At 67.6% G+C, this 56,213-nt stretch carries 52 protein-coding genes (2 of these 52 cut by a window edge); 18 read left to right on the top strand and 34 right to left on the bottom strand.

The features are described 5' to 3' along the window. Positions 1–932, top strand: the final stretch of a protein-coding gene (locus tag AE618_RS09335) for a DNA translocase FtsK (protein ID WP_156330184.1). The gene continues 1,492 nt to the left of window position 1, outside the view; the window shows 932 of its 2,424 coding nt (coding positions 1,493–2,424); its start codon lies beyond the left edge, outside the window; the stop codon is at positions 930–932. A gap of 6 nt (positions 933–938) precedes the next feature. Here AE618_RS09335 and AE618_RS09330 read toward each other — a convergent pair whose 3' ends face one another. From AE618_RS09330 to AE618_RS09315, 4 genes are all read right to left on the bottom strand, one after another. After that, entirely contained in the window at positions 939–1,631 is a 693-nt protein-coding gene (locus tag AE618_RS09330) for an aspartate/glutamate racemase family protein (RefSeq protein WP_054208785.1), read from the bottom strand. A gap of 12 nt (positions 1,632–1,643) precedes the next feature. Then, the gene (locus AE618_RS09325; protein ID WP_054208784.1) at positions 1,644–2,561 is read right to left on the bottom strand and encodes a 3-hydroxyacyl-CoA dehydrogenase NAD-binding domain-containing protein; all 918 of its coding nucleotides are present in this window, start codon (positions 2,559–2,561) and stop codon (positions 1,644–1,646) included. Between the two features lie 19 nt (positions 2,562–2,580). Further along, entirely contained in the window at positions 2,581–3,555 is a 975-nt protein-coding gene (locus AE618_RS09320; RefSeq protein ID WP_054208783.1) for a Bug family tripartite tricarboxylate transporter substrate binding protein, read from the bottom strand. A gap of 74 nt (positions 3,556–3,629) precedes the next feature. Then, complete coding sequence (locus AE618_RS09315) at positions 3,630–5,351, bottom strand: IlvD/Edd family dehydratase (protein ID WP_054208782.1); 1,722 nt, start codon at positions 5,349–5,351, stop codon at positions 3,630–3,632. Between the two features lie 64 nt (positions 5,352–5,415). Here AE618_RS09315 and AE618_RS09310 point away from each other — a divergent pair, with 64 nt between their 5' ends. Continuing rightward, positions 5,416–6,120 carry a GntR family transcriptional regulator gene (locus tag AE618_RS09310; RefSeq protein WP_248310806.1) on the top strand — a complete coding sequence of 235 codons (705 nt, stop codon included), beginning with the start codon at positions 5,416–5,418 and terminating at the stop codon, positions 6,118–6,120. A gap of 14 nt (positions 6,121–6,134) precedes the next feature. Here the strand turns inward: AE618_RS09310 and AE618_RS09305 are convergent, their stop codons facing one another. The 3 genes from AE618_RS09305 to AE618_RS09295 form a co-directional block, all read right to left on the bottom strand. Beyond that, entirely contained in the window at positions 6,135–6,857 is a 723-nt protein-coding gene (locus AE618_RS09305) for an endonuclease/exonuclease/phosphatase family protein (protein ID WP_054208781.1), read from the bottom strand. 19 nt (positions 6,858–6,876) lie between these two features. Then, positions 6,877–8,304 carry a phospholipase D-like domain-containing protein gene (locus AE618_RS09300; protein ID WP_054208780.1) on the bottom strand — a complete coding sequence of 476 codons (1,428 nt, stop codon included), beginning with the start codon at positions 8,302–8,304 and terminating at the stop codon, positions 6,877–6,879. A gap of 67 nt (positions 8,305–8,371) precedes the next feature. Beyond that, positions 8,372–8,983 (bottom strand): histidine phosphatase family protein, encoded by a 612-nt coding sequence (locus tag AE618_RS09295; protein ID WP_054208779.1) that lies wholly within the window; start codon positions 8,981–8,983, stop codon positions 8,372–8,374. Between the two features lie 167 nt (positions 8,984–9,150). Here AE618_RS09295 and AE618_RS09290 point away from each other — a divergent pair, with 167 nt between their 5' ends. After that, positions 9,151–9,363 carry a hypothetical protein gene (locus tag AE618_RS09290; protein WP_054208778.1) on the top strand — a complete coding sequence of 71 codons (213 nt, stop codon included), beginning with the start codon at positions 9,151–9,153 and terminating at the stop codon, positions 9,361–9,363. Positions 9,364–9,386: 23 nt separating this feature from the next. Here the strand turns inward: AE618_RS09290 and AE618_RS09285 are convergent, their stop codons facing one another. Beyond that, complete coding sequence (locus AE618_RS09285) at positions 9,387–10,052, bottom strand: GntR family transcriptional regulator (RefSeq protein ID WP_054208777.1); 666 nt, start codon at positions 10,050–10,052, stop codon at positions 9,387–9,389. Positions 10,053–10,329: 277 nt separating this feature from the next. Here AE618_RS09285 and AE618_RS09280 point away from each other — a divergent pair, with 277 nt between their 5' ends. The 5 genes from AE618_RS09280 (at position 10,330) to AE618_RS09260 (ending at position 15,594) form a co-directional block, all read left to right on the top strand. Then, positions 10,330–11,364: a 4-hydroxythreonine-4-phosphate dehydrogenase PdxA gene (locus tag AE618_RS09280; RefSeq protein WP_054208776.1), complete on the top strand. Its 1,035-nt coding sequence runs from the start codon at positions 10,330–10,332 to the stop codon at positions 11,362–11,364. Between the two features lie 84 nt (positions 11,365–11,448). Beyond that, positions 11,449–12,444 carry a Bug family tripartite tricarboxylate transporter substrate binding protein gene (locus AE618_RS09275; RefSeq protein ID WP_054208775.1) on the top strand — a complete coding sequence of 332 codons (996 nt, stop codon included), beginning with the start codon at positions 11,449–11,451 and terminating at the stop codon, positions 12,442–12,444. A 166-nt stretch (positions 12,445–12,610) separates the two neighbouring features. Next, positions 12,611–13,099 (top strand): tripartite tricarboxylate transporter TctB family protein, encoded by a 489-nt coding sequence (locus AE618_RS09270; RefSeq protein WP_054208774.1) that lies wholly within the window; start codon positions 12,611–12,613, stop codon positions 13,097–13,099. Between the two features lie 32 nt (positions 13,100–13,131). Then, on the top strand, positions 13,132–14,643 hold the full coding sequence (locus AE618_RS09265) for a tripartite tricarboxylate transporter permease (RefSeq protein WP_054208773.1): 1,512 nt from the start codon (positions 13,132–13,134) through the stop codon (positions 14,641–14,643). A gap of 33 nt (positions 14,644–14,676) precedes the next feature. Then, positions 14,677–15,594 carry a dihydrodipicolinate synthase family protein gene (locus AE618_RS09260; protein WP_054208772.1) on the top strand — a complete coding sequence of 306 codons (918 nt, stop codon included), beginning with the start codon at positions 14,677–14,679 and terminating at the stop codon, positions 15,592–15,594. A 14-nt stretch (positions 15,595–15,608) separates the two neighbouring features. Here AE618_RS09260 and AE618_RS09255 read toward each other — a convergent pair whose 3' ends face one another. The 4 genes from AE618_RS09255 to AE618_RS09240 are packed head-to-tail and all read right to left on the bottom strand — an operon-like array spanning position 15,609 to position 18,876. Beyond that, positions 15,609–16,343 carry a FadR/GntR family transcriptional regulator gene (locus AE618_RS09255; RefSeq protein WP_054208771.1) on the bottom strand — a complete coding sequence of 245 codons (735 nt, stop codon included), beginning with the start codon at positions 16,341–16,343 and terminating at the stop codon, positions 15,609–15,611. 18 nt (positions 16,344–16,361) lie between these two features. Beyond that, on the bottom strand, positions 16,362–17,099 hold the full coding sequence (locus tag AE618_RS09250; protein ID WP_054208770.1) for an SDR family NAD(P)-dependent oxidoreductase: 738 nt from the start codon (positions 17,097–17,099) through the stop codon (positions 16,362–16,364). An 8-nt stretch (positions 17,100–17,107) separates the two neighbouring features. Further along, the gene (locus AE618_RS09245) at positions 17,108–17,878 is read right to left on the bottom strand and encodes an SDR family oxidoreductase (protein ID WP_054208769.1); all 771 of its coding nucleotides are present in this window, start codon (positions 17,876–17,878) and stop codon (positions 17,108–17,110) included. Further along, complete coding sequence (locus AE618_RS09240; RefSeq protein WP_054208768.1) at positions 17,875–18,876, bottom strand: NAD(P)H-quinone oxidoreductase; 1,002 nt, start codon at positions 18,874–18,876, stop codon at positions 17,875–17,877. Before AE618_RS09240 ends, AE618_RS09245 begins: the two co-directional genes overlap by 4 nt. A 238-nt stretch (positions 18,877–19,114) precedes the next feature. Between AE618_RS09240 and AE618_RS09235 the strand changes: the two genes are divergently transcribed. From AE618_RS09235 to AE618_RS09200, 8 genes are all read left to right on the top strand, one after another. Further along, a complete protein-coding gene (locus tag AE618_RS09235; RefSeq protein ID WP_054208767.1) occupies positions 19,115–20,323 on the top strand; it encodes an ABC transporter substrate-binding protein in 1,209 nt (402 codons plus the stop codon). Positions 20,324–20,447: 124 nt separating this feature from the next. Beyond that, positions 20,448–21,320: a branched-chain amino acid ABC transporter permease gene (locus AE618_RS09230; protein ID WP_054208766.1), complete on the top strand. Its 873-nt coding sequence runs from the start codon at positions 20,448–20,450 to the stop codon at positions 21,318–21,320. A 4-nt stretch (positions 21,321–21,324) separates the two neighbouring features. Next, positions 21,325–23,154: a branched-chain amino acid ABC transporter ATP-binding protein/permease gene (locus AE618_RS09225; protein ID WP_082365122.1), complete on the top strand. Its 1,830-nt coding sequence runs from the start codon at positions 21,325–21,327 to the stop codon at positions 23,152–23,154. Next, positions 23,138–23,842: an ABC transporter ATP-binding protein gene (locus tag AE618_RS09220; protein ID WP_054208765.1), complete on the top strand. Its 705-nt coding sequence runs from the start codon at positions 23,138–23,140 to the stop codon at positions 23,840–23,842. Before AE618_RS09225 ends, AE618_RS09220 begins: the two co-directional genes overlap by 17 nt. A 9-nt stretch (positions 23,843–23,851) precedes the next feature. Continuing rightward, positions 23,852–24,676 (top strand): shikimate dehydrogenase family protein, encoded by an 825-nt coding sequence (locus AE618_RS09215; RefSeq protein WP_054208764.1) that lies wholly within the window; start codon positions 23,852–23,854, stop codon positions 24,674–24,676. Beyond that, positions 24,676–25,452 (top strand): SDR family NAD(P)-dependent oxidoreductase, encoded by a 777-nt coding sequence (locus tag AE618_RS09210; protein ID WP_054208763.1) that lies wholly within the window; start codon positions 24,676–24,678, stop codon positions 25,450–25,452. Before AE618_RS09215 ends, AE618_RS09210 begins: the two co-directional genes overlap by 1 nt. Before the next feature lie 24 nt (positions 25,453–25,476). After that, on the top strand, positions 25,477–27,654 hold the full coding sequence (locus AE618_RS09205) for an alpha-ketoacid dehydrogenase subunit alpha/beta (RefSeq protein ID WP_054208762.1): 2,178 nt from the start codon (positions 25,477–25,479) through the stop codon (positions 27,652–27,654). Next, the gene (locus AE618_RS09200) at positions 27,651–29,261 is read left to right on the top strand and encodes a GMC family oxidoreductase (protein WP_054208761.1); all 1,611 of its coding nucleotides are present in this window, start codon (positions 27,651–27,653) and stop codon (positions 29,259–29,261) included. Before AE618_RS09205 ends, AE618_RS09200 begins: the two co-directional genes overlap by 4 nt. A gap of 120 nt (positions 29,262–29,381) precedes the next feature. On the opposite strand, the gene AE618_RS09195 is transcribed toward AE618_RS09200, so the two are convergent. The 5 genes from AE618_RS09195 to AE618_RS09175 form a co-directional block, all read right to left on the bottom strand. Continuing rightward, complete coding sequence (locus AE618_RS09195; RefSeq protein ID WP_054208760.1) at positions 29,382–30,314, bottom strand: 3-keto-5-aminohexanoate cleavage protein; 933 nt, start codon at positions 30,312–30,314, stop codon at positions 29,382–29,384. Between the two features lie 139 nt (positions 30,315–30,453). Continuing rightward, positions 30,454–31,395, bottom strand: coding sequence for a 3-hydroxyacyl-CoA dehydrogenase (locus AE618_RS09190; RefSeq protein ID WP_054208759.1), 942 nt, complete (start codon positions 31,393–31,395; stop codon positions 30,454–30,456). 175 nt (positions 31,396–31,570) lie between these two features. Further along, entirely contained in the window at positions 31,571–34,096 is a 2,526-nt protein-coding gene (locus AE618_RS09185; protein ID WP_054208758.1) for a branched-chain amino acid ABC transporter ATP-binding protein/permease, read from the bottom strand. A gap of 7 nt (positions 34,097–34,103) precedes the next feature. Next, entirely contained in the window at positions 34,104–34,979 is an 876-nt protein-coding gene (locus AE618_RS09180; protein WP_054208757.1) for a branched-chain amino acid ABC transporter permease, read from the bottom strand. A 156-nt stretch (positions 34,980–35,135) separates the two neighbouring features. Then, entirely contained in the window at positions 35,136–36,398 is a 1,263-nt protein-coding gene (locus AE618_RS09175) for an ABC transporter substrate-binding protein (RefSeq protein WP_054208756.1), read from the bottom strand. Between the two features lie 107 nt (positions 36,399–36,505). Here AE618_RS09175 and AE618_RS09170 point away from each other — a divergent pair, with 107 nt between their 5' ends. Further along, positions 36,506–37,261, top strand: coding sequence for a GntR family transcriptional regulator (locus AE618_RS09170; protein WP_082365121.1), 756 nt, complete (start codon positions 36,506–36,508; stop codon positions 37,259–37,261). Between the two features lie 27 nt (positions 37,262–37,288). Then, positions 37,289–38,065, top strand: a complete 777-nt coding sequence (locus AE618_RS09165) for an SDR family oxidoreductase (protein ID WP_054208755.1) — start codon at positions 37,289–37,291, stop codon at positions 38,063–38,065. Between the two features lie 88 nt (positions 38,066–38,153). Here AE618_RS09165 and AE618_RS09160 read toward each other — a convergent pair whose 3' ends face one another. The 17 genes from AE618_RS09160 to AE618_RS09080 form a co-directional block, all read right to left on the bottom strand. Next, the gene (locus AE618_RS09160) at positions 38,154–40,028 is read right to left on the bottom strand and encodes a dipeptide ABC transporter ATP-binding protein (RefSeq protein WP_054208754.1); all 1,875 of its coding nucleotides are present in this window, start codon (positions 40,026–40,028) and stop codon (positions 38,154–38,156) included. Positions 40,029–40,032: 4 nt separating this feature from the next. After that, entirely contained in the window at positions 40,033–40,923 is an 891-nt protein-coding gene (locus AE618_RS09155) for an ABC transporter permease (protein WP_082365120.1), read from the bottom strand. Further along, the gene (locus AE618_RS09150; protein WP_054208753.1) at positions 40,913–41,869 is read right to left on the bottom strand and encodes an ABC transporter permease; all 957 of its coding nucleotides are present in this window, start codon (positions 41,867–41,869) and stop codon (positions 40,913–40,915) included. The genes AE618_RS09155 and AE618_RS09150 overlap by 11 nt, the downstream gene beginning before the upstream one ends. 73 nt (positions 41,870–41,942) lie before the next feature. Continuing rightward, entirely contained in the window at positions 41,943–43,445 is a 1,503-nt protein-coding gene (locus tag AE618_RS09145; protein WP_054208752.1) for an ABC transporter substrate-binding protein, read from the bottom strand. Between the two features lie 27 nt (positions 43,446–43,472). Further along, positions 43,473–44,144, bottom strand: coding sequence for a DUF1028 domain-containing protein (locus AE618_RS09140; RefSeq protein WP_054208751.1), 672 nt, complete (start codon positions 44,142–44,144; stop codon positions 43,473–43,475). After that, complete coding sequence (locus AE618_RS09135; RefSeq protein WP_054208750.1) at positions 44,141–45,376, bottom strand: RidA family protein; 1,236 nt, start codon at positions 45,374–45,376, stop codon at positions 44,141–44,143. Before AE618_RS09135 ends, AE618_RS09140 begins: the two co-directional genes overlap by 4 nt. Positions 45,377–45,641: 265 nt before the next feature. Further along, on the bottom strand, positions 45,642–46,955 hold the full coding sequence (locus tag AE618_RS09130) for a Zn-dependent hydrolase (RefSeq protein WP_082365118.1): 1,314 nt from the start codon (positions 46,953–46,955) through the stop codon (positions 45,642–45,644). Further along, the gene (locus AE618_RS09125; protein WP_054208749.1) at positions 46,952–47,911 is read right to left on the bottom strand and encodes an agmatinase; all 960 of its coding nucleotides are present in this window, start codon (positions 47,909–47,911) and stop codon (positions 46,952–46,954) included. The genes AE618_RS09130 and AE618_RS09125 overlap by 4 nt, the downstream gene beginning before the upstream one ends. A gap of 145 nt (positions 47,912–48,056) precedes the next feature. Next, positions 48,057–48,950: a LysR family transcriptional regulator gene (locus AE618_RS09120; RefSeq protein WP_054208748.1), complete on the bottom strand. Its 894-nt coding sequence runs from the start codon at positions 48,948–48,950 to the stop codon at positions 48,057–48,059. A 97-nt stretch (positions 48,951–49,047) separates the two neighbouring features. Then, a complete protein-coding gene (locus AE618_RS09115) occupies positions 49,048–50,442 on the bottom strand; it encodes an amidohydrolase family protein (protein ID WP_054208747.1) in 1,395 nt (464 codons plus the stop codon). Between the two features lie 37 nt (positions 50,443–50,479). Beyond that, on the bottom strand, positions 50,480–51,370 hold the full coding sequence (locus AE618_RS09110; protein ID WP_054208746.1) for a polysaccharide deacetylase family protein: 891 nt from the start codon (positions 51,368–51,370) through the stop codon (positions 50,480–50,482). Positions 51,371–51,571: 201 nt separating this feature from the next. Beyond that, the gene (locus AE618_RS09105) at positions 51,572–51,904 is read right to left on the bottom strand and encodes a cupin domain-containing protein (RefSeq protein WP_054208745.1); all 333 of its coding nucleotides are present in this window, start codon (positions 51,902–51,904) and stop codon (positions 51,572–51,574) included. 23 nt (positions 51,905–51,927) lie between these two features. Next, on the bottom strand, positions 51,928–52,806 hold the full coding sequence (locus AE618_RS09100) for a branched-chain amino acid ABC transporter permease (protein WP_054208744.1): 879 nt from the start codon (positions 52,804–52,806) through the stop codon (positions 51,928–51,930). Then, the gene (locus AE618_RS09095) at positions 52,799–53,602 is read right to left on the bottom strand and encodes an ABC transporter ATP-binding protein (RefSeq protein ID WP_054208743.1); all 804 of its coding nucleotides are present in this window, start codon (positions 53,600–53,602) and stop codon (positions 52,799–52,801) included. The genes AE618_RS09100 and AE618_RS09095 overlap by 8 nt, the downstream gene beginning before the upstream one ends. Then, positions 53,599–54,579, bottom strand: coding sequence for a branched-chain amino acid ABC transporter permease (locus AE618_RS09090; RefSeq protein WP_210166450.1), 981 nt, complete (start codon positions 54,577–54,579; stop codon positions 53,599–53,601). Before AE618_RS09090 ends, AE618_RS09095 begins: the two co-directional genes overlap by 4 nt. After that, positions 54,533–55,279: an ABC transporter ATP-binding protein gene (locus AE618_RS09085; RefSeq protein ID WP_082365114.1), complete on the bottom strand. Its 747-nt coding sequence runs from the start codon at positions 55,277–55,279 to the stop codon at positions 54,533–54,535. Before AE618_RS09085 ends, AE618_RS09090 begins: the two co-directional genes overlap by 47 nt. Beyond that, positions 55,276–56,213 carry the 3' portion of an ABC transporter substrate-binding protein gene (locus tag AE618_RS09080; protein ID WP_054208742.1) on the bottom strand. 205 nt of this gene lie beyond the right edge of the window, so 938 of the gene's 1,143 nt are visible here — the last part of the coding sequence; the start codon falls outside the window, past its right edge; its stop codon occupies positions 55,276–55,278. The genes AE618_RS09085 and AE618_RS09080 overlap by 4 nt, the downstream gene beginning before the upstream one ends.

Below are 56,213 nucleotides of genomic sequence, written 5' to 3'. Positions count from 1 at the left end.
TGCTCACCCCCGTCGTCACCGACCCCAAGAAGGCGGTTGTCGCCTTGAAATGGGCGGTGCGCGAGATGGAGGAGCGCTACAAGAAGATGTCGAAGCTCTCGGTGCGCAACATCGACGGCTTCAATGCCCGCGTCGTCGAGGCCAAGGCCGCCGGCGAGGTCATCACCCGCACCGTCCAGACCGGCTTCGACCGCCATTCCGGCGAGGCGATCTATGAAGACGAGGTCATGGACCTCGAGCCTCTGCCCTACATCGTCGTCATCGTCGACGAGATGGCCGACCTGATGATGGTCGCCGGCAAGGAGATCGAGGGCACGATCCAGCGTCTGGCCCAGATGGCACGCGCGGCCGGCATCCATGTCGTGCTGGCAACGCAGCGCCCGTCGGTCGACGTCATCACCGGCACGATCAAGGCGAACTTCCCGACGCGGATCTCCTTCCAGGTCACCAGCAAGATCGACAGTCGCACGATCCTGGGCGAGATGGGCGCCGAGCAGCTTCTGGGCCAGGGCGACATGCTCTACATGGCCGGCGGCGGGCGCATCACCCGCGTCCACGGCCCCTTCGTCAGCGATGGCGAGGTCGAGAAGGTCGTGGCCCATCTCAAGACGCAAGGCCGGCCGCAATATCTCGACGCGGTGACCTCCGAGGAGGAGGCTGCGGCCGAGGAGGGCGAGGACGGCGCCGTCTTCGACAAGACCGGCATGGGCCAGGCCGAGAGCGAGGATCCTTACGACCAGGCGGTGGCGGTGGTCCTGCGCGACAAGAAGGCCTCGACCTCCTACATCCAGCGCCGCCTCCAGATCGGCTACAACCGCGCCGCCTCGATCATGGAGCGGATGGAGAACGAAGGCATCGTCGGCCCCGCCAACCACGCCGGCAAACGCGACATCCTCGTCGAAACCGGCAGGGCACGCGAAGACGAGGATTGAGCGGCTTCAGGCGGGCTTGCCGGTCTGCAGGGCGCGCTTCAGTCCCCTGATCGCGGCTTCCGGCGTCGTCACGACGCGAAGGCCCGTCGCCGCCTCGATCGCCGGCTTGGCGCGGGCGAGCGAGAACTGGCCGAGGATCAGCGTGTCGATGCCGGTAAGGCGTGCGGCGGCCTCCGCCACCAGCCGGTCATGGATGGCGCCATCGCCTGCCTTCAGCGCTGCCAGCGCGCCCTCGACGACGATGCCGGTGACGTCGACCGGCCTGCTCGCCATCTCGTTCAGCTCCTGCGTCAGCGACGGCAGGGAGGGTGCGAAGGTCACGATCAGGCCGATGCGCCCGCCGAAGGCCAGAGCCTCGGCGAAAGCCGATTCATTGGGCCGCAGCACCGGGATCGGCAGGGCGCGCTTGACCGCATCGATTGCCGGCCCAAAGGCCGAGCAGGTGAACAGAATCGCCTGGGCAGGCCCGGCCGTGCCTTCGGTCGCCGCCGCATAGCGGCCCAGCGTCAGGAAGCGCTCGGTCATCGCCTGGTCGAGGCTACCGCGCGCGGCGAGATCGATCGCCAGCGAGGTGTCGAGCAGGTCGAAGGCATTCGCTTGGGGCCAATGCGCGGCGAAAGCGGCGCGCGCCGGCAGCACGGATTCCTCGAGCGCATGAATCAGCGCGATGCGCGGGGTTGGTTCAGTGGTGTCGGTCATCTGTCTGCCTTGTCAGTCGCTGACGAGCGTGCGCGCCTTGAGCAAAGCGAGCAAGCCCTCGTCGCGACGCAGCTCGAGCTCGGCGATCGAGCGCCCGCCGGCCTCCTCGGCGACACCGGCGACGATCTTCGCCTGGACCTCGGCGTCGAGCGACGGGTTGCCGAGCGATTGCCAGCGCCGGACCTGGCTCGGTCCGAGATGGGCGAGATAGCCGCTGATGCCACCTTCGCCGCCGCCGAGATGATAGGTCATGTGCGGACCCATCAGGGCCCAGCGCAGGCCTGGACCGTTGCAGAGCGCAGCATCGATGTCGGCGACGCTTGCCACGCCTTGCTCGACAAGATGCACCGCCTCGCGATAGAGCGCGGAGGCCAGCCGGTTGGCGATATGGCCGGGCATCTCGCGGTTGAGCACGACCGGGCGGCGTCCGAGCGCGCGATAGAAATCCGCCGCCCGCGCCACCACCTCGACGTCTGCCCCGACGATCTCGACCAGCGGCACCAGATGCGGCGGGTTGAACGGATGCGCCACGACGATCCGCTCCGGCCTCTCGCAATCGGCGACGATGGCGCTTCGGACCAGCGCCGAGGTCGAGCTGGCGATGATCGCGCCCGGAGGAAGGAGGGCGTCGATCTCGGCGAGGAGCCTGCGCTTCACCGCCTCGTTCTCTGGCCCGTTTTCCTGGACGAAACCGGCGCCGTCCAACGCGGCGGCGAGGTCGGTGGAGAACGACACGGCCCCGTCGCCGGTCAGCCCGAGCTCGGCCAGCTGCGTCCGGGCTCGTTCGACATGGGACAGGAAGCGCGCCTCGGCCTCCGGGTTGGGATCATAGGCGGAGACGGCGACGCCATGGGCGCTGCCAAGCGCCGCCCAGCTCGCGCCGATCATGCCCGCGCCGACGATGGCGAGCTTCTGGACCATGTCTTTCATGACCTGTTTATCGGACCCGTCACTCGGCTTTGATGCCACTGGTCTTGATCAGATCGCCCCATTTGGTGATCTCGCTGTCGATCCGGGCGGAGGCCTCGGCCGGCGTGCTCGGCTTGGGCACGACGCCCTGGAGAGCGAACGCTTCCTTCAGTTTCGGGCTCTGCAAGGCCTTGTTCAACTCGGCGTTGAGCTTGTCCAGGATCGGCTGCGGCGTGCCGGCCGGGGCGAGCAGGCCGAACCAGGACGACACCTCGAAGCCGGCGAGCCCCTGCGAGATGGCGGTCGGTGTCTCCGGCATGAAGGGCGAGGCCTCGGTGCCTGTGGTGGCAATCGCCCTGAGCGACCCGCCCTTCACATGCTGCAGCACGGCGGGGATCGTGTCGAACATGATCTTGACCTGGCCGGCGACCATGTCGGTCATGGCCGGGCCGGAGCCGCGATAGGGCACGACGGGCATCTTGGTGCCGGCCTTGAGATTGAACAGCTCGCCCGAGAGATGCTGCGGCGAGCCCTGTCCGGAGGAGGCATAGGAATAGGCGTCCGGCTTTGCCTTGATCAGCGCGATCAGCTCGGGGACCGTCTTGGCGGGCACGGAGGGGTGGACCACGAGGGCAAGCCCGACATTGCCGGCCAGCCCGATCGGCACAAGGTCCTTCTTCAGGTCGAAGCCGGACTTGGCCTGCAGGCTCGCATTGATCGAATGGCTGGTCAGCGCGCCGAGCAGCAGGGTGTATCCGTCGGGCTGGGCGCGGGCGGCCGCCGTCGCGCCGACGCTGCCGCCGGCGCCGGCACGATTCTCGACCACCAGGCGCTGGCCAAGCCCGTTCGACATTTCCTCGGCGACGACGCGGCCGATGATGTCGGTGGCGCCGCCCGGCGCATAGGGCACGATCAGCGTGATCGGCTTCTGCGGATAGGCCTGGGCGAAGGCCGTGACCGGAAGAGCGATTGAAAGGCCGGCGAGAGCGCCGATGAGATGGCGACGGTCGAGCATGGGGTTTTCTCCGAAGGGCAGGGCGGACGGGTTGGGTCCCGTCTCGCAAACAGATTGGGGCCGGGCCGGCCGCGTCAGCAGAAGTCGAAATCGCAGCCTTCGTCGGCTTGCAGCACGGTGGTGAGGTAGAGGTGACGGTAGCCGCGGGAGGGCTCGGCGAGATGGGCCGGGGGCTGCCACTCGCTCCTGCGGCGCTCCAGTTCGGCATCCTCGACGAGCAGCGCGATCTCGCGCGCCTCGACATCGAGCCGGATCATGTCGCCGTCGCGCACCAGCCCGAGCGGGCCGCCGACGGCCGATTCGGGCGTGATGTGCAGGACGATGGTGCCGAAAGCCGTGCCGCTCATCCGGGCGTCGGAGATCCGGACCATGTCCTTGACGCCGGCCTGGGCCAGCTTCTTCGGGATCGGGATGTAGCCAGCCTCCGGCATGCCGGGCGCACCGCGCGGGCCGGCATTGGTCAAGACGAGGACGTCGTCGGCGGTCACGTCGAGGCTGGGATCGTCCATCCGCGTGACCATGTCCTCGACCGAGGTGAAGACGACGGCGCGGCCGGTATGGGTCATCAGCGCAGGCGAGGCGGCCGAATGCTTGATGACTGCGCCGCCGGGCGCGAGGTTGCCGCGCAACACGGCCATGCCGCCGGTCGGCTTCACCGGGCTTGCGGCAGTGCGGATGATCGTCTGGTTCGGGACGTCCTCGGCGGCATCGGCGATCTCGCCGATGGTGCGGCCGTCGATGGTCGGGGCCGAGCGGTCGAGATGGTCGCCGAGTTCCTTCATCAGCTTGGGCACGCCGCCGGCCCAGTGGAAATGCTCCATACAATGGTCGCCGGAGGGCTTGAGATCGATCAGCACCGGCACCTTGCGGCCGATGGCGTCGAACTCCTCGAGATCGATCGAGAGCCCGGCGCGGCGCGCGATTGCCGCCAGATGGACAAGCCCGTTGGTCGAGCCGCCGATCGCCTGCAGAACCGTCAGCGCGTTGCGGAAGGCTGTCTCCGTCAGCAATTCGCTCGGCTTCGGCCCGCCCTGGGCCAGCCGCACCGCCTCGCGCCCGCTGGCCTCGGCGGCGCGGATGCGGTCGGCATGGGTGGCGGGAATCGTGCCGGAGCCGGGCAGGGCGATGCCGAGCGCCTCGACCAGGCAGCCCATGGTCGAGGCCGTGCCCATCACCATGCAGGTGCCCTGCGTCGGCGCGAGCCGCCCGCTCAGAACCTCGATCTCGGCTTCGTCGATCTGGCCGGCGCGATGCTGGCCCCAGAGCCGTCGGCAATCGGTGCAGGCGCCCAGCACCTCGCCCTTGTGATGGCCAACCAGCATCGGCCCGGTGATGAGCTGGATCGCCGGCACGTCGGCGCTGACCGCGCCCATGAGCTGTGCAGGCACCGTCTTGTCGCAGCCGCCGATCAGCACGACGGAGTCGCAGGGCTGCGCGCGGATCATCTCCTCGGTGTCGATCGCCATCAGGTTGCGAAGGAACATCGAGGTCGGGTTGGCGAAGGATTCGTGGATGGAGATCGTCGGGAACTCCATCGGCAGGCCGCCCGCCAGCATCACGCCGCGCTTCACCGCCTCGATCAGCCGGGGCACATTGCCATGGCAGGGGTTGAAGTCGCTGAAGGTGTTGGTGATGCCGATGATCGGCCGGTCGAGCGCATCGTCCGAGAAGCCGGCTGCCTTGATGAAGGCCTTGCGCAGGAACAGCGAGAAGCCCGGATCGCCATAGGTCGCGAGATTGCGCCGCATGCCGCGTGCAGCAGGCTTCAGGATTGGGGTATCGTCGGACGTGCTCATGGCAGCTAGGAATATGGGCGTTGCCAGGATTGTCAACAATTATGTCGAAGGGTTATAAACTGGCATGAGCATGACAGCCCTCAAGGCCCAGACCACCGAGCGCGTGCGCAGTGTCGCGGCGATGCTGGAGGAGGAGATCGTCCTCGGCTGGCTGTTGCCGCGCGAGCGGCTGGTCGAGGAAGAGCTGGCGGAACGCCTCGCCGTGAAGCGCCATGTTGTGCGCGAGGCGCTGGCCGATCTGGAGCGGGTGGGCCTGGTCGAGCGCATCCCCAATCGGGGCGCGGTCGTCAAGTTGCTCGATCCCGTCGAGGTCCGGCAGATCTATTCGGTGCGCGAGGCACTGGAGACGTTGGCCGCCGAGCAAATCCCGCTACCGGCTTCAGCCACCGTCCTGGACGCGTTGCGCGAAGTCCAGCAGCGCCATGCGGTGGCGGTCGATAGCGCCGACGCGCGGGCGGCCTTTCGCGCCAACATGCAGTTTCACGAGACACTGTTTGGCGCCTGCGGCAATCCCCCTCTCGTCGAGCTGATCCAGGGCCTGGCGCAGAAGGTCCATGGCGCGCGCTCGATCACCGCCGCGAGTCCGGAGCATTTGCGGCTGGCCCGCGACGAGCACGCCGCGATGGTCGAGGCTCTCGCAGCCGGCGACCGCGACCGCCTCGTCGCGCTCTGCCGGCAGCATCTGGGACCATCGCGGGATGCCTATATCGCCGCGATCGAAGCCCGTTTTGCTAGGCCGGGGGCGGTTATGACAGAGCGGCAACCGTAGAGGGAGAGACTGCTCTAGGCTGCACTGTCCAGGCCGAGTTGGCAGCCCGCGATGTCGATTCGGGCCGTCAGCGGCAGGTGGTCCGAGGCTTTTCGCGACAGCGCCGAATCATGCACGCAGAGCTCGGAGATCAGCCCGTCGGGCCAGGCGAGGATGCGGTCCAGCGGCAGCATCGGACGGCGCGATGGAAAGCTGGGTGGATGCTTCATGTCGGCGAAATGCGGAACCAGCACGTCGAGCGCCGACCGGCGGCTTCGTCGCCACTCGTTGAAGTCGCCCAGCAGGATCGTCGGCATCGGCGCGAGCTCAAGGAAGGCATGCAGCAGCGTCGTCGCCTGGTCGATCCGGGACCGGCGCAGCAGGCCGAGATGGGCGGCGATGACGCGGAACTTGCCTTCGCCGAGGTCGAGTTCGGCGACGACCGCGCCACGCGGTTCGATCCCCGGCAGCTTCAGCCGGAAGCGCCGGTAGGAGAGCGGCTCGCCGCGCACCAGCAGCGCATTGCCGTGCCAGCCATGACCATCCACCACATCGGACTGGACGAGCAGGTGCAGGCCGGTCTCGCGCAGGATGGCGGCCGGGTCGAGCAGGCCGGTGCGCTGGCCGAAGCGGCGGTCGACCTCCTGCAGTGCCACCAGATCGGCGCCGATCTCGGCGAGGACGGAGACGATCCGATCGGGCCGGACGCGCCGGTCGGTGCCGCGGCATTTGTGGATGTTGTAGGATGCGACCTTCACGCGACCTCGCTCGTCGACATCAGAGATAGGGCATCAGCAGCCGGGCGGCCGCATCACGAATTTTCACGATCGGCCAGCGTGCGTCGATCTGCTCCAGCGTGACGGCGTCGCCACGCTTGCCGTCGATGATGCCGTTGAGCCGCTTGGCCAGTTCGTGATCGTAGAACTCCATGGTGATTTCAAAGTTCAGCCTGAGGCTGCGCGCATCCCAGTTCGCGCTGCCGATCAGGCTCCAGGATTCGTCGATCGTTGCGAGCTTCGAATGGTCGAAAGGCCGGGGCGAGCGCCAGACATGGCAGCCGACCTTCAGCAGCGGCCGGATATGCGCCTGCATCGCCCAGCCCATCAGGCGATGGTTGTTGACGGCCGGGATCACGACATGGACCGCGACGCCCCGGAGCGCCGCGAGCTGGAGCGCGGTCAGAACCTGCTCGTCGGGCAGGAAATAGGGTGTCGCGATCCGGATCGACGACGAGGCCGCGTTGATCGCCGACAGCAGGACGAGGATGAGCTGGTCGACGCTCTGGTCGGGACCCGACGAGATCACGCGTGCGGGCGCGGTTCCGTCGCGATGCTCGGCCGGAAACCAGAGCGGGCCTTCCAGCGTCTCGGATGTCGAAAAGGCCCAGTCGTCCTGGAAGCTCTCTGTGACCTGCTGAACCACCGGGCCTTCGACCCTGAAATGGAGGTCGCGCACGCGGTCCTGCGGCTTCGCCGTGCGAAGATTGTCGGCACCGATGTTGAGCCCGCCGATGAACGCCGTCTCTCCGTCGATCAGCAGGATCTTCTTGTGCAGCCGCAGATCGAGCAGCGGCATCTTCCATGGCATCAGGGAGTGCAGGTAGCGGGCCGCCGGCACGCCCTCCCTGCGCAGCTGGTGGTAGGCGCGCGAGAACAGGAAGCCCCCGCCGAAGCCGTCGATGAGCACCCGCACGGCAACGCCGCGGCGATGGGCGCGGGTCAGCGCATCGATGAAGGCAAGCCCGGCCTCGTCGGGTCGAAAAATGAAGGTCGAAAGCGCGACGCTGGTCCTGGCGTCGTCTATAGCGGCCAGCATGCGCGGATAGGCCTCGTCGCCGCAATCGAGCGCGGCGGCCACGGTGCCGGGTTTCGTGCCGGACCGGGTGATCCGGCCGACCGCGGTCTGGAGGCTGCCGGCCGGCTCGCCGGGCACCGCGCCGAGCCGGCCGGGAAAGCCGCCAGCGCCGGCGATGCCGCGCAAGCGAATGGCACGGCGCTTCACCCGGTTGATCCCGAAGCCGAAATAGAGGATCGGCCCGAAGAACGGCGAGAGCCAGGCGAGGCCGATCCAGCCGATTGCGGCCGGCACGTCGCGCTTCCGGATCAGGGCATGGATCGTGACCGTGCCGGCCGTGACGACGTGCAACGCCGTCAGCAGCAGCGGGCCATGATCGGCAAGACTCATGAGCAGCGCGGTGAGATCCATGACGCTTCGCAGTTACAATGATGCAGGGCGCTTTGGTATCGGGCAAACCGGCCTCGGGGGAGGTCGGTCAGGCTACGGCGATGTTCCAGCGTGCGATGACGCGGTTTTCCGGATGGCCGGGATCATAGCCCAGCACGCCGTAGCAGGCCGTTCCGAGCAGCAGGTTCTGGACGGCCGTGAGGTCGAGGCCGATCCAGCGCGCGGCGAGGCAGCGTCCGAAATGGCCGTGCGTGAACACGGCGACAGGGCCGCTCAGCGCCGAGAGTTTCGCGGCCAGCCGGTCGGCGCGCGCCGTGATCTGCGCCGGCGATTCCCCGTTGGGGCAGCCGTCGCGGACGATGTTCCAGCCCGGCCGCATGGCACGGATCTCGACCGAGCGCAGGCCGTCATAGTCGCCATAATCCCACTCGGCGAGATCGGGTTCGACCGCCGCCTGCGCGCCGAGCCCGACCAGCGCCGCGGTCTGTCGGGCACGCTGTCGCGGGCTGGTCAGGACATGCGAAAACGTCAGCCCGCGAAAGGACGGTTGGAGCGCTCGCGCCTCGTCCTCGCCCTGCGGCGTCAGCGCGATATCGGTCCGGCCGGTATGCTGACCCGACAGCGACCATTCGGTCTGGCCGTGCCGGACCAGATAGACCTGCAAGGGTGCGTCAGGCTCGCGAGGGTCGCTGTTCGTCATCGGGTCGCTGGTCTCGCATGGTCTGCCGGGTCTGCCCGGATGGTAGCGCTTTGCCCGGGCGTCTCAAGCGGGACCGGGGGAATGCTCGATCTGCAAGGACGTGCGAGGAGCGCGCGCCGCGCTTCCATCGTATAGATCCCGCTCCTGCATCGACTCGCGAGACGCCCATGCCCAAACTCTGCAAGTTCACCTCGCCGGCCGACGGCAAGCCGGTCTACGTCAATCCGGCGCTCGTCACCGTCGTCTACAGCTTCAAGGGCCAGCCGCCCGACACCATCATCGGCTTCGGCAAGGACTACATGCTTGGCGTCGCGGAAAGCCTGGAGGAAACCGTCAGCCGCCTCGGCGAGGCGACCGCGGGCGAGGCGCCGAAAGAGTGAGGCCGGCGTCCGCTGCGGCGCGGTCAGAGCAGTTCGCGGACCCGCAGCAGCGTCGCATCCATATGGACTCCGATGATCGCGCTCAGCTCTGCGGCATCGCGCTTGAGCAGGGCAGCCATCATGTCCTCGTGCTCGGCCACGGCGCCGGCCCATTTGGCCGGCCCCTCATTGCCGACGAAGCGCAGACGCTTGATCCGCGCCTGTAGCGTCGCGTGCATCTCCATCAGCGCCGCATTGTCCGATGCCGCCACGATCGCGCTGTGAATGTCCTGGTTGAGCTTGAAATATTCCAGCCGGCTGCGGGTCTCGTAGAGCGCCATCATCTGCCGGTGCATCGCATGGATCGCCTCGATCGTCGCGTCGCTCGCCTGCTCGCAGGCGATCCGCCCGCCGAGCTGCTCCAGCGTCTTCAGCACCTCCAGGATGTCGGCGAGATCGCGCGCCGAAAACTTGCGCACGATCGCGCCCTTGGCGGGGAGGATCTCGACCAGGCCTTCGCTGGCGAGCGTCTTGATCGCTTCGCGCAGCGGCGTGCGGGAGACGCCGAGCTGCGCTCCCACCAGACCCTCGTTGATGCGCTGGCCCGGGGCGAGACGCGCTTCGATGATCATGTCGCGCAGGCGCTCCAGCACCTCGTCATGCAGGGTCCGGCGCGTGATCCGGGGATAGTCGATTGCAGGCTCGCTCATCGCGACTCCACCAAGGCTTTGTCTGCGGCGGTTACGGCATGCGGACCAGGCGCTGTCAAACCAACGGCGGCTACGCGTCCGGCAACTGCGGTACTGCTGTTTGCGTCTTGCGCATCCGAATTCATCGCTTCTTCTTACCGCACCGTCACGGACACGATCGCTCAACGCCCTTACCCTCATACGTACACCACTCTAATTATGCTGCATACAGCATACTTGTGAGCTGCGGAGGCCTGTGCTAGCCAGAGGGCAGCAGGCCAGTCAGCGGAGCAGGGCTATGGACAATCGGGCGCAGAACGAGTTGCCGGTGATTGCCGTCGCGATGGGTGATCCCTCGGGCATCAGCCCGGAATTGACCGCGCGCATCCTCTCCGAGCCCGATCTGCGCGCGGCAGCGCGCTACGTCGTCTTCGGCGATGCGCGCCTGCTCGAACTCGGCATCAAGGATGGCGCGGCCGATCCGCAGGTGCGCGTCGTCCGCGAGGGCGATGTCCTGCCTCTCGGTGACAGGCCGGTCTTCATCGACCTCGGCAACCACGATCCGGCGGACCTGCAGCGCGGCACGGCGACGTTGGCCGGCGGCAAGGCCGCGACCGACAATTTCCGCCATGCCCTGCAGTTCGCCGCCGCCGGTCATGCCGATGCGGTGTTCTTCACGCCGTTCAACAAGGCCGCGATGCGCTTCGCCTATCCCGGCTACGACGACGAGATCCGCTTCGTGCGCGACGCCATTGGTTTCGAGGGGCCTGCGAGCGAGTTCAACATTTTGGACAAGCTCTGGAATGCGCGGGTGACCTCGCATATTCCGCTCTCCGAGGTGGCCGCCAACATCACGCAGGAGCGCATCCTGCGGGCGCTGACACTGGCCGATGCCAATCTGCGCCTTGCCGGCTTCAACCCGCCGCGCATCGCGGTCGCGGGCATCAATCCCCATGCCGGCGACGGCGGCAATTTCGGCCGCGACGAGATCGAGACCATCGAGCCCGCGGTGAAGGCCGCCAAGGCGAAGGGCTTCACCGTGGAGGGGCCGTTCCCATCCGATACGGTGTTCCTGCGCGCCCGCAACGGTGATTTCGATGCGGTTTTGACGATGTATCACGATCAGGGCCAGATCGCGATGAAGCTGATCGGTTTCGACAGCGGCGTCACCCTGATCGGCGGCTTCCCGTTCCCGATCTGCACGCCCGCCCATGGCACGGCCTATGAGATCGCCGGCAAGGGCGTCGCCAATCTCGGTGCAACCCGCGCCGCGCTCGCGCTCGCGATCAAGATGGCCCGGGACGGCAAGGCGAGGGCAAAGGCCGCCGCCTGACGCGACAATTCCATCCGACGACCGACACACAAGACCGCCATCCAAGAGCGGTCCCGAAGAACCGCTCATCCAGGGAGAAAACCCATGAAGACCTTCAGCATCACCGCCGCCATCGCCGGCACCATCGCGCTGAGTGCCACGAGCCCGGCGCAGGCCTGGCAGCCGACCAAGCCGATCGAATTCGTCGTCACCTCGGGTGCCGGCGGCGGCACCGACAATTTCGCCCGCATGATCCAGGCGATCATCAGCAAGCACAAGCTGATCGACCAGCCGATCGTGGTGGTGAACAAGGGCGGCGGCTCGGGCGCCGAGGGCTATGTCTACGGCAAGGGCGCCAAGGGCGATCCCAACCGCGTCATCTTCGGCACCAACAACGCCTATCTGCTGCCCTATGTCGCCAAGCTCGGCTACAAGTACAGCGACCTGACCCCCGTCGCAGGGCTGGCGCTCGACGAGTTCCTGCTCTGGGTCAAGGGCGATGCGCCCTATGCCGACGCCAAGAGCTATCTCGATGCCGTGAAGGCCAAGCCGATGGGCTTCAAGATGGGCGGCAGCCAGTCGAAGGACACCGACCAGACCCTGACCTCGATGATCCAGGACGCCACCGGCGTGAAGTGGATCTACATCCCGTTCCAGGGCGGCAGCGCTGCGGCCGTGCAGCTTGCCGGCGGGCACATCGACTCAAACGTCAACAATCCCAACGAGAACATCGGCCAGTGGAAGGCGGGGCAGGTCAAGCCGCTCTGCGTCTTCTCACCGGCGCGCCTGGCCAAGAGCGATCCGGTCTTCGAGGGCAAGGGCTGGGGCGATGTCCCGACCTGCAAGGAAGCCGGCGTGCCGCTTGAGACCTTCCAGATGCCGCGCACCGTCTGGCTGCCGGCCGAGGTGCCCGCCGATGCCGTCGCCTTCTATGCCGACGTGCTCGAAAAGGTCTCCAAGACGCCGGAATGGCTGGAATTCGTCTCCCGCACCGCGCAGACCGCCAAGTTCATGAAGGGGGCGGAACTCGCCGACTTCGTCGCCAAGGACGATGCCGCCAACAAGAAGGTGTTTGAGAACGAGGGCTGGGTCGCGAAGTAAGCTGACGCAAGCTCCACGTCATCCCGGACAAGCCGCGCAGCGGCGCTGATCCGGGATCCATGCCTGAACCGTTCCGGCATGGATCCCGGGTCTCCGCTTCGCTCCGCCCGGGATGACGGCGCGGGGAGAGCCAGATGCCTAGCCTTGCAGGAAGGGCCCTTCAGCCATGATCACCCGCTTCTGGGCCGAGATCGCGACCGCACTGGTGACGCTGGCCTTCGGCCTCGTCATCGTCAACGGCGCGCTGGAATTCGGCGTCGGCTGGGATTCCTCGGGTCCGCAGCCCGGCGCGTTTCCGTTCTACATCGGCGGTCTCGTCGCGCTGGCGAGCCTTGGCACGCTTATCGTGACGGCGGCCGGCCGCATCGCGGGCTCGGGCGGGCTCGACGAGCTCTTCCTCGATCGTGAGCGGGGGTTGAGGGTCCTGTCCTTCCTGCTGCCGCTGCTCGCGTTCGTCGTTCTGAGCGCGACGCTCGGCATGTATGTCGCGACGATCCTCTATCTCGTCGTCACCATGCGCTTCCAGGGCCGTTACGGCTGGCCGGGAACGCTCGCGACGGCGCTGGGCACCGCGGCTTTCTTCTATCTCGCGCTGGAGAAATTCTTCCAGATCAGCCTGCTCAAAGGGCCGATCGAGCCCTTGCTCGGCCTGTGACCGACGCGCAACGGAAAACGGTGCCGTGAGCCATGGATAACTTCGCCAACCTGATGCATGGCTTCTCGGTCGCGCTGACCACGCATCATCTGCTGCTGATGATGGCGGGCGTGCTGCTGGGCGTGCTCGTCGGCGTGCTGCCCGGCCTGGGCGCGCCCAATGGCGTCTCGCTGCTGCTGCCGCTGACCTTCAGCATGGACCCGGTCTCCGCCATCATCCTGCTGACCTCGCTCTACTGGGGTGCGCTCTTCGGCGGCTCGACCACCTCGATCCTGTTCAACATCCCCGGCGAGCCCTCATCGGTCGCGACGACCTTCGACGGCCACCCGATGGCCAAGCAGGGCCGGGCGACCGAGGCTTTGTCCTTCGCCTTTCTCTCGGCGGGCTTTGGTGCTCTGGCGGGTGTCATCCTGATCACGCTCTTGTCGGGCTGGGTCGCGAAGTTCGCGCTGCGCTTCTCCTCGCCTGAGTATTTCGCGGTCTATTTCATGACCTTCGCCAGCTTTATCGGGCTGGGTGGCGCCTCGCCGCTGAAGACCGTGGTCTCGATGGGCATCGGCTTTACGCTCGCCTCGATCGGCATGGATTCGGTCTCGGGCAATGTCCGCCTGACCTATGAGTTCGACGTCCTGCTCGCGGGCGTCTCCTTCCTGATCGCGGTGATCGGCCTGTTCGGCATCGGCGAACTGCTGCTGACGATGGAGGAGGGGCTGAAATTCGAGGGCGTCGCCGCAAAAGTCCGCATCCGCGACGTTGTGCTGACGGCGGCCAAGCTGCCGCGCTACTGGCTCGCGCTGCTGCGCTCCTCGCTGATCGGCATCTGGATGGGCATCACGCCGGGCGGGCCGACGGCAGCCTCCTTCATGAGCTACGCCATGGCGAAGCGCTCGTCGCGCGATCCGTCCAAGTTCGGCAAGGGCGAACCCGAGGGCGTGATCTCGCCCGAGACGGCCGACCATGCGGCAGGCTCTGCCGCGATGCTGCCGATGCTGGCGCTCGGCATTCCCGGCTCCGCAACCGCCGCCGTGATGATGGGCGGACTGATGATCTGGGGGCTCAACCCGGGCCCGACTTTGTTCACCGACCGCCCGGACTTCGTCTGGGGGCTGATCGCCTCGATGTATCTCGGCAATGTCGTCGCGGTGGTGGTCGTGTTGGCGACGGTGCCGCTGTTCGCCTCGATCCTGCGGATTCCGTTCTCGATCATCGGGCCGGTGATCGTGGTGATCTGCTTCATCGGCGCCTATACGGCGGCAGGCAAGGGCTTCGACATCTGGCTGGCGCTGATCTTCGGCCTCGTCGGCTACGTCTTCAAGAAGCTCGACTATCCGATCGCGCCGCTCGTGCTGGCCATGGTGATCGGCGACAAGGCCGAGGACGCCTTCCGTCAGTCGATGATCTTCAGCCAGGGCTCGCTGTCGATTTTCTGGTCGAACCCGCTGGTCACGACGCTGATGGCGATCGGCCTCACCCTGCTGCTGATGCCGCTGATCGGCCGTGCTACTGGGTATTTGCGCGGGCGCACCGCCACGCGCACGGTTTGACCGTCACTTCAAGAAACCACCGGAAACGCCGCCATGACCGAACCCTACAAGGGCATCCTGCCGATCGCTCCGACCATCTTCCACGACAATGGCGACCTCGATATCGCCGGCAACCGCCGCGTCATGGACCTGATGGTCGATCAGGGCGTCGACGGCATCTGCATCCTCGCGAACTTCTCCGAGCAGTTCCTGCTGACCGATGAGGAGCGCGAGCAGGTGATGCGGGTTTCGCTCGAGCAGGTTGCCGGCCGCGTGCCGGTGATCGTCACCACCTCGCATTTCTCGACGCGAATTGCCGCCCAGCGCGCCAAGGCGGCGGCGGATGCCGGCGCCAAGATGCTGATGATGATGCCGCCCTATCACGGCGCGCTGCTCAAGGCCGACGAGCAGGGCATGATCGAGCACTTCAAATCCGTCGCGGACGCCTGCGGGATTCCGATCATCCTGCAGGATGCGCCGCTTTCGGGCGTGACGATGACGGTCCCCTTCATGGTGCGCCTCGCAAAGGAGGTGCCGCTCGTGCGCTACTTCAAGATCGAGGTGCCCGGCACGGCCAACAAGCTGCGCGCGCTGATCGAGGCCGGCGGCTCGGCGGTTGCCGGGCCCTTCGACGGCGAGGAGGCGATCACTCTGATGGCCGATCTCGATGCCGGCGCTACCGGCACGATGACATCAGCCATGATCCCCGACCTGATCAAGCCGATCCTCACCGCCCATGCCGCTGGCGATCGCAAGCAGGCGACCGCGCTTTATGCCAGGGTGCTGCCGATCATCAACTACGAGAACCGCCAATGCGGCCTGCGCTCGGCCAAGGCGGTGATGAAGGAGGGCGGGGTGATCAAGTCGGAGGCCGTGCGCCACCCGCTGACGCCGCTGCATCCCAAAACCCGCGAGGGGCTCATCGAGCTGGCCCGCGAGCTCGATCCGCTGGCGTTGAACTGGGCGAGGTAGCGCTTCCTCGCGGGCTACCGCCCGAGATAGAGCGCGAGCCGCGCGGCTGCATTCTTGAGATGGGTTTCAGCCGCCATGCGGGCCGCCTGCGGGTCACGCGCGACGATCGCCTCGAAGATCGCCTGGTGCTCGCCCTGCACCGTCTGCGCCATGCCGGCGAGGCGCGCCGAATTGGCGCGGGCGGTGCGGATGAAGTTTCGGACGCGCCGGTCGAGAAACTCCGACAGATCGCGGAAGAACGGATTGCCGGTGGCGTCGATGATGGCGCGGTGGAAGGCGACATCCTCGTCGACGCCGGATTCGCCCCGGTCGATCGCGGCCTGCATCGCGTCCAGCCGGGTGCGGATGGTGGCCAGGTCGGCCTCGCTGTGGCGCTCGGCCGTGTGCTCCGTCGCTGACGCCTCGACCGCCATCAGCAGTTCGACGATGTGGCGCAGCTCCGCCTTGTCGGAAAAATCCGCGACGTCGAGCCGGAAGACCGAGCTCGATCCGGGCTCGGCGACGAAAGCGCCCGCCCCCTGGCGCGACAGCACCAGCCCGTCATGCTTCAGCCGCCCCACGGCCTCGCGCACGATCGGGCGGCTGACGCCGTAGGTCGCGGCGAGCTGCTGCTCGGTGGGCAGGCGCTCGCCCGCCTGAAGGCGGCCCGAGGAAATCTCGTCGCGCAGCCGGAGCGCCAGCGTGTCCGCGAGCGAGGGCGCCCGTCCCAGAATGTCACGCAGCTCGGATCGGCTTCTGTCGGCGACCATGGGGCTCAATCCGTTCCTTTAGCTGGCGATATGCAGGCCGCCATTGACGTGAACGGTCTCGCCAGTGACGAAACCTGCCAGATCGGAGCACAGGAAGGCAACGACGCCCGCGACCTCGGCGGCCGTTCCCAACCGCTTCATCGGCGTGTTCTGGATCAGCTCCGGCTTTTTGGCGATCAGGGGCTGGACCATCGGCCCCTCGATCAGGCCCGGCGAGACGGCATTGACGCGGATCTTCGGCGCCAGTTCGAGCGCCAGCGACCGCGTCAGGCTGAGCACGCCGCCCTTGGCGGCGGCATAATGGGCATGGGCGTAGCTGCCGCGATGGCCGGCCATCGAGGCGAGGTTCACGATCGATCCACCCTCCGCCAGATGCGGGATGGCGGCGCGGCAGCTGTGGAAGACGCCGTCGAGGTTGATCGCGATCGACTGGCGCCATTCGGCCTCGCTCATCTCGCTGACCAGACGGTCGTGATAGAGCCCTGCCGCCGTGACCAGGTGGTCGATGCGGCCGAAATGCGAGACCGCAGCCTCGACCGCGCGCTGTGCATCGCTCGCCTGCGCCGCATCCTGCCGCAAGGCCAGCGTGCGGCCCCTGCCGGGATCGAGCTCGCGAGCAAATGTGGCCACGCCCTCGCCGTCGAGATCGGTCAGGACGCAGGACGCGCCGTGGTGGTGGAAGAGCGTCGCGATGGCGCGGCTGATCGCGCCGTTGCCGCCCGTCAGCAGCAGGACCTTGCCCGAAAAATCGATCACGATGCGCCTCAGGTCATCAGCCAGCCGCCGGCCACGTCGCAGACCTGCCCGGTGACGAAGGCGGCGTTGTCGGAGGTCAGGAACAGGCAGGTCTGGGCGACATCCTCGGGGCTGCCGAGCCGGCGCAGCGGCGTCGCCATCCGGGCCGCCTCGTTGGCTTCCGGAGCGGTGCCGCGCATCAGCGGCGTGTCGATGCGGCCCGGCGCCACCGCGTTCACGGTGATGCCGTCAGGACCGAGTTCGCCCGCCAGATGCTTGGTGAAGCCGATCAGAGCGGCCTTGGTCGCGGCGTAGTGGACGCCGACGATGTCGCAATAGGTCTTGCCTGCGACGGAGGAGACGCTGACGATCGATCCACGCCCGGCGACGCGCATCGCCGGCACGACCGCGCTGGCGCAGAGGAACGCGCCGGTCAGGTTGACGTCGAGCACGCGGCGCCATTCCTCCGCGCTCATCTCGCCGAGCTTGGCGCGCTTGCCGTCTGCTCCCGATTTCGGCGAGATCCCGGCATTGTTGATCAGCACGCCGATCGGCCCGAGCGTGTCGACGATGCGCGCCACGGCTGCCTTGACCGAAGCCTCGTCGGCGACATCGGCGGAAACCGCCAGCGTCGTCGCGCCGCGTGCGCGTGCAGCCTCGGCCGCCGCCGCCGCCAGCGCCGGATCATGGTCTAGATAGGCGACGCTGGCGCCGGCCGCTGCATGGGCGTCGGCGATCGCCTGGCCGATGCCGCGCCCGGCGCCCGTGACGAGCACGACCTTGCCGCTATGGCTGGTCATTTGGCGACCTCGAGCATGATCTTGCCGAGATGAGCGCTTGATTCCATCAGCTCATGCGCTTGCCTTGCCTGCTCCAGCGGGAAGGTGGCGTGGATGATCGGCTTGACGGTGCCCGCTTCCAGCAGCGGCCAGACATCGCGGCGCAACTGCGCGGCGATCTCGGCCTTGAGCGCGACCGAGCGCGCCCGCAGCGTCGAGCCGGTCAGCGTCAGGCGCCGGAGCATGACGTTCATCAGGTCGAGATCGGCCTTGCTGCTCTGCAGGAAGGCGATCTGCACCAGCCGCCCCTCGAGCGCCAGGATGTTGATGTTGCGCTGGATATAGGAGCCGCCGACCATGTCGAGGACGACATCGACGCCCTGCTTGTCGGTCAGCCGCTTGACCTCCTCGACGAAGTCCGTGGCGCGGTAGTCGATCGCCTCCTGCGCGCCGAGCGAGCGGCAGAAGGCACATTTCTCGGCCGAGCCGGCCGTCGCATAGACGGTTGCACCAGCATGCCTGGCGAGCTGGATCGCGGTCGAGCCGATGCCGCTGGAGCCGCCATGTATCAGGATCGTCTCACCCTTCTTGAGGCGGCCGCGCGTGAAGACGTTGTCGTAGACGGTGAAGTAGGTCTCGGGCAGGCCGCCGGCCTCCAACAGAGAGAGCGGCTTCGGCACCGGCAGGCAGAGCGGCTCGTCGGCCACCGCGTATTGCGCATAGCCGCCGCTGATCACCAGCGCGCAGACGGCTTCGCCGATGCGGCTTTCCGCGACGCCCTCGCCGACGGCAGCGATATGGCCTGAGATCTCGAGCCCGGGGATCTGCGTCGCGCCGGGGGGAGGCGGGTAGCCGCCAGCGCGCTGCAGGCAGTCGGGCCGGTTGATTCCCGCCGCCGCGACCGCGATCAGTACCTGGCCGGGACCGGGCTGCGGCAGCGGCGCGGTCTCGATCTCGATCACCTCCGGGCCGCCCGGCCCGGAAAAGCGCACCTGCTTCATCGTCTGCGGCAATGGCATGGTCGTCGTCTCTCCCTCACATCCGGCTGGCTTGTCGCTGGGCGAAGCATGCGCCAGCGTGGGCTCGAACCGCTCTTGTGCCGTTCACCCCGCCTTGGTTCAAGCGTTAGCAAAACCCCACTTGTCAGGCAACTTGGTTATCTGCATTATCCGGTCGTCGGCGAAACGTCCGACCGGGACGCATCATGCGATGGGGACCGCAAGAAATGCTCGTGACAGCGGTCCCAGGGAGGACATGATGAGGTTCGTAACGCGTGCGGCGCTCGCCGCAGCTTTGACTCTGTCGGCAACGCAGGCCTTCGCCCAGGTCAAGATCGGCGCACTCTATCCCTTCTCGGGCGGGCTGGCGTTGCTCGGCGACGAGAGCTTCCGCGGGCTCGAGATCGCCATCGAGGAGCGCAACGCCGCCGGCGGCCTGAAGAAGCAGAAGATCGAGATCGTCAAAGGCGACGCGGTCGAGCCCAACCAGGCCGTCGGCGAGGCGCGCCGCCTGACCTCGGTGGACAAGGTGCCGGTGATCTTCGGGACCTATTCGTCCTCGCTCTCGATTGCGGCGACGCAGGTCGCGGAACTCGCCGGCGTGCCCTATTTCGAGCTCGGCGCGATCTCGGACCCGATCACCGAGCGCGGCTTCAAGAACGTCTACCGCACCAACCCGACCGCGCGCGATTTCGCCGCCCGCATGGTCGATGCCGTGGGCGAGGCCATCGCTCCGGCGCTGGGCCTCGAGGCCAAGTCGCTCAAGGTCGCGATCATCCATGAGGATTCGCTCTACGGCCAGACGGTCGCCGGCTATCAAACCGCCCGCGCCAAGGAGAAGGGCGTCACCATCGTCGAGACGCTGCCCTATTCGGCGAAGTCGGTCGATCTGACGCCGGTGATCCTGCGCCTCAAGACGGCCGGTGCCGATGTCGTGCTCCAGACCTCCTACCAGAACGACACCGTGCTGTTCTTCCGCCAGATGAAGGAGCAGGGCTTCAAGCCCAAGGCCATGATCGGCGCGGGCGGCGGCTACTCCTTGCGCGACACCATGCTGGCGATCGGCGCGGAGAACATGGAGGGCGCCCTCAATGTCGACTTCACCCAGTTCCGCACCAATCCGAAGGCGGCGCCCGGCGTCGACGCCTTCGTCAAGAAGTACCAGGCCAAATACGGCACCGCGCCGCGCTCGGGCCACTCGCTCGCCAACTACATGGGCGCGCTGGTCTTCCTCGACGCCATGGAGAAGGCGCCCGACCTGAAGGCGGCCTCGATCCGCACGGCGGTGCTGGCGGTCGACGTGCCTGTCGGCGGCACGGCGACCGGCTGGGGCGCCAAATTCGCCGAGAGCGGCCAGAACAGCCGCGCCGTGCCCTTCCTGATGCAGTGGCAAGGCGGCGAGCTCGTCACCGTGTTCCCGGCCGATGCGGCCGTGGCCAAGATGAAGGTCGGCATCGGCACCAACTGAGCGCCGACGATCCCGTCCTGCCCACGCAGGACTTGACGGAGCCCGAGGGCCGCCGCGTGCGGCCCTCTCGCGCCCTGCGCCCAACATCCCTCGCTTCGACAGATCGACTTCGGAGACGCCCTAAATGGACGTGCTTGTCCAGTTGCTGCTCAACGGCATCATGCTCGGCAGCATGTACGCCATCATCGCGGTGGGACTGACGCTGATCTTCGGCATCGTCCGCGTCGTGAACTTCGCCCATGGCGAGTTCCTGATGATCGGCATGTACGCGACCTATCTGCTCGCCACCAAGCTCGGCTGGCACCCTTACGTCTCGGCCGTGCCGGTCGTCGTGCTGCTGTTCTGCGTCGGTGCGCTGGTGCAGCGCTTTATCATCCAGCCGCTGCTGAACGCCGACGAGCACATTCAGATTTTCGCCACCGTCGGCCTCTCGACCGCGCTGGTGAACCTGGCGCTGATGATCTTCGGGGCCGATCTCTATTCGGTCTCGACGCCCAGCGCCCGTCAGTCGGTCTCGCTCGGCGGCTATACGGTGCTGTCGGGGCAGATCGTCATCCTCGCCTGCGCGCTGGCGCTGGTCGCGGGGCTGCATCTCTTCATGCAGAAGACGCCGCTCGGCCGCGCCATCCGCGCCACCGCGCAGAACCGCAATGCCGCCTTGCTGATGGGCGTGCGGGTCGACCGCATCTACATCATCTCGTTTGGGCTCGGCGCGGCCTGCGTCGGACTCGCCAGCGCGCTGATCACGCCGATGTTCCCGGTCACACCGACGATCGGCTCCTATTTCGTGCTGACCGCCTTCGTCGTGGTCGTGCTCGGCGGCATGCGCAGCATGTACGGCGCCTTTGCGGGAGCGATGATCATCGGCATCGTCGACAGCCTGTCGGGCTACTACATCGCGCCCGACCTCAAGGAGGTCGTCTATTTCGCGATCTTTATCCTGATCCTGATCTTCAAGCCGACCGGCCTGTTCGGCTTCGGCCGCGGGACGGAGTGAGCCCATGACCTCCCGCACCGCCGCCGTCGCTCCCGTCGCCGTGCCGAAGCCGAGCCGGCTTTCAGCCCTGGCCCATCCGCGCGTCTATGTCGCGCTCATCCTGCTCTCGCTGCTGCTGATCGTCCCGGCGCTCAGCGACTCCGCCTTCATCATCCACGTCTTCGTGACGATCTGCGTCTTCGCCGGCCTGTCGACGGCCTGGAACATCGTCGGCGGCTATGCCGGCCAGCTCTCGCTCGGCCATATGATGTTCTATGGCATCGGCGGCTACACCACGGCGCTGCTGATCCAGCATCTCGGCCTCTCGCCCTGGATCGGCATGTGGGCGGGCGCGGCGCTTTCGGCCGTCGTCGCGGTCTGCATTGGCTATCCCTGCTTTCGCCTGCGCGGGCCGTTCTTCTCGCTGGCGACGATCGCCTTCCTCGAGGTCATCCGCCTGCTGGCGATCCATTTTCACGGCGTCACCGGCGGCTCGGCAGGGCTGATCGTGCCGCTGAAGCTCGGCTGGGCCTGGATGATCTTCCAGGACAAGTTCAACTACCTGATCATCGCGTTTGGCCTGCTGCTGCTGACGCTGGTCGTGTCCTACGCCATCCGCAATGCGCGGCTCGGCTATTATCTGACCGCCGTGCGCGAGCGCGAGGATGCGGCCTCGGCCGCCGGGATCAGCCCGACGCGGGTCAAGCTCAAGGCCGTCGTGATCTCGGCCGTGCTGACCAGCCTGATCGGCTCGTTCCACGCGATGTACACGACCTTCCTCGAGCCGGCGACGATGTTCTCGCTCTCGACCTCGATCGAGGTCGCGATGTTTGCCCTCATCGGCGGGCTCGGCACCGTCGTCGGGCCCTTGCTGGGCACGGTGCTGGTGGTGCCGATCGCGGAACTGGCGCGCGGCTGGCTCGGCGCCTCCGCCAACGGCCTGCACGGCTTCGTCTACGGCACGGTGCTCGTGCTGATCACGCTGACGCTGCCAGGCGGGCTCGTCGGCACCTACGGGGCTCGCGTCGGGCGCTGGATCGACAGGCTGCCGGGTGGGCAGCCGCGGCCGGAGCAGGAAGCCCCGGCGCTGCGCCAGATCACCGGGACGCCTGGCGAGACGATGCTGGAAACCAAGAACCTCGTCATGCGCTTCGGCGGCCTGACGGCGACCGACGACGTCTCGATGATGCTGAAGCGGGGCGAGATTCTCGGCATCATCGGCCCCAACGGTGCCGGCAAGACGACGCTGTTCAACCAGATCTCAGGCTTCCTCCAGCCTTCGTCCGGCAGCATCGCCATCGTTTCGGGCGGGAAGGCGACGACGCCGGCGAGCCCGGACGCCTTCGCGCGGGCCGGTATCGGCCGCACCTTCCAGATCGTGCAGCCCTTCGGCAAATTGACGGTGATCGAGAACATCATGATCGGTGCCTTCATGCGCCATCCCGACGTCGCCTCGGCGCGGGCGGTGGCGCTGCGCGTGTCGTCGCTGGTCGGCCTGCAGCATGTCCGCGAGGTCGAGGCGCGCAACCTGCCGATCGGCGATCTCAAGCGCCTCGAGGTCGCCCGCACGCTCGCCACCGAGCCCGACATCCTGCTGCTCGACGAGGTCATGGCCGGCCAGAGCCAGACCGACACGCAGACGATGGTCGCGCTGATCCGCGCGATCCGCGATGCAGGCGTCACGGTGATCGCCATCGAGCACAACATGCAGGCGATCATGAGCCTGTCGGACCGCATCATCGTGATCGATTCCGGCAAGGTGATCGCGCAGGGCGATCCGCAGTCCGTGGTCAGGGACCGCCGGGTGATCGAGGCCTATCTCGGAGAGGATTTCGCCAATGCTCAAGGTCTCTGAGCTGACGGCCGGCTATGGCCGCACCACGATCCTCCAGGACGTCTCGATCCGGATCGGCAAGGGCGAGGTCGTCACCATCATCGGCGCCAACGGCGCCGGCAAGACGACGCTGCTGCGCGCGATCTCCGGCCTGGTGAAGCCCGGCTCCGGCACGATCGAGTTCGACGGCCACCAGATCGCCGGCGCGACTCCCGCCGACATCGTCGGGCGCGGCCTCGTCATGGTGCCCGAAGCGCGCCAGGTCTTCCCGGTCATGACCGTCCGGGACAACGTCATGATGGGTTGCTACCACGCCAATGCCCGCGAGGGCTCGGCCGCGCGCTTCGAGGAGGTGCTGGAGATCTTCCCGCGCGTCCGCGAGCGGCTCGACCAGCTCGCCGGCTCACTATCGGGTGGCGAACAGCAGATGGTCGCGATCGCGCGCGGCCTGATGGCAAAGCCCCGCCTGCTGATGCTGGACGAACCGTCACTCGGCCTCGCGCCCATCATCGTCCAGCAGATGTTCGGCATCGTCGAGCGCATCTGCGCGATGGGCACGACGGTGCTGCTGGTCGAGCAAAAGGCCTTCCACGCGCTCAAGATCGCGCAGCGCGCCTATGTCATCGAGAACGGCCGCATCGCCATGGAGAACACCGGCGCCGGCCTGCTGGCCGATCCCCACATCAAGACCGCCTATCTCGGGATTTAGGTAGCAGCGATGACGGAGATCTCCGGCCACACCCGCGTCTATGCGATCCTCGCCGACCCGGTCCACCATGTGCAGACGCCGCAGAAGCTGAACGCGCTGATGCGCGCGCGCGGGCATGACGGCGTGATGGTGCCGGTCCATGTCGGCGCGGGCGAGCTCGCCACCGTCGTCGCAAGCCTCAAGGCCATGAAGACGCTCGGCGGCTTCGTCGTCACCGTGCCCCACAAGACCGCGATCGTCGCGCTTTGCGACGAGGTCTCGCGGCAGGCGCAGCTGGTCGGCGCGGTCAACTGTGTCCGCCGCGAGGCCGATGGCCGGCTGGTCGGCGACATTCTCGACGGGCTTGGCTTCGTCGCGGGGATGCGCCGCGAGGGCTTCGAGCCGAAGGGCCGGCGCGTCCTGTTGCTGGGCGCGGGCGGCGCCGCCAATGCGGTTGCCTTCGCGCTCGCAGACGCGGGCGTCGCCGGCCTCTCGATCGCCAACCGCACCCGCGCGAAATCGGAGGATCTGGCGCGGCGGTTGTCACAGGCCTTTCCCGCGCTTCCCGTCGATCTCGACGAGCCCGGCGCGGCTGCCCCCGATATCGTCATCAACGGCACGTCGCTCGGCCTCGCCGAGGGCGATCCTTTGCCGCTCGACGCATCGCGCCTGACCGCCGGGCAGATCGTCGCCGAGGTGATCATGCAGCCGCGTGTCACCGCGCTGCTGGCGGCGGCCCAGGCCAGGGGCTGCAGCATCCATTACGGGCTGCCGATGCTCGAATGCCAGCTCGAGATGATGGGCGACTTCATGGGCATGACGTCACCGGACAAGACCCCGCCGGGCAAGACGTGATGAGCGCCACTCCGATTTCCGATCGCAACCGCGATCTCGCCGGCAAGGTCGCGCTCATCACCGGCGGCGCCTCCGGCCTCGGGCTGGCCATGACCCTGCGCTTCGCCGCGCGCGGCGCGCGGGTGGTCGTGCTCGACCGCGACGCGGCCGCTGCCGACGCCCTGGCCGAGATCGAGAACGCCGGCTTCATCGCCTGCGATGTCTGCGATCCCGACGCGGTGGATGCGGCCTTCGACCGGGCCGAGGCCGGGATCGGTCCGCTCGACATCGTCGTCGCCAATGCCGGAATCTCGCAGAACAGCCCGACGCTGGAACTGAGCTTCGCCGATTGGCGCCGGGTGATGGCCGTCAATCTCGACGGCGTCTTTCTGACCGCGCAGGCCGCGGGGCGCCGCATGGCCCCGCGCCGGCGCGGCGTGATCCTGCTGATGGCGTCGATGTATGGCGTCGTCGCCGCGCCCGAGCGCATCGGCTACTGCGTCTCGAAGAGCGGCGTCGCGATGATGGCCAAGGCGCTGGCACTCGAATGGGCCCGCCATGGCCTTCGGGTCAATGCGCTGGCGCCGGGCTATGTCCGCACCCCCTTCCTCGACGACCTGATCGCGCGCGGACGTCTCGACGCCGACGCCCTGACCGCGCGGATGCCGATCGGCCGTTTCATCGATACCGGGGAGGTCGCCGATCTCGCCGCCTTCATGGCGAGCGACGAGGCGAGCGCGATCACCGGGCAGGTCGCCGGGGTCGATGGAGGCTGGAGCGCCAATGGCTATCTCTGAGACCGCATCCGGAGGAGGGTGCTGATGCCCGTCCGCGAAAAGCTCCACGCGCAGGCGCCCTGGACGGCGCTGCGCTCCACCCCCGCCGACTGGAAGGCTGCCGATCCGGCGCTGCTCGGCAGCATGCTGACGCAGCTCCACCTGATCCGCGCCTTCGAGGAGAGCGTGCTCGAACTCGCCGGAGAGGGGCTGGTCCATGGCCCGGCCCATTCCTCGATCGGGCAGGAGGGCGGCGCCGTCGGCTCCGTGATCGGCCTGCGCGCCTCCGACCAGGTCAACGGCTCGCATCGCGGCCATCACCAGTTCCTCGCCAAGACTTTGTCTTATCTCGCGCCGACGCTCGATCCCGTCGCCGATTTGGCCGCGCCCGTCGAAGGCATGCTGCACCGGAGCCTGGCGGAGATCCTCGGGCTCGAGCCCGGCTTCGGCCATGGCCGCGGTGGCTCAATGCATCTGCGCTGGATCGAGGCGGGGGCGCTCGGCACCAATGCCATCGTGGGCGGCGGCGTGCCGCTGGCGGCCGGCGCCGCCATGGCCCACAAGCTCGCCGGCACAGGCGATATCGCGGTGACCTATTTCGGCGACGGCGCGATCAATATCGGCTCGACGCTGGAGACGATGAACCTCGCCGCCGCCTGGGCCCTGCCGCTGCTCTTTGTCGTCGAGAACAACCTCTACGCGGTTGCCACCCATGTCGACGAGGCGACCTGCGAGGCGCGCCTATCCGGTCGCGGGCCGGGTTTCGGCATCCCCGCCTGGCGCGTCGACGGCATGGACCCGCTCGCCGTGCATCTGGCGACGCAGGAAGCCACCTCGCTGCTGCGCGCCGGCAAGGGGCCGGCCCTGATCGAACTCGAAGTCTACCGCTATTTCCACCAGAACGGGCCGCTGCCCGGCTCCGCCTTTGGTTACCGCTCCAAGGACGAGGAAACCGCCTGGCGCGCCCGCGATCCGCTGGCGCGTGTCGCGACCGAGATGACGGCGCTGGGACTGATCGATGACGGTGCCGTCGCCGATCTGCGCGAGCGCTGCGTCGCCCTGATGAAGGACATCGCCGGGCGATTGCTGGAGCCGGATGGTAACCGCCGCCGCATCCGCCCCGACCTCTGGCCCGACACCGCCTTCGTCGATGTCGGCCTGCGCGGCGAATTGCCGGCTCTGTCATCGAAAGGCCCGCCGACCGGCCCGACGGTCGAGCGCAAGTTCGTCGATGCCATCGCCGACGTGCTGCATCGCCGGATGGAGACCGACCCGTCCATCGTCATCATGGGCGAGGACATCCACCGCCTGAAGGGCGGCACGAATGGCGCCACGCGCGGACTGGCGGCTGCATTCCCCGGCCGCGTGCTCGGCACGCCGATCAGCGAGAACGCCTTCACCGGCCTCGCCGGCGGGCTTGCCATGGACGGGCGCTACCGACCGATCATCGAGTTCATGTATCCCGACTTCATGTGGGTCGCTGCCGACCAGGTCTTCAACCAGATCGGCAAGGCTCGACACATGTTCGGCGGCACCACCGACGTACCCCTCGTTCTGCGCAGCAAGATCGCGATGGGCACGGGCTATGGCTCGCAGCATTCGCTCGACCCTGCCGGCGTCTTCGCGACGGCGCCGGGCTGGCGCATCGTCGCGCCCTCGACCCCACAGGACTATATCGGCTTGATGAATGCGGCGCTGAAGGGCAGCGATCCCGTGCTGGTGATCGAGCATGTCGATCTCTACCAGATGAACGGTCTGATCCCGGCCGCGGATCTCGACTTCACCATCCCGCTGGGCAAGGCACGGATTGTCCGCGAGGGCCGCGACCTCACCATCCTGACCTATTCGGCCATGGTCCATCGCAGCCTGGAGGCCGTCGAGGCGCTCGGCGTCGACGCGGAAATCGTCGATCTGCGCACGCTCGACCGCGCATCGCTCGACTGGGAGGCGATCGGTGCCAGCGTGCGCAAGACGCATAATGTCCTGATCGTCGAGCAGGGCGCGCGCGGCACCTCCTATGGGGCGATGTTGGCCGACGAACTGCACCGCCGCCTGTTCGACTGGCTCGACCAGCCTGTGCAGCGCGTCCACGGCCGCGAGGCCTCGCCGACGATCTCCAAGGTGCTCGAACGCGCCGCCTTTGCCGGGCGCGAGGAGGTCATGGCTGGAATCGCCAGGGTGATGGCCGAGCGCGGCACGCCGCTTGCCGGGGCGGCTGCATGACGACGCCTACCAGCGAAGCTTACGACTACATCATCGTCGGCGGCGGCACGGCCGGCTGCGTGCTCGCCAACCGCCTCAGCGAGGACGGCCGCCGCAGCGTGCTGGTGCTGGAGGCGGGCGGCGAGGGCAAGGGCTTCTGGATTCCGATCCCTGCGGGCTTCAGCAAGCTCCTGGTCAATCCGGAGTTCAACTGGCGCTTCCAGACGGAGCCGGAGGAGAACACCCGCAATCGCGCGATCGCCATCCCGCGCGGCAAGGGATTGGGCGGCTCGACGCTGATCAACGGCATGATCTATGTCCGTGGCCAGGCCCAGGATTTCGACGGCTGGGCTCAGGCTGGCTGCACCGGCTGGAGTTTTGCCGACGTGCTGCCCTATTTCCGCAAGCTCGAAGCCTATGACGGGCAGGGCGACGCGACGCGCGGCCGCGACGGCCCCTTTCCGGTGACTGACGTCAAGGAGCGGCCGGAGGTCGCCGAGGCCTTCATCGCAGCGGCCGGGCAGGCGGGCTACCCGCGCAACGGCGACTATAATGGCGTGGTGCAGGATGGTTTCGGCTACTATCAGGTCAACCAGCGCCATGGCCGGCGGGTCAGCGCCGCCGATGCCTATCTGGCGCCGGTTCGCAACCGTCCCAATCTGCGCGTCCTGACCGGCGCGCATGTCCTGCGCATCGCTCTCGACGGGCCCCGCGCCTCGGGCGTCACCTACCGCATCGACGGCGTCGAGCGGCAGGCCGCTGCCCGCCACAGCGTCGTTCTGACGGCCGGTGCGATCCAGACGCCACATCTCATGGAATTGTCGGGCATCGGCGACCCGGCGGTGCTGGCCGCGGCGGGCCTGCCGCTGCGGCATGAGCTGGCGGGCGTCGGCGCCAACTACAGCGATCATTTCTGCACGCGCATGAACTGGCGCGTGAAGCTGCCGGTGACGCTGAACGAGACGACACGCGGCTGGCGGCTGGCGGCTGCTGTGGCGCAGTATTTCCTGACGCGGAAGGGCATCCTGACACTCGGCACCGGACTGGCGCATGGCTTCGTGCGGACAAGGCCGGAGATCGAGGGGCCCGACATCCAGTACTTCTTCATGCATGCGAGCTACGCCAACGCCGCCGAGCGCAGGCTCGACCGTGAACCCGGCATGACCATCGGCGTGACGCAATTGCGGCCGGAATCGCGCGGCACCATCCATGCCCGCGCGCCCGACGCCGATACGCCTCCCGCGATCCGCCCGAATTTCCTCGCAACCGCCACCGACCAGCACTGCATGATCGACGGCATGAAGATCGCCCGCGCCATCGTCGGCCAGCCAGCGATGGATGCCTATCGCGCTTATGAGATGGCACCTGGCCCGACATGCGACAGCGATGCGGATTGGCTCGCCTTCGCCCGCGACAACGGCCAGACGATCTATCACGCCTGCGGCACCGCCCGGATGGGGCAGGGGCCGGGCGCGGTGGTCGATCCGCAACTGCGTGTCCATGGAGTCGATGGTCTGCGCATCGCCGACGCCTCCGTCATGCCGGCAGTGGTCTCCGGCAACACGCAGGCGGCGGTCCTGGTGATCGCGGAGAAAGCCGCCGACCTGATCCGGCGGGACAGCCTGTAGCGCCTGCCGTCATGCTCGCTCGTGTGGCGAGCATCCACGTCTTGAACAACGCCCTCGATCACCGAAGGCGTGAATGGTCGGGACAAGCCCGACCATGACGTTGGAGTGAGGCTGGGCGCCCTAGAAATTGACCTTGTCGGCGCCCTTCAGCTGAAGGACCTCGCGGGCGTCCTCTGGCGTCGCGACCTCCAGCCCCAGCCCCTCGATGATCATCCGCGCCGCGCGGACCTGATCGGCGTTCGACTTGGCGAACTGTCCCGGCCCGAGCCAGAGCGAGTCTTCCAGCCCGACGCGCAGATTGCCACCCATCGACACCGCCATGGCGGCGATCGGCAGCTGGTGCCGGCCGGCTCCGAGCACCGACCACTGATAGGCATCGCCGAACAGCCTGTCGGCCGTGCGCTTCATGTGGATGACGTCTTCGGGGTGCGGGCCGATGCCGCCGAGGATGCCGAAGACCGACTGGACGAAGAAGGGCGGCTTCACCAGCCCGCGATCGACGAAATGCGCCAGCGTGTAGAGATGGCCGATGTCGTAGCACTCGATCTCGAAGCGGGTACCATTCTCTGCGCAGGTGGTGAGGATGTTCTCGATGTCCTGGAAGGTGTTCTTGAAGATCCGGTCCTTCGAGCCTTCGAGATAGGGCTTCTCCCAGTCGTGCTTGAAGTCCTTGAAGCGGGCCAGCATCGGGTAGAGCCCGAAATTCATCGAGCCCATGTTGAGCGAGGCGACCTCCGGCTTGAAATGCGCGCAGGGGCCCAGCCGCTCCTCGACACCCATGGTGGGGGCGCCGCCGGTGGTGATGTTGATGACGCAGTTCGAGCGCTGCTTGATCACCTTCAGGAAGGGCTCGAAGGCCTCGGGCGACTGGTCGGGCTGGCCGGTCACGGGATTGCGGGCATGGACATGGACGAGGGCGGCACCGGCCTCGGCCGCGCCGACCGCCGCATCGATGATCTCGTCCGACGTTACGGGCAGGTGAGGCGACATCGACGGCGTATGGATTGCGCCGGTGACCGCGCAGGTGATGATGACTTTGCGGTTCTTGGCCATGCTGGGCGTCCTTCGTGACGTTCGGGTCAGGGTCTGGAACGGGTCCGTCATTGCGAGCGCAGCGAAGCAATCCAGGAGGACGTCGAGCGCGGCCGCCCCTGGATTGCTTCGCTGTGCTCGCAATGACGGCTGAGGCTTTTCATCCCGGCTTGCGCTGCGAGCCGCGCTTGTGGGCCTGCAGCGCCGCCAGCCGCGTGTCGCGCCAGTCGCTGAGGCGCTTCACCCGGTCCGGCGACTGCGCGCCGCGCCATTCGCTCATCACGGTCTCGACCGTCGCGGCGTCGAAAGGATTGCCGAGCCCTTCGGATGACCTCACCATCGCATCGAGCGAGGCGGAATAGCGCGCGCAGTAATCGGGGATGCCGCCGGGCGCATTCAGCTCGATCGTCTCGAACGGGCCCATGAAGGACCAGCGCAGGCCCAAGCCATCGCGGATCGTCTTGTCGACATCCTCCGCGCTGGCGACGCCTTCGCCAACGATGCGGAAGGCCTCGGCCAGCAGCACGGCCTGAAGGCGGTTCAGAACGAAGCCGGGCTTTTCCTTGCGCAGCACGATCGGCACCTGGCCGGCCTGCTCGTAGATCGCCTTGGCCCGCTCGACCACCGCCGGGTCGGTCCAGGGCGCCGGCGCGAGCTCGACGATCGGCACGAGATGGGGCGGGTTGACAGGGTGCGCCACGAGGCAGCGCGCCCGGCCCGCCAGCGTCTCGCTGAACACCGAGGCCATGATGAAGGAGGTCGAGGACGCCAGGATGGTCGAGGGCGGACAGAGCGCGTCCATCTCGGCGAAGAGCTGCTGCTTGGCCGCGACGGTTTCCGGCCCGTTTTCCTGCACGAGATCGGCGCCGGTCAGCACGTCGGCGAGGTCGCGGGCGACGCGGATCCGGGCGAGCGATCCCTTGGGATTCTCGACCAGCCCATGGCCCGCGAGTTCCTCGAGATTGGTGCCGATATGGGCGCGCGCCGCCTCAGCCGCGCCGGGCACGACGTCATGCAGCGCGACGGAACAGCCATGGCTGGCGAAAACGGTGGCCCAGGCGCGGCCGATCAGGCCCGAACCGACGATGGCGATGCTGGTCATGCGAAGAGTTCCTGATCCACTCGATACAAAGGCGCCGTCATCCCGGACAAGCCGCGCAGCGGCACCGATCCGGGATCCATGCCGGAGCATTTGCCGGATAGGGTCAGGCATGGATCCCGGGTCTGCGCTTCGCTTCGCCCGGGATGACGGCGCAAAGTTCGGGACGTTTCGAACGTCACAGCCACAACACCTGACGCCGGAGCGCGAGATCCTGGCTCAGCGCGCGTGAGGGGCCGGTGTGGACGACGCTGCCGCGCTCAAGCACGACGGTCCGGTCCGACAGCGCCAGCGCGAGATCGAGATGGTGGTCGACGATCACGATCGCGATCTCCTGGCGGAGCTTGTCGAAGGCCTCGAACAGCTCCTCCACGACAGCCGGCGCCAGCCCCTCGAAGGGCTCGTCGAGCAGGAGCACGCGGGTATCGCCCGAAAGCGCGCGCGCCACCGCCACCATCTGCTGCTCGCCGCCCGACAGGTAGTCGGCGGGCGAATGCCAGCGCTGCTTGATGCGCGGGAAGAAGGCGAAGATCTTCTCGTCGTCCCAATGCGTGCCGTTGCCGGTGACGCGCTTGAGCCGCCCGAGCTCCATATTGTCCTTGACGCTCATGCCTGCGAAGAGCCCGCGGCCCTGCGGCACATAGGCAATGCCGGCCCGCGCGATCGCGGCGGGCGGCTGTCCGGCGATGTCCTGGCCGGCTAGCGTGACGCTGCCGCTCGCCGGTGGGGCGATGCCGGTGATGGTCTTGAGCAGGGTCGACTTGCCGGCGCCGTTGCGGCCGAGCAGCGCGACGATCTCGTTCTCGTGCACGTCGAGCGAGACCTGCCGCAGGATATGGCTCTTGCCGTAGAAGGTGTCGACCTTGTCGAGGCCGAGCAGGACGCCGGGTCGGGCCGCGCTCTGGCGCGGCTTCTCCGCCAGCGCATGCGCGCCGGAGCCGATATAGATCTCCTGCACGCGCGGCGACGAGCGCGCATCCTCGACCGTGCCATCGACCAGCACCGAACCCTCGTTCATCACCGTGACATGGTCGGCGATGGCGAAGACGCGGTCGATGTCGTGCTCGACCAGCAGCACCGGCAGGTCGGTCGAGATCGACTTGATCAAATTGCCGACACGCTCGCGCTCGGCCGCCGCCAGGCCCGCCAGCGGCTCGTCGAGCAGCAGCACGCGCGGCTTCGTCGCCAGCGCCAGGCTCATGTCGAGCAGGCGCTGGCCGCCATAGCTCAGCGATCCGGCCTCCGCCGTCTCGATGCCGCGCAGGCCCATCGTGTCGATCACCGTCGACGTCTGCGCGTTGACCTCCGCCAACGCTGCCGAGGGCCGCCAGAAGCCGAAGCGCTCGGCGGCGCGGGCCTGCACGGCGAGCCGCACATTTTCCGCGACCGAGAGCGTCGGAAACAGGTTGGTGATCTGGAACGCGCGCCCGATCCCGGCTTGCGTGATCGCCTCGGGCGACATCCCTCCGATCTGGCGACCGCGCAGATGCACCGTCCCGTGATCGGGCGGGAACAGCCCCGAGATCAGGTTGAAGGCCGTGGTCTTGCCGGCGCCGTTGGGCCCGATCAGCGCATGCAGCTGGCGGTCGGCCATGGTGATGTCGACACCCTCGACCGCCTTGATGCCGCCAAAGCTCTTGGCGAGCCCCCGTGCCGTCAGGATCGGCCCATCGATAGGGTCGCTGGACTTCATGAAGGCCGGCAGCGTCACGGTGCCGGCCTTGCGTTCCGACATTGCGGCATCGCCTGCGACCTGCTTGCGGAAGGGTCGCAAGAGGCGCTCGCCGAAGCCGACGAGGCCGGTCGGCGAGAACACGATGAAGCTGACGAAGAGTAGGCCGAACCAGAACAGCCAGTTCGGCGTGATGCTGGAGAGGTAGTCGCGGAAGATCACGAAAAACAGTGCGCCCAGCGCCGGCCCCAGGAAGGAGCGCATGCCGCCGATGACGACCATCGCCAGCAATTCGCCGGAGAAGGCGACCGAGATCGGCTCGGCCGAGGTCATGCGGTTGTTGAACAGCAGCAGCGAGCCGGCCAGCCCCGTCAGCGCCGCCGAGAGCGTGAAGGCGATCAGCTTGTAGCGGTCGGTGGCATAGCCGAGGAAACGCGCGCGCTGCTCGTTCTCGCGGATCGCCACCAGCACCGTGCCCACCGGCGAGCGGTGGAAGCGCCAGAGGCCGTAGACCACCGCCATGCCGATCAGCGCGACCAGGACATAGAAGCGCGAGGCCTGCTCGAAATCGATGCCCAGGAAGAGCGGACGCTTGATGCCGCCGAGCCCGTCCTCGCCGCCGGTCAGAGCCGTCCAGCGGAAGGCGACGGAGTAGGTCATGGCCGCCAGAGCCAGCGTCAGCAGCGAGAAATAGACCCCCTTGCGGCGCAGGATCAGCGCCCCAAACGCAAAGGCGATCAGCCCGACGAACAGGACGGCGAGCAGAATCGGCAGGGCGAACTGGCCGGGCAGCCAGTTGCGCTGGATCAGCCCGGCGGCATAGGCGGCCAGCCCGAACCAGGCGCCATGGCCGAAGGAAACCAGCCCTGTCGTGCCGACGAGGATGTTCAGCGCCATGCAGGCGATGGCGAAGACGACAATCTCGGTCGCCGACGTCGTGCCGAGCCCGATGACATGCATCAGGAAGGGCAGGGCCAGGAGCCCCGCAGCTGCGATGAAGAGGGGCGCGTGGTCGCGCTGTGCGGGTGTCATCGCGTCCTCACTCGAAGCGCTGGATGCGTTCGCCGAACAGGCCGCGTGGCCTGAACAGCAGGACCAGAAGCATCATCAGGTAGATCACCGCGGTCGACCATTGCGTGTAGCCGAGCCCGATGGTGATGCCCTTGACCAGCCCGACCATCAGGGCCGCCACCACCACGCCCCAGAAGGAGCCGAGTCCGCCGATGACAACCACGACGAAGGCCGGCGTGATGATCTCCTGCCCCATGGCGGGATGGATCGAATAGATCGGCGCCAGCAGCACACCGGCCAGCCCCGCCAATCCGATGCCGATGCCGGCGACCGCGACCATGTAGGGCTGCAGGGAGATGCCGAGCGCGCCAACCATGTCCGGGTTCTGCACGCCGGCCCGCACGACGCGGCCGAAAGCGGTGCGCTGGAGCAGGAACCACAGCCCCAGCACGCACCCGGCCGCGATCAGGAGCAGCATCGCCCGGTAACGCGAATAGATGAAATCGCCGATGAAGATCTGGCCGCGCAAGGCCGGCGGAATCGAGAAGGACAGCGGCGGCGCCCCGAAGATCATCCGCAGCGACTGCTCCGCGACCATAGCCAGCCCGAAGGTCAGCAGCAACGAGAGGATCGGGTCCGATCGGTAGAAGCGCTGGAACAGGCTGCGTTCGACGACAATGCCGATCAGCGCGACCAGCAGCGGCGAGGCCACCATGGCGCCGCCGAAGCCGATATGCGGGGCAAGCACGATCGTCAGATAGGCGCCGATCGCATAGAAGGCGCCATGGGCCAGGTTGACGATGCCGCCGAGCGAAAAGATCAGCGACAGGCCGAGCGCGATCAGGAGGTAATAGACCCCGTCGAGCAGCCCGTTCAGCACCTGCTGGATGAAGAGGGTGAGCAAGGAATGGCCTCTATCGGAATGCGCGCTGCAGGGAAGGGCCCTTCATCATGGCGCGTCATGGTCGGGCTTGACCCGACCATCTCGGAAACCAGCGGTCTCCCGTCACGAGATTCCCGGGTCGGCGCTGCACGCCGCCCGAGAATGACGGATGAGCCATCAGCTCATCTTGCAGACCGCCTCGTCGCCACTGGTGGCGATGACCTCCATGTCCTCGTTGGGGCCGGGCACCGGGGCTGAGGAGGTGAACAGGTCCCACTGGTTCTTGACCTGCGCGGCGGGCAGGGCGGTGATGGTGTACATCTCGCTGATGAGCTGGTGGTCGGAGGCGCGGAAATAGCCCTCGCGGCCCTTGAGCACGTCGAACTTCGCGCCCTTCTCCCAATGCGCCAGGATCTTGGCGGTCTCGGTCGATTTCAGCTCGTTCATCGACTGGGCCATGATCTTCACGGCCATGTAGTCACCCCAGGCCTGGTTCTCGGGCGGCTTGCCGTATTTCTTGGTGAAGGCCGCAACGAAAGCCTTGGTGCCGGGGGTGTCGATCAAATGGTGCCAGACGCAGGGCCAGATGCCGCCGAAATTGTCCTTGCCGGCGGCCCAGGCCAGCGCCGTGTCGAAGCCGAAGCCCGCGACCGGGAAGGTCAGGCCGAACTCCGAATACTGCTTCAGGAAGTTGGTGATCTGGTTGCCGGCGAGGTTCGAGATCACGAGGTCGGGCTTGGCCGCGCGGATTTCGAGCAGCAGCGCCGAGAAGTCGGTCGCGTCGGTCGGCACCAGCTTGTCGGCGGCGAACTGGCCGCCATTGGCCTCCATGAAGCGCTTGGCGACCTTGCTCAGATCATGGCCGAAAGCGTAGTCGGCGGTCAGCGAGAACCACTTCTTGCCCTTCACCAGCCCTTGCGCCATCAGCGAGCGGCCGGCGCTCTTCACATACATCGAGTTCTGGTGCTCGACATGGAACATGTAGCGGTTGCAGCTCTCGCCGCGTAGCGCATCGGAATTGCCGCCCGTGTTGACGAAGAGCGTCTTGTTGCGTGCCGCGACCTGCGAGATCGTCAGGCACGAGGCCGAGGAAATCTCGCCAAGGATGCAGACGACCTTGTCGCGCTCGATCATGCGCTCTGCCTTGGTCGAGGCGGTCTGCGGGTTGACCGAGTCTTCCTTCAGCGCTTCGAGCTTGCGGCCGTTGACGCCGCCGGCCGCATTGATCTCCTCGACCGCGAGATCGACCGCCATCACGCCATATTCGCCGAGCGGCCCGAGAAAGCCGGTGCGCGGCGTCAGGTGGCCGAAGCGGATTGCGTCGGGTGTCTGAGCCAGGATGAGGGACGGGCTGGCGATGAGCCCGGTCGCGGCGCCGGCGCCGAGCCCGGCCAGCGCCTGCCGGCGCGAGAGTCGGGTCGTCTTCAACAGGTCTGACATCGGCGTTCCTCCCAGAACGAGTGCCGCACCGTTTCGGCGTCGGCTGATTGTGGCGAGCGGTCTGATGCCGCTTGTCGTGATCTGTGATCACAGTTAGGTTGGCAGACATGATCGCCCCTGTCCAGCCCTTGCCTGTCGCCATCGAGCGGATCGCTCCCGCGACCGCGCCCGACGGATCGGCCCTCGACGAGATCGGCGCGCTTCAGCACGAGACGCTCGGCGAGCGGGTCACCGGCGAACTGCGGGCGCTTCTTGTCGCGGGTCGCCTCGCTCCCGGCGAGAAGCTTTCGCTGCGGCGGGTGGCCGAGGCATTGGGCGTCTCGATGATGCCGGTGCGCGAGGCCGTCAGCCGGCTGGCCGCTGACCGGGCGCTCGAGGTTCTGCCGGGCAGGGCGGTGCGGGTGCCGGTGCTCTCGCTGGATCAGTTCCGCGAGTTGACGCGGCTGCGGCTCGTGGTCGAGGGCTTTGCCGCCGAGGAAGCGGCGCGCAAGGCGACACCTTCGGAGATCGCGCGGATCGCCGCCCATGATGCGGATTTCCGCAAGGCCGCCAGCGCCGATCCGCCCGACAGCGCGGGCGCTGTGGCGGCCAATCGCGACCTGCATTTCGCGCTCTATGAGGCGGCCGGCATGCCGAGCCTGATCGAGATGATCGAGCGGCTTTGGCTGAAGGCTGGCCCCATCCTCAACCTCGACATGCGCGACGAGCCGCGCCGCCTCAAAGGTGGCAGTGCCATGCAGGCCCATGCGCGGCTGCTCGACGCCTTGCGCCGGCGAGATGGGGCGGCTGCCCGCTCCGCGCTGGAGGACGACATCACGGCTGCAGCCGCGCATATCGAGGATACGGGCCAGCTCAGCGCCTGAACACAATCGCGACAGGGAGACGTCAGGATGGACTTGCAGATCAAGGGCTTGCGCGTGCTGGTGACGGCTGGCGCCAATGGCATCGGCCGCGCCACGGCGCGGGCCTTCGCGGCGGAGGGGGCGAAGGTCCATATCTGCGACGTCGACCGCGCCGCACTGGCGGAGATGGCGCAGAGCGACCCGGCGATGACCCAGTCGGTGTGCGACGTCTCGGATCGCGCCGCGGTCGGCCGGCTCATGGACGAGGCGCTGGCGGCACTGGGCGGCCTCGACTGCCTCGTCAACAATGCCGGCATCGCCGGTCCCACCGGCCGCGTCGACGAGATCGCGCCCGAGGACTGGGATTCCTGCGTCGCCATCGACCTGACCGGGCAGTTCAACTGCACGCGGCTCGCCGTGCCCTATCTCAAGCAGTCGAAGAACGCGTCGATCGTCAATCTCTCCAGCCAGGCCGGCAAGCACGGCTTCCCGCTGCGCTCGCCCTATGCGGCGGCGAAATGGGGGGTCATAGGCTTCACCAAGGCGCTCTCCGCCGAACTCGGCGAGTTCGGCATCCGGGCCAATGCGATCTGCCCCGGCCTGGTCGAGGGGCCGCGCATCCAGAGCGTCATCGCCAACAAGGCGCGCAGCTTCAACGTCTCGCATGAGGAAATGACCGCGCGGCTATTCGCCGGCGTTTCGATCAAGCAGTTCGTCGACCCTGCCGACATCGCCAAACAGATCGTCTTCCTCGCCTCGTCCTTTGCCAAGACGATCTCGGGCCAGGAAATCTCGGTCTGCGGCGATACGCGCATGCTGGCCTAGGACTTCAGCCCTCCAGATAAGGAGCCGCGCCGCGGCGTCTCGAAGCAGGGGGCTCGGGCGCCTGTCCGAAGTCCCTCGGTCGACCCGCTCAGGCCAGAGCATCGACGGCGACAGTCTCGCCACGCGCCAGCGGCGGACCATCGACCCTCGGAACGGCCGAGAGCAGCTTGATCGTGTAGGGGTGGGTTGGCGCCTGCATGATCTGCTCGGCCGGGCCGATCTCGACCATCTTGCCGTGATGCATCACCGCGACCCGGTCTGCGAGATGGGCCACCACCGAGATGTCGTGCGAGATGAAGAGATAGGCGACGCCGAGGCGGTCGCGCAGATCGGCGAGCAAATTGACGATCGCCGCCTGCACGGAGACGTCGAGCGCCGAGACCGGCTCGTCGCAGACGATGAATTTCGGCTGCGTCGCCAGCGCGCGCGCTATGCCGACGCGCTGCTTCTCGCCGCCGCTCATCTGGTGGGCATAGCGGTCGGCGTAGTGGGCCGGCAGCCTGATGAGGTCGAGCAGCTCATCGACCCGCTTGGGGATTTCACTCTTCGGCGCGAGACCGAAGCGTGCGATCGGGCGGCCGAGCAGTTCGCGGATCGTCTTGCGCGGGTTGAGCGAAGAATCCGGATTCTGGAAGACGATCTGCGCGGCGCGCCGCATGGCCTCCAGTGCGCTTTGCGGCTTGTCGGAGACAGTCTCGCCGGCGATGCGGATCAGACCTGAATCGGCCTCGATCAGGCGCAGGATGGTGCGGCCGAGCGTGGTCTTGCCCGAGCCCGATTCACCGACGAGGCCGACGACCTCGCCCGGCGCGATCGTGAGCGAGATGTCATCGACCGGCTTGATGCTGAGCGTATCCCGCACCGGCCGCCAGCGCTCCCAGCGCAGCGCGCCCCGGCTGAGCACGAAGCTCTTGGTCAGGTTTTCGACCTCAACGACGGGTCCTGACCCGGTCGGTGCGGCGCCCGTCGCGGCAGACACCGTCTCCTGCTGAACCGGCCAGGGCGTCTCGCGCAGAGCCTCTGCCGAGCTGCAGCGAACCATTCTCTCGCCGACCGGAAGCAGCCTTTGCGGCTTGTCGCTGTCATCGGTCGCGAAGGGGCAGCGTGGTGCGAAGCGGCAGCCGGCGGGCGGGTTGCGCAGATCGGGCAGGCGGCCGGGGATGGCGGCGAGCCGCGCCATCCTGCGGCCGATGCGCGGGATCGCGGCGAGCAGCCCCTTGGTATAGGGATGCACGGGCCGCTGAAGCACGTCCTCGGTCGCGCCCTGCTCGACGATCTGGCCGCCATAGAGCACCGCGACCTCGTCGGCGATGCGTCGGACCACGCCGAGATTATGGCTGATGAAGACCATCGTCAGCCCGCGTCGAACCCTGAGGTCCTCGAGCAGGTCGAGGATCTGCGCTTCGATCGTGACGTCGAGCGCCGTGGTCGGCTCGTCCAGGATCAGCAGTTCGGGCTCCGAGGCGAGCGCGCCGGCGATCAGCGCGCGCTGGCGCATGCCGCCCGACAGCTCATGCGGATAGGCTTTCGCGACCGCCTCCGGCTTGACGATGCCGACCTCGTCGAGGAGTTCGATCGCCCGCGCAAAGGCGCGCTCGGCCGTGAAGCCGCGATGATGCACCAGGCCTTCGCCGACCTGGTCGCCGATGCGCAAGCTGGGGTTCAGCACCGAGAACGGGTCCTGGAAGACGAGCCCGATGCGCGAGCCGCGCAACTGCCGGCGGGCCTCCGCGTCCATCGTCAGGATGTCGGCGCCGTCGAACAGGATGCGCCCCAACGGCACCGTCGCCTCGGCGGGCAAAAGCCCCATGGCGGCCAGCGCGATCGTGCTCTTGCCAGAGCCGGATTCGCCGACCAGCGCCAGCGTCGAGCCCTTGCGGGCCTCGAGCGTGACCGAGGACAGCGCCTCGATCTCGCCGCCGGCCGTTCGATAGCGGACCGTCAGGTCGTCGATTTCGAGCATGGCCCTAAGCCTTCCCCAGCCGCGCCTTGAGGCGCGGGTCGAGCCGCTCGCGGGCGCCGTCGCCCAGCAGGTTGATGCCGACCACCAGCAGACACATGGCGAGCCCGGGCGCCAGCGCGATCCAGGGCGCGCGGTCGAGGAAGGAGCGCGCCTCCGAGATCATCAGCCCCCAGTCCGAACTCGGCGGCTGGGCTCCGAGCCCGAGGAAGGAGAGGGCAGAGCCGAGCAGGATGGCGTAGGTCACCCGCAGGCTGGCTTCCACGATCAGCGGCGGCCAGGCATTGGGCAGGATCTCGCGGAACAGGATGTAGGATGTGCTCTCCGCGCGCGCCTTCGCTGCCTGGATGAACTCCTCGTTGGCAAGCGTCAGCGTGACGCTGCGCGCCAGCCGCGCGATCGGCGGGATATAGACGAATCCCACCGCCATGGCGGTCTTCCAGAGCGCAGGCGGGGTCACCGCCAGCACCAGCAGGCCGAGCATGATCGGCGGGATCGCCATCAGCACGTCGGCCAGCCGCATTAGCGCCTCGTCGATCCAGCCGCGGAAATAGCCTGCCGCGAGCCCCATCGGCACGCCGATGGCAAGGCTGACCAGCGTCGCCGCCACGCCCATGCCGATCGACAGCCGCGCGCCCATCAGCAGCCGGCTGAGCACGTCGCGGCCATATTCGTCGGTGCCGAACCAGTAGGTCGCGTTCGGCGCCAGGAAGCGCGTGCGCATCGAGATCGTGTCCCAGGGATGCGGCGCGATCCAAGGCGCGAGCAGCCCGAGCAGCAGAATGGAGCCGGTGATGGCCAGCCCCAGCTTGAGCTGGAGCGGCCAAGGCTTGCGCGGAGGCGTGGGCTTGCGCGGCGGCCTGACCGGCGCGGTGGCGGCTGCAGGCTCAGGCGACATTGCGGCCGAACCTGATCTTGGGGTTGAAGCGGGCATAGAGCAGGTCCGCGAGCAGGTTGGCGAGCGCGTAGATCGCGGCGACGACGAGGATCGCGGCCTGCAGCGTCGGCAGGTCGCGGTTCTGGATCGAGAAGACGACGAGGCGGCCCAGGCCCGGATAGGCGAAGACGGTCTCGATCACGACGATGCCGCCCATCAGCCGGCCGAAATCCAGCGCCAGCACCGTGATCGTCGGCAGGAGCGCGTTGCGCAGCGCGTGGTGCAGGACGATGACGCGCTCGGGCAGGCCCTTGGCGCGCGCGGCGGTGATGTAGGGGCTCTGCATCACCTCGATCATGCTGGAGCGCGTCAGCCGCGAGACATGGGCGAGATGGCCGAAGACCAGCGTGAGCGTCGGCGCGATCAGGTGCTTGGCCCACTCCCAGACGCCGGCCGAGATCGGCTCGTAGCCCGAGGCCGGCAGCCAGCCGAGCCAGGATGCGAAGACGATGATGACGACGATCGCCCAAAAGAACTCCGGCACGGCAATGCCGAGATAGGTCGCAACCGAGACGCCGTGGTCGAGCGCGCGGCCGTGGCGCAGCGCCGCCGCGATCCCCAGGCCCACGCCGATGATGGCGATCAGCACGAAGGAGACGCCGGTCAGCATCAGCGAGCGCTGGATCGCCTCCAGCAGCATCGGCCCTACGGGTCTGTTCATGAGGGTGGATTCGCCGAGATTGCCGGTCAGGAAACCGCCTGCCCAGCGCAGATATTGCTGCCAGACCGGGTCGGTGAGGCCGAGCTTGAGCTCCAGCGCATGGACCTGCTCGGGCGTCGCGAAGGAGCCCAGGATCAGATAGGCGACGTTGGCTGGCAGCAGCGTCGTGACGCCGAAGACGAGCATCGACACCGCCACGAGGACGAGGACCACGAAGGCCAGGCGTCGGGTGATGTAGGCTGCCATCGGGGATGGGTTCCAGTGAACCGGGGCTGCGCCCGCCCACGCCGCTACGCGGGGGGCGGACGCAGAGGCTGGATCAGGGCTTGAGCGAGACGCTTTTCAGCTCGAGCCACTGCATCGGGGTCGACTTGAAGCCCTCAACCTTCTTGCTGACGCCGTTCACATGGGCGGCCGAGTAGGCGATGATGCCCGGCACGGTCTCCTCGACGAGTTCCTGGAACTTGCCGAAGATGACCTTGCGCGCCGCCTCGTCATTGGTCTTGCGGGCGTCGTCCAGAAGCTGATCGACGCGGGCGTCCTTGTAGATCCAGAGCTGCTTGTTCCAGCTTCCGGACGAATGGTAGAACGGATAGATCGCCGTATCGATCGTCGGCCGGGCGAAGTAGCCATCGACATACATCTGCGCCTTGCCCGCGACATTCGCCGTGTAGGAGGCGAAGGGCACCCGCTCGACATTGATGCGGATGCCGGCCGCCTTGGCCATGTCGCGCACGGCGACGCCGACGCGCACGCGCTGCTCGCGCTCCTGCGGAACCTGCATCGGCACGTCGAAGCCATTGGGGAAGCCGGCCTCGGCCAGCAGCTTCTTGGCCTGCGCGACGTCCGGCGGGGCGAACTTCAGGGCCTTGTTGAAATAGGGGTGGCTCGGAGGGATCGGGCTGAAGGTCGGGGCGCCTTGGCCGAACAGCGCGAGTTCGACGATCGCCTCCTTGTCGATCGTGAGGGCCAGCGCCTTGCGGACGCGCACATCATTGAAGGGCGGGCGGTCGTTGTTGAGGATCACGCCGTCCCAGGTCGGGGTCGAGACGCTGTCGGCGCGTGCGACCGCGCTGGTCTTGAGCTTCTCGACCGCCTCATAGGGCATGCTCCAGACGATATCGAGCGCGCCGGATTCGAGCGCCGCCATGCGCGCCGAGGATTCCGGCACGATGCGCAGCGTGACGCCGTCGAGCTTGGGCAGGCCGGCTTCGAAATAGCTGGGGTTTTTGACCAGTTCGAGCCGGTCGCCGGGCGACCAGGACTTGAACATGAACGGCCCCGTGCCGATCGGCTGCGTCGAGAGCTCGGCGAGTTTGTCCTTGGGGACGATGCGCAGGTTGCGGTCGGCGAAGATGTCGGCGAAGCCGGCATAGGGGATGTTGAGCTTGAACTCGACCGTCAGCGGATCGGTCGCGGACACGCCGTCGACCATCGACAGGCCGGTGCGGGCGCGCGAACCCGTCGCCGGGTCGAGGATGCGCTTCATCGTGGCGACGACGTCTTCGGCGTCCATCACGCGGCCATGGTGGAACTTGACGCCCTGGCGCAGCTTGAAGGTCCAGGTCTTGAGGTCGTCGGACGCCGTCCAGCTCTCGGCGAGATCCGGCTTCACGGTCATGTCGGGATCGATCCGCGACAGGCCGTTGAACAGCAGGTGGACGTAGACGTATTCGTCGCCGATCGTCGTCTTGGCCGGGTCGAGCTGGCTCAGCGTCGTGCCGAGCGCGACGCGGACCGTGCCCTGGGCGGCCGCCGGCAGGGCCGTCAGCGCGGTGGAAAGGCCGATGGTGATGGCCAGTGTCGATAGTAGTCGTCGCATGGTGGAATCCCCTCGTTTTTTGATCGGTCAGCTTTGTTTGGGCCGGTTCGCGATAGCCGTGTCCGGGTCTGTCGCCCGGGTCACATAGAGATCCGCCGTCGGCTCGTATTCGCGCCAGAGCCGGGCAAGGGTCGCGATCGGGTCGGGATCGCTGTCGACGCGCAGGTCGACATAGGGAAAGGCGTGCTCGTGGACGACGACGAGCGCGGTCGAGACCAATGGCTTGAACTCGCCGCCGGCCTCGTCGCCGGCCTTCAGCGCCGCGATCAGGCGCGCCGCGAGCGGCGCCTCCGGATCGGCCTCGAAAGCCCGCACCATCGCGTCGGGAACCTCCTTCGAGCGCACGATATTGCCCAGCGCCACGCAATCGCGCCCATGCGCCTCAGCCAGCTCGGGCTGCACATTGGCGCCGCTGAAGCTCGCGGTGCGGCCTTCCCGGTCTATCAGGGCGAGCTGGCGCCAGTCGCCGCGCGGCGTGCCGGCAGCCGCGGCATCAATCGCCTGCTGCGCCGTGTAGCCGCGCTTGAGCAGATCCAGCATCAACGGCCCCAGGCGAGGGTCGGTCATGTGCTGGGTCAACGCGGCACCGACGCCGGCGGCCGCATGCTGGCAGCGCGAGCCGACCGCGATCGAGGAGGTCGTCACGATCGCGCCCAGCATGCCGGTCCGGGCGCAGCGTCCGGCGAGCGAGAACGTCATCGCGAGCCCGCCTTGATCGCGACGATATCGACCTCCATCAGCAGTTCGGGGCTGGCGAGGCCCTTCACGATCACGGTCGTGAAGGCGCAGGCGTTGTCGCCGAGGCGCTCGCGGACGACCGCGTTGACGTCGGTCAGGAAGGCCCGGTCGGTGACGTAGACGGTCGCCTTGGCGACGTCGGCGAGCGTCGCACCGGCTTCCGAGAGCAGCGTCGCGACATTGTCCATGGCCGTCCGCGCCTGCACCTTGGCGTCGCCCGCGCCATAAAGCACCTCGTCGAGCCCCATCCCCGTCTGGCCGCGCAGCGTGATCCGGTCGCCCGACACCACCGCCATGCAGAACTCGCAGTCGAGCGGCTGTTGTTCCTTGCCGTAGCGCGCGGCGCTGGAGTGATAGGTCCGCAGCCGCTGATGCGGCTTGCCGCCCTGCTTGCGGACGACCGTGACGTCGATCTCGAACAGGATGTCCTGACGCGCGAAGCCGGTGGTGACGATGCCGGTCGAGACCGGCCTGACCCCGGCGAGATGCTTGCCGATCATCGGGTACACCCCAGCGCGATAAGCGCGGTCGGAGATGTAGACCGTGATCTTGCAGATATCCTCTGGGGATGCGCCGGCTTCTTCCAGCAAGATCTTGAGATTGGCCATCGCCAGATCCGCCTGCGCCGCCGCATCGGCGACGCCGCGTCCCTTGGCCTTGACGCCGGTATGATCGAGGCCCGCGCCAGTCTGCCCGCGCAGGAAGAACTCCTCGTCGGTCGCGAGCACCATCGCGCCCTGCCAGGGGAAGCCCTGTCCGTGCCAGCTTTCGAAGGTGTAGGGGCGGGTGTAGCGCGGCGGCGTGGCAGGAATCGCGGCTTCGGCGTCGATCTGGACGATCAACTCTGGCAGCGGCAGCCCGGCCACGACCAGCCCCGTGCTGACGGCGCGAACCTCGGGCAGACGCTGGGCGATGACGGCATAGACCTCGGCCCGATAGCCGCGATCGACGATGCAGGTGGTGAGCTTGGTCAGGCTGGCGAGCGAGCCGCCGGCTGCCTTCAGCGCGGCTTCGAGCTGGTCGAGCGCGGCGTGCGTCTGGGCAGCCGCGTCGCCCATGCCGGCGATGCTGCCATCGGGCTTCAACGCGCTGGCGCCGCTGAGGAAGACGCGCTCCCCGCTGCGCACGGCGCCGGCGATCGGCTTGTCGGCGATGCCCGGGAGGGCGGAGGGGGCAATGGCGAGGCGTTTCATGTGGTCTCCGCAGGGCGCGCCTCGCCATGTCCGCCGAGGATGCGCTTCAGGCCGTGTCGGCGATGCAAGAATGACACCCGATCCCGCGATGGCAGGTTGATCGCGGGATCGGGGCATTGATGACGCGATCGAAATGCTAGGACGGAAACCGGCCGTTGATCGAATTAAAATCGGGCCGTCATTATTCACGCCGATTATAGGCCGGGCCAGGCTGTCGGCAGCCTCCGGCCGGCAGCCGCGGCATGTGACCTGGATTGCGTGGCGCTCAGGCGTTCTCGGCGACCCAAAGCGCCATCACGGCGGCCGCGTCCATGAAGTCGTCGATCTCCATCGCCTCCTTCGGGTTATGGCTGCCATGCTCGTTGCGCACGAAGAGCATCGCGACGGGCACGCCTGCCGCAGCGAAGGCTGCGGAATCATGCGAGGCCGGGCTGCCGAGCGGAATCGAGGAGATCGCGAGGCGCTCGGCTCCCGCGGTTAGCGCAGCGCGGATGGCGGGATCGACCAGCCCGACCGCCGCCGAGGCGCGCTGGCCCAGCTCGAACGTCACCCGCCGCTGCGCCTCGATCCGGCGGATCGCCTCGTGCATGCGCGTCTCGATGCCGGCAAGGATCGCCTCGTCATAGGCGCGCATGTCGAGGCTGAACTGGAATTCGCCCGGCACGGTCGTCATCCCATGCAGTTCGACATTGGTGTGGAAGCGGCCGAAGGTCACGGCGATCTGGATGCCTTTCGCCTCGTGCTCGGCCCAGATCTCGTCGAGAGCATGGGCCAGCTCCATGCCCGCCATCGCAGCGTCGCGACGGAAGCGGCGGGGCGTGCCGACATGGTCGTGCCGCCCGACGATGCGGGCGTCGGGATAGCGGACATTGCCGGGAATGCCGGTGCAGACAGCGATCGGATGGCCGGCCTCGAACAGGCTCGGCGCCTGCTCGATATGAACCTCCAGGAAGGCGCGGATGCGCTGCGGATCGAGGGCCCGCTCGCCGCGACGCAACGCGTCGGGATCGCCGCCGCACTCGCGCATGTGCTGCGCGAGGCTGCGGCGTGTGTCGATGCGGGTCGCCTCCAGCGCACCGTCCGGCAGCGTGCCGAGTGCCGAGCGGCTGCCGATATAGGAGACCTGGAACCAGACGCTTTCCTCGGCCCTGACGCCCATCACCGTGACGTCCCGTTGCGGCCGCAGGCCGAGCGCGCGCAGCGCCGCGATCGTCGCCAGCCCCGCGATGACCCCCGCCGCGCCGTCGAAATTGCCGCCATGGGGAACGCTGTCGAGATGCGAGCCCATCAGGATCGTCGGCGCGTCGGCGTCAGTTCCCCGCCAGGTGGCATATGTGTTGGCGGCGGCATCCGTCGTGACATCGAGGCCGGAGCGCGATGCGGCCTCGACCATCACCTCATGGCCGAAATTCTCCCCTGCGCCATAGGTATCGCGCATGATGCCGGGATGGCCCTGGCTGCCGGCTGCGAGCGTCTCGAACAGCCGCTCCACCATTCCGCGCTGTGCGTTGACCGCATCGCGGATCGCCTCGGGCGTGATGGCCCCGATGTCCTGCTCTTGCGCTGCGGCGTCACTCATGAGGCTGGCTTGTCGAAATAGCCGGCGCGCACGGCGGCACCGATCATGTTGACGATGAAGCGGCCGGCGGTGATGCAGGTGATCTGGTTGACGTCGCTGCGGGGCGTGATCTCGACCACGTCCATCCCGACGACGCGCCCCTTGCCGACGAGGCCGTGGATCAGGGTGCGAACCTGCGGGAAGGTCAGGCCGCCGGGGCAGGGGCCGGCGACGCCGGGCGCGATCGAGGGGTCGATGCCATCCATGTCGATCGTCAGGTAGTAGCGCCCGCCGGCCGGAATGCGATCGAGCACCGCCTGCATGCCGCGCTCATGCACCTCGTAGGAGGGCACGAGGTGCGCGCCATAGGCCAGGGCCGCCTCAACCTCCTCGGTCCGGGCGCTGCCGGTGGCGTGCAGCCCGATCTGGAAGATCTCGCCGATATGGGCCATCTCGGAGGCGCGCCGGATTGGACTCGACAGGCCGGTCGTCACGCCGTTGACCTCCTGGCGCCAGTCGAGATGCTGGTCGACCTGGATCAGCGTGATCGGACCGTCGCCATCCAGAGCGCGCAGCACCGGGATCGGTATGCCATGATCGCCGCCGAGCACGATCGGCATGGCACCGGCAGCCCGAATCTTCCGGATAGCGGCCTCTGCCTTGACGGAATGTGCCGTGAGATCGCGAAAATCTCCGACGATATCGCCGCAATCGACCGCCCGGATCGGCCGGTTGTCGTAGAGCGGTCCCCCCAGGTCGAAGTCGTAGCGCTCAATCGAACGCTGGATCCGGTCCGTGGCCTGGCGCATGGCGGCCGGCATGTTGGTCTGGTCGTTGACGATGTCGGCGAAGCTGTAGGCATTGCCATAGGGGATGCCGAGAAAGGCGATGTCGGCCTGGAGATTGTCGAGATCGGTGGCGAGTTCCGCATAGAGGAAGGTCGCGTGGCCGGTCTTGGGAGCGGTCGTCAGCGTCATCGGCGGTCCTCGGCCCTGGCGCGGCCTGCCAGCCGGAGGCGGCCGCTTTCGCCGAGGGCGACACTGGTTCAACCGCTTCGTGCAGGCAACGGACCGCCTTATCAAGAATCCGGGGGTGGCATTCGCCGCGCGAATACCCGGTCCTTCAGGAGAGGCGCGACACGGTCTCTCCGGCCACGATCCGCACCTCGCGCAGGAAGGCCTCCGCCGCGCGCGACAGCGGCCGCTTGCGCGAGCGGACGACGGATGCCGAGACCGGCGAGGCTGGCTCGAAGCGCCTGACGGCCAGATTCTTCGCCGAGAGCGGCGACAGCGGATCGACCACGGCGACGCCGACCCCGCTCTCGGCGAGGATGCAGGCGGTGTTGCAGTAGCGCACCTCGACGGACGAGCGGAACGGAACTCCGACCTCGGCGAAGGCCTGCCGCACGATGGTGCCCATCTTCGTGCCGCGCTCCAGCGCGATGAAGGCGGTCGATCGCAGGTCGTCGGGCGTGATCGTCTCCTTCGCCGCCAGCGGATGGTCGGGCCGCATCACGCAGACCATGCGTTCGGAGAAGAAGGATTCGCCCTCGAGCCCGCGATAATCGTTCAGCCCCAGCACGAAGCCGAGTTCGGCCAGACCGTTGTCGACGCTCTCGATGACGTTCTCGAAGCGGCGGATGTCGAAGGAGACCCGCGTGTTCGGTCGCTTGGCGAGGAAATTGCGCAGCGCGATCGGGATCACGCTGTAGCCGAGCGGCGGCGTCGCGATGATCCGGACATGCCCGGTGCGATTCTCCTTCAGATCCTGCACCTTCGCCTCGAAGGCGGCGTGCATGTTGAAGATCGGATCGGAGTCGAGGCAGAGTTCCCGGGCCTCGGCCGTCGGGAACAGACGGTTGTTGATCCGCTCGAACAGGGGAAAGCCGATCTGGCTCTCCAGATGCTTGATCGCATTGCTGACGGCCGGCTGCGACAGGCCGAGTTCATGTGCCGCCCGCACTGTCGTCTCGCAACGGACGACCGCTCTCAGCAGTTCGATCTGACGCAGGTTCATATTCTGGCTCTGAATAGGGTTCGGTCGATCCTATTTCGCCAGCAAATCATGTGCCACTTGGTCGTGCCTCGCAAGCCGGCCGCTCAGGCGTCGTCGCTCAGGCGTCGAGGAAGGGGATCTCACCCTTGGGCGGCGCGATGTCGCCGTTGGCCTCGACCATGCGCCGCCAGACCGCTTCGGTCACCGCCTGCGCCTCGGCCAGCAGCGCCGGCTCGTCGATGCTCAGCACCTTGCGGTCGCGCATCACGAATTCGCCGTCGACCATGACCGAATGGACCAGCCCGGGATGGGCGTAGTTCACGATGTTGGAGGTCAGCCGGATGATCGGGCGCATCGCCGGCTGGTTGAGATCGAGCAGGGTGAGGTCGGCCTTCTTGCCGATCTCGACGGAGCCGATCTCACTGAGGGAGCCGAGCGTGCGGGCGCCGTTGCGGGTGGCCATGTCGAGCACGGCCTGCGGCTGCGGATCGAGTCCACCCTCCTGTTCGCGGCCGAAACCGGCGCGATGCACGATCATGCCGATCTTCATCGCCTGGAACATGTCCTCGGTCATGTTGTCGGTGCCGAGCGCGATGTTGACGCCGGCGTCGCGGATCGGTCCGATCAGGACGCGATGCGGCCCCTTGCGCGAGGAGGGCGCCGGGTTGTGCGCCATGCTGACGCCGCGCTCGGCCAGCAGCGCAATGTCCTCGCGCGTGCAGAAGGTCCAGTGCGCGCAGGTGAGATCGGGCCCGAGGAAGCCTTCGCGGTCGAGATAGCCCGCCGGCGTCAGCCCGTGCGCGGCCTTCACGGCGGCGATCTCGCCGGTGCTCTGGGCAAGGTGACAAGTCCTTGTCAGGCCATGGCGCTGCGCCAGCTCCATGATCTTGCCGAGCATCGATGGCGAGCAATTGTCGGGCGCATGGGCCGCCACCTGGCAGTTGACGCGGCCGTTGCGGGCGCCGTGCCAGGTTTCGATCAGGTCCTGCGTCCGGTCGAGGAACTGCCGCCCGAAGGCCTCGTCGATCCCGTATTCGCCGAAGCGGATCTTGCGCGTGTCGATGTCGGCGCAGCTCTCGGAGAGCCAGAGCCTCATGCCGGTGTCAGCCATCGCGCCGGCATAGGAGGGGACGTGGCGGAAGGGGTCGACCAGCGTCGTCGTGCCGCTGCGGATCGCCTCCAGGCAGCCGAGCGCGGCCATCACCGCCCGCTCATGGTCGCTCATCGTGTAGGAGATCGGCGACATGTAGCGGTAGATGATCTCGCCGTCCCAGTCCTCGACCGTGCCGCGCAGCGCCGTCAGCACGGTATGCGTGTGGGCGTTGACGAAGCCGGGCAGGACGGCAAGGCCGCGGCCGTCGAGCCGTTCATGCGTCGGGAAGTCCCGCTCCAGCGTCGCCGCGTCACCAATCGCCGCGATCCGGTTGCCGGTGATGGCGATGGAGGCGCCGTCGAGGATGCGCCGCTCGTCGTCGCAGGTGACGATTTTTGCGTCGGAAATCAGCAGGTTCATGAGGCGTTCAATCCAGTCTGCGCGAGGAGGCGCGGTCTCAGAGGCGGGCGACCGTCTCCTGCGCCACGAAATGCGCGGCGATCTCGCGGCCGGTCGCGATCCAGACGTCGCCGAAGCCGCGGGCGCGGGCAAGGAAGTCACGCATGATGCCGAAGCGCATCGGCCGGCCCGAGACCTGCGGATGCATCACCATCGAGACCAGCCCGCCCCATTCGCGGGTCTGGTCGAGCTCGCCGTTCCAGATCGACAGCACATGCTCGCTCGGGAACATCGGGCGCGGGCTGAAGCGCTGCGACAGCCCGTAGAGCCAGTCGTCGAAGGAGGCGTTGATCGGCAGTTCGATCACGCCCGCCGAGCCGTCGCGCTGCCGGTGGCGATAGGGCCTGATGTCGTCGCGGAAGGATGAGGAATAGAGGATGCCGCGCTCGCGGATATGGGCCAGCAGTTCGTCGTAATTCTCGCCGCCGGCCGCGCGGTAGCCGACCGGGACGACGCCGAGCACGCGCTTCAGCGACGCCATGCCCTTCTCGAACTCCTCCTGGTCGGCGGCGAAATTGGCAGGGTCGGGGCGATTGTGGAGATAGCCGTGATGGCCGATCTCATGGCCGTCCCGAACGATGGCCTCGCACATCGCCGGATGCACGTCGACGATCCAGCCGGGGATGAAGAACGTCGCCTTGATCTCGACGCTGCGGAGATGCTCGAGGATCTTTGGCACGCCGACGCGTTCCTCGTAGCCGCCGAAGGAGAGCGTCACCAGCCGGTCCGTATTGGCGGCGTCGTGCTGGAGCCAGGCGGTTTCGCCATCGACGTCGAAGGCGGGGAAGAGCGCGCAGCTCTTGCCGGCAGGCCAAGGATACTCCGGCGCTGGATCAGCGAGATTGGCGGTCCGCAGCGGAAAGACGGTCGTCATGGCTTTGTCTCGCATCCGGCGCTGACCGGCGCTTCATGCACCGGCTCTCCGATCGCGCCGACGATAGCAAACCAGCGGCCCGGCGAGAGAGCGACGGCCGCAGCGACGCTATCATTTGTTCGGGTCGTCTATTTGCGCTGTTTATAGCGTCGAGCGGGCGCGCTGGACCGGAAGGCCATGCCGAACAGCTCCGGCTGGGCAACCTCGGGACGCCGATCAGGAATATTCAGGCCGGCGCGGCGTGAACACGTCGAGATTGATCACCGGCTCGTCACCGACGACCTCGCCCCAATGCTCGACGCCCGACGGGATCAGCACGAGCCCGCCGGGGCCGACCAGATGCTCCTGCCCGCCGATGAAGAAGCGGATGGTGCCGCTGATGATGTAGGCGATCTGCTCATGCGGGTGGCTGTGGGGCTTGGGCTCATGGCCGGGCATCAGCCGGTGCAACGCCACCGTGGCTGCGTTGCCTGAAAAGCCCTTGCGGTCGACGCCCGGACGCACCGGCGTCCACGGAATTTGGCTCCAGTCGATCTTGTGAATGTCCATGGCGGATCTCCCGTGATGATGGATTATTTGGCCGCGCCGAGAATGCCGGACGGCCGGATGAACAGGAACAGCAGCAGCACCGAGAGCGCCGCGACGTTCTTCAGCCCGGCGCCGAAGCCGACGATGGCCAGCGCCTGGAGCAGGCCGAGCAGCAGCCCGCCGAGGAAGGCGCCGAAGGGCCGGCCGAAGCCGCCGACGATCGCCGCGATGAATCCGCTGATCGCGAAGGGCACGCCGACATTGAAGGCGGTGTACTGCGTCGGCGTGATCAGGATGCCGGCGATCGCGCCCAGCGCCGCGCTCAATGCGAAGGCGAGCGCCAGCATGCGCGAGACGGGTATGCCCTGCAGCGCGGCGGCCTCGCGGTTGATCGAGCAGGCGCGCATCGCCTTGCCGGTCTTGGTCAGGCTGAAGAAGGCCGCGAGCAAACCGACGATCGCGAGTGATCCGCCGACGATCCAGATCAGCTGGTAGCCGATCGCGACGGAGCCGATCATCAGGGGCGGCCGGTCGGTGAAGACGGGCAGCGTCTTGGGCTGGTCGCCGACCGCGATCAGGGTCAGCCGTTCGATCACGATCTGGGCGGCGAGCGTCGCCAGGATCATCACGAACATCGTCGCCTTGCGGTTCCACAAGGGCCGCACGACGACGCGCTCGATCGCCACGCCGAGCACGGCGACCGCCGCGATCGCGATCAGGGCCGCGACCGGCAGCGGCACGCCGCTGCGCGAAAATAGCACCTGGGTGATCATGCCGCCGAGCATCACGAACGCTCCTTGAGCGAAGTTCACGATGCCGCTGGCGTTGTAGATGACGCAAAAGCCGATGCCGATCAGCCCGTAGACGCAGCCGATGCCGAGCCCGCTGACGAGAACCTGGGGAATGTAGCTCCAGTCAGCCATGGGCCGCCTCCTGCGTGGCGGCATCGTTCGCGGCAGGCTTGCCCGTGCCGAGATAGGCCGCGATCACGGCGGGGTTCGCGCGCACCTGCGCCGGCGTGCCTTGCGCGATCTTGCGGCCGAAATCGACCACGACGACGCGGTCGGCGGTGTTCATCACCAGGGTCATGTCGTGTTCGATCAGGAGCACGCTGGTGCCCTCGTCGGCAATGCGCCGGATGATGCGCGCGAGTGCCGCCGATTCCTCGGTGTTGAGGCCAGCTGCCGGCTCGTCGAGCAGGATGAGCTTCGGCCCGGCCGCCATCGCGCGGGCGAGCTCCAGCATGCGCTGGCGGCCATAGGGCAAGCCGGAGGCGGGTTCGTCGGCGAAGGCCGACAGGCCGGCGAAGGCGAGCATGTCGCGGGCGCGCGCCTCGACGGTGGCCTCCTCGCGGCGGGCGGAGGCCGGCCGCAGCAAGGCTGCGAAGAGCCCGGCCTTGCCCTGCAGGTGGCAGCCGACCTTGACGTTGTCGAGCACGCTCAGATCCTCGAACAGCTTGACAAGCTGGAAGGTCCTGACCAGCCCGGCTGCGGCAATTTTTGCGGGTGGGCGGCCGGTGATGTCCTGGCCTTCGAAGACGATCCGTCCCGCGCTCGGCGGCAGTGCGCCCGAGATCAGGTTGAACAGCGTCGTCTTGCCGGCGCCGTTGGGGCCGATCACGGCGGTGACGCCCTCGGTGGGAACCTCGAAGGAGACGTCGTCGACCGCGACGAGCCCGCCGAAGCGGCGCGTCACGCCCTCCAGTGTGAGCCGGCTCATGAGCGGCCTCGCGGCGAAAACAGGCTGGCGAGGCCGCGCGGCGCGTAGATCAGGAGCAGGATCAGCGCCGCGCCATAGGCGAGGTCCTGATAGTCCTTGAAGGCGCGGAAGGTCTCGGGCAGCAGGCTGACGATCAGCGCTCCGACCAGCGGCCCGGCGACCGTGCCGATGCCGCCGACATAGAGCATGGTGAAGGTGACGATCACCATGTGCAGGCCGAACACCTCCGGGCTGACATAGCCGACGACATGGACGAACAGCGAGCCCGCCAGCGCCGCGAAGCCGGCCGAGAGCAGGAAGGCCATGAGCTTGTAGCGGGATACGTCGATGCCGAGCGCGGTCGCCGCCTCCTCGCTGCCGGCGACAGCCGAGAGCGCGCGGCCGAAGCGCGAGCGGCGGATGCGCGCGGCGGCGAAGGCGCAGGCGGCCACGACGAGCGCGAGCATGATGAGCTGGCCGCGGTCGGATGTGACCTCATAGGGGCCGATGCCGAAGGGCGGGATGCCGGAGATGCCGAGATAGCCCTGTGTCACCGACTGCCATTCGACGGTGATCTCGTAGGTGATCAGGCCGATGGCGAGCGTGCCCATGGCGAGATAGTGGCCCTTCAGCCGCAGCGCCGGAAAGCCGACGATGGCGGCTGCCAGCAAGGCGGCGGCGATGCCGAGGACCATCGCGGGTAGGGGGCTCCAGCCATAGGTCGCCGTCAGCACGGCCGAGCCGTAGCCGCCGATCGCGGCGAAGGCGTTCTGGCCGAAGGACACCTGCGCGGCGAAGCCCATGAACAGGTTCAGCCCGGTCACGAAGACCGCGTAGATCAGCGCGAAGGAGACCACGGTGGCCGCATAGCCGCCGACGACCATGGCGTAGCCGACCACGGCCACGGCGAAGAGCCAGGGCAGCAGGCCGACGAGCCTCGGCGGGCGCCGTTCAGGCGAAGTAATGGCGGGCGAGATCGTCATGGGATGTGATGTCACGCGGATCCAGTTCGGCGACGATGCGCCCGAGCGAAAGCAGGTAGACGCGGGCTGCGAGTTCCAGCGCCAGCGGCGCCTTCTGCTCGACCAGCACGATCGCCAGGCCTTCGCGGTTCAGGAGGCCGAGCGTCTCCAGGATCTCCCCGGTGACGCGCGGCGCGAGGCCGAGCGAAGGCTCGTCCAGCAGCAGCAGTTTCGGCCCCGCCATCAGCGCGCGGCCGAGCGCCAGCATCTGCTGCTCGCCACCCGACATCGAGCCTGCAGCCTGGCCGAGCCGTTCCTTCAGGCGCGGGAACAGCGTCAGCACCCGGTCGCGCCGGCGGGCGAACTCGGCCTTGTCGCGCAGGCGATAGGCGCCGAGTTCGAGATTGTCGGAAACGCTCATCGGGGCGAACAGGCCGCGCCCTTCCGGCACCAGCACGATGCCGCGCGAGGCCACCGCGACCGCGTCGCTGCGTGGCAGGACATCGCCACGGAACCGGACCTCGCCGCTATTGGCAGAGAGCCCCATGATCGCGCGCAGCAGGGTGGACTTCCCGGCGCCGTTGGGGCCGAGCACGGCGACGAGCTCGCCTTCACCGATCCGGATATCCACGCCGTGCAGGGCGTGGATATGGCCATAGCGGGCGGACAGCCCGGTCGCGGCCAGGATCGGCGAAGCAGCGCTCGCGTTCGTGTGCGCCGCGACCGCGAGGCTCACTGCACCACCTTGACCTTGCCGGCCGCGATCGTGGCCAGCACGAAGGGATTCTCGGTGATGCCCTGATGCAGGTCGGGCCGGAAGTTGTAGACGCCGGTCGTACCCTGGAAGCCTTTCAGCTCCTCATAGGCCGCGCGGACCTTCTCGCCCTCGAAGGACTTCGCCTTCTCGATCGCGGCCACCGTCAGCATGACGCCGTCCCAGCCGCGCGAGGCCCAGTTCGGATCGCGATCCTTGAACTTCTCGCGCCAGGGATCTAGGAAGGCCTTGATGCCCGCCTTGAGCGCGCCTTCGGGCAGGGCCTCGTAGACCTGCGACGGCGAGGCGACGAAGAAGAACTTGTCGCCCAGCACCTCGGAGACCGGCCCGAACACGGCGAGGTCCTCCAGGCTGGTCAGCAGGAGCATGTCGGCGCCGAGCTGCTTGATGTTCTTGGCGGCGGTCAGCGTCGTGCCGCCGAGACCGATCTTGAGAATCGCGCCAGCGCCTGCCGAGCGGGCCTTGCTGATCTGGACGCTGAGATCGGCGTCGTCCTGCTTGTACTGGTCGACGGAGACGACCTCGAGGCCGTATTTGGCGGCATTGCGCTCGGCCACGCCCTTCTGGAGGTTGGCGTAAGGGGTCGGGTCGTGCAGCACCGCGATCTTGCGAACTTGCGTCTTCTCCTTGAGGTATTCCAGCCGCTTGTCGACCTCGAACCCGGCGGGGGGCAGGGTGGTGAAGGCCCAGGGCAGGTGCTCTGCCTGCTGCGGCAGGATCGAGCACAGCATCATCGGCACCTTGGCGCGCAGCAGCAGGCCGGCGGCGGCGAAGTTGCCGGCAGAGACGCAGCCGCTGACGAAGACATCGACCTTGTCGGAGCTCAGCATCTTCCGATAGACGGTCACCGCCTCCTGGGGCTCGGAGCGGTTATCCTCCACGATGACCTGGATCT

Origin of the sequence: Allobosea vaviloviae, assembly GCF_001298265.1 — a bacterium.
Lineage (GTDB): Bacteria > Pseudomonadota > Alphaproteobacteria > Rhizobiales > Beijerinckiaceae > Allobosea > Allobosea vaviloviae_B.
This window is presented reverse-complemented; position numbering and strand designations above follow the sequence as displayed.

What these genes read in the sequence shown, in the direction of transcription:
- AE618_RS09125 (WP_054208749.1), bottom strand. Translation starts at nt 47,911, where the DNA reads ATGACGCTGACGACCGCTCCCAAGACCGGCCACGCGACCTTCCTCTAT.
- AE618_RS09310 (WP_248310806.1), top strand. Translation starts at nt 5,416, where the DNA reads ATGAGCATGACAGCCCTCAAGGCCCAGACCACCGAGCGCGTGCGCAGT.
- AE618_RS09290 (WP_054208778.1), top strand. Translation starts at nt 9,151, where the DNA reads ATGCCCAAACTCTGCAAGTTCACCTCGCCGGCCGACGGCAAGCCGGTC.
- AE618_RS09170 (WP_082365121.1), top strand. Translation starts at nt 36,506, where the DNA reads ATGATCGCCCCTGTCCAGCCCTTGCCTGTCGCCATCGAGCGGATCGCT.
- AE618_RS09205 (WP_054208762.1), top strand. Translation starts at nt 25,477, where the DNA reads ATGCCCGTCCGCGAAAAGCTCCACGCGCAGGCGCCCTGGACGGCGCTG.
- AE618_RS09210 (WP_054208763.1), top strand. Translation starts at nt 24,676, where the DNA reads ATGAGCGCCACTCCGATTTCCGATCGCAACCGCGATCTCGCCGGCAAG.
- AE618_RS09255 (WP_054208771.1), bottom strand. Translation starts at nt 16,343, where the DNA reads ATGGTCGCCGACAGAAGCCGATCCGAGCTGCGTGACATTCTGGGACGG.
- AE618_RS09150 (WP_054208753.1), bottom strand. Translation starts at nt 41,869, where the DNA reads ATGGCAGCCTACATCACCCGACGCCTGGCCTTCGTGGTCCTCGTCCTC.
- AE618_RS09100 (WP_054208744.1), bottom strand. Translation starts at nt 52,806, where the DNA reads ATGGCTGACTGGAGCTACATTCCCCAGGTTCTCGTCAGCGGGCTCGGC.
- AE618_RS09230 (WP_054208766.1), top strand. Translation starts at nt 20,448, where the DNA reads ATGGACGTGCTTGTCCAGTTGCTGCTCAACGGCATCATGCTCGGCAGC.
- AE618_RS09165 (WP_054208755.1), top strand. Translation starts at nt 37,289, where the DNA reads ATGGACTTGCAGATCAAGGGCTTGCGCGTGCTGGTGACGGCTGGCGCC.
- AE618_RS09190 (WP_054208759.1), bottom strand. Translation starts at nt 31,395, where the DNA reads ATGACCAGCATCGCCATCGTCGGTTCGGGCCTGATCGGCCGCGCCTGG.
- AE618_RS09295 (WP_054208779.1), bottom strand. Translation starts at nt 8,983, where the DNA reads ATGACGAACAGCGACCCTCGCGAGCCTGACGCACCCTTGCAGGTCTAT.
- AE618_RS09220 (WP_054208765.1), top strand. Translation starts at nt 23,138, where the DNA reads ATGCTCAAGGTCTCTGAGCTGACGGCCGGCTATGGCCGCACCACGATC.
- AE618_RS09105 (WP_054208745.1), bottom strand. Translation starts at nt 51,904, where the DNA reads ATGGACATTCACAAGATCGACTGGAGCCAAATTCCGTGGACGCCGGTG.
- AE618_RS09315 (WP_054208782.1), bottom strand. Translation starts at nt 5,351, where the DNA reads ATGAGCACGTCCGACGATACCCCAATCCTGAAGCCTGCTGCACGCGGC.
- AE618_RS09130 (WP_082365118.1), bottom strand. Translation starts at nt 46,955, where the DNA reads ATGAGTGACGCCGCAGCGCAAGAGCAGGACATCGGGGCCATCACGCCC.
- AE618_RS09115 (WP_054208747.1), bottom strand. Translation starts at nt 50,442, where the DNA reads ATGAACCTGCTGATTTCCGACGCAAAAATCGTCACCTGCGACGACGAG.
- AE618_RS09280 (WP_054208776.1), top strand. Translation starts at nt 10,330, where the DNA reads ATGGACAATCGGGCGCAGAACGAGTTGCCGGTGATTGCCGTCGCGATG.
- AE618_RS09240 (WP_054208768.1), bottom strand. Translation starts at nt 18,876, where the DNA reads ATGCCATTGCCGCAGACGATGAAGCAGGTGCGCTTTTCCGGGCCGGGC.
- AE618_RS09175 (WP_054208756.1), bottom strand. Translation starts at nt 36,398, where the DNA reads ATGTCAGACCTGTTGAAGACGACCCGACTCTCGCGCCGGCAGGCGCTG.
- AE618_RS09320 (WP_054208783.1), bottom strand. Translation starts at nt 3,555, where the DNA reads ATGCTCGACCGTCGCCATCTCATCGGCGCTCTCGCCGGCCTTTCAATC.
- AE618_RS09235 (WP_054208767.1), top strand. Translation starts at nt 19,115, where the DNA reads ATGAGGTTCGTAACGCGTGCGGCGCTCGCCGCAGCTTTGACTCTGTCG.
- AE618_RS09160 (WP_054208754.1), bottom strand. Translation starts at nt 40,028, where the DNA reads ATGCTCGAAATCGACGACCTGACGGTCCGCTATCGAACGGCCGGCGGC.
- AE618_RS09155 (WP_082365120.1), bottom strand. Translation starts at nt 40,923, where the DNA reads ATGTCGCCTGAGCCTGCAGCCGCCACCGCGCCGGTCAGGCCGCCGCGC.
- AE618_RS09110 (WP_054208746.1), bottom strand. Translation starts at nt 51,370, where the DNA reads ATGCGAGACAAAGCCATGACGACCGTCTTTCCGCTGCGGACCGCCAAT.
- AE618_RS09200 (WP_054208761.1), top strand. Translation starts at nt 27,651, where the DNA reads ATGACGACGCCTACCAGCGAAGCTTACGACTACATCATCGTCGGCGGC.
- AE618_RS09145 (WP_054208752.1), bottom strand. Translation starts at nt 43,445, where the DNA reads ATGCGACGACTACTATCGACACTGGCCATCACCATCGGCCTTTCCACC.
- AE618_RS09265 (WP_054208773.1), top strand. Translation starts at nt 13,132, where the DNA reads ATGGATAACTTCGCCAACCTGATGCATGGCTTCTCGGTCGCGCTGACC.
- AE618_RS09260 (WP_054208772.1), top strand. Translation starts at nt 14,677, where the DNA reads ATGACCGAACCCTACAAGGGCATCCTGCCGATCGCTCCGACCATCTTC.
- AE618_RS09330 (WP_054208785.1), bottom strand. Translation starts at nt 1,631, where the DNA reads ATGACCGACACCACTGAACCAACCCCGCGCATCGCGCTGATTCATGCG.
- AE618_RS09275 (WP_054208775.1), top strand. Translation starts at nt 11,449, where the DNA reads ATGAAGACCTTCAGCATCACCGCCGCCATCGCCGGCACCATCGCGCTG.
- AE618_RS09270 (WP_054208774.1), top strand. Translation starts at nt 12,611, where the DNA reads ATGATCACCCGCTTCTGGGCCGAGATCGCGACCGCACTGGTGACGCTG.
- AE618_RS09120 (WP_054208748.1), bottom strand. Translation starts at nt 48,950, where the DNA reads ATGAACCTGCGTCAGATCGAACTGCTGAGAGCGGTCGTCCGTTGCGAG.
- AE618_RS09135 (WP_054208750.1), bottom strand. Translation starts at nt 45,376, where the DNA reads ATGAAACGCCTCGCCATTGCCCCCTCCGCCCTCCCGGGCATCGCCGAC.
- AE618_RS09285 (WP_054208777.1), bottom strand. Translation starts at nt 10,052, where the DNA reads ATGAGCGAGCCTGCAATCGACTATCCCCGGATCACGCGCCGGACCCTG.
- AE618_RS09215 (WP_054208764.1), top strand. Translation starts at nt 23,852, where the DNA reads ATGACGGAGATCTCCGGCCACACCCGCGTCTATGCGATCCTCGCCGAC.
- AE618_RS09140 (WP_054208751.1), bottom strand. Translation starts at nt 44,144, where the DNA reads ATGACGTTCTCGCTCGCCGGACGCTGCGCCCGGACCGGCATGCTGGGC.
- AE618_RS09245 (WP_054208769.1), bottom strand. Translation starts at nt 17,878, where the DNA reads ATGACCAGCCATAGCGGCAAGGTCGTGCTCGTCACGGGCGCCGGGCGC.
- AE618_RS09325 (WP_054208784.1), bottom strand. Translation starts at nt 2,561, where the DNA reads ATGAAAGACATGGTCCAGAAGCTCGCCATCGTCGGCGCGGGCATGATC.
- AE618_RS09185 (WP_054208758.1), bottom strand. Translation starts at nt 34,096, where the DNA reads ATGACACCCGCACAGCGCGACCACGCGCCCCTCTTCATCGCAGCTGCG.
- AE618_RS09225 (WP_082365122.1), top strand. Translation starts at nt 21,325, where the DNA reads ATGACCTCCCGCACCGCCGCCGTCGCTCCCGTCGCCGTGCCGAAGCCG.
- AE618_RS09095 (WP_054208743.1), bottom strand. Translation starts at nt 53,602, where the DNA reads ATGAGCCGGCTCACACTGGAGGGCGTGACGCGCCGCTTCGGCGGGCTC.
- AE618_RS09300 (WP_054208780.1), bottom strand. Translation starts at nt 8,304, where the DNA reads ATGGATCTCACCGCGCTGCTCATGAGTCTTGCCGATCATGGCCCGCTG.
- AE618_RS09195 (WP_054208760.1), bottom strand. Translation starts at nt 30,314, where the DNA reads ATGGCCAAGAACCGCAAAGTCATCATCACCTGCGCGGTCACCGGCGCA.